The sequence below is a fragment of the Cellulosimicrobium sp. KWT-B genome (assembly GCF_002127155.1).
Classification (GTDB): Bacteria; Actinomycetota; Actinomycetes; order Actinomycetales; family Cellulomonadaceae; genus Cellulosimicrobium; species Cellulosimicrobium funkei.
In genome coordinates this window covers 169726-227396 of sequence record NZ_NEDO01000005.1, presented here as the reverse complement: position 1 = coordinate 227396, position 57671 = coordinate 169726, and the positions used below count along the sequence as shown (strand labels likewise).

The 57671-nt window shown below is 74.5% G+C and carries 52 protein-coding genes (2 of these 52 only partly in view); 32 read left to right on the top strand and 20 right to left on the bottom strand.

Going from position 1 to position 57671, the window contains the following annotated elements:
- Positions 1-1564 carry the 3' end of a hypothetical protein gene (locus tag B9L22_RS16455; RefSeq protein WP_198947325.1) on the top strand. Its footprint begins 3518 nt before the window's first position, so the window shows 1564 of its 5082 coding nt (coding positions 3519-5082); its start codon lies off the left edge, out of view; it ends in the stop codon at positions 1562-1564.
- 563 nt (positions 1565-2127) lie between these two features.
- On the opposite strand, the gene B9L22_RS16450 is transcribed toward B9L22_RS16455, so the two are convergent.
- Together B9L22_RS16450 and B9L22_RS16445 are read right to left on the bottom strand one after the other, a co-directional pair.
- Positions 2128-2571, bottom strand: coding sequence for a MarR family winged helix-turn-helix transcriptional regulator (locus B9L22_RS16450; protein ID WP_086151182.1), 444 nt, complete (start codon positions 2569-2571; stop codon positions 2128-2130).
- Entirely contained in the window at positions 2568-3512 is a 945-nt protein-coding gene (locus B9L22_RS16445) for an alpha/beta fold hydrolase (protein ID WP_086151181.1), read from the bottom strand. Before B9L22_RS16445 ends, B9L22_RS16450 begins: the two co-directional genes overlap by 4 nt.
- 204 nt (positions 3513-3716) lie before the next feature.
- Here B9L22_RS16445 and B9L22_RS16440 point away from each other — a divergent pair, with 204 nt between their 5' ends.
- From B9L22_RS16440 to B9L22_RS16430, 3 genes are read left to right on the top strand one after another with little or no spacing between them, the layout of a single operon-like run.
- Complete coding sequence (locus B9L22_RS16440; RefSeq protein ID WP_198947324.1) at positions 3717-4526, top strand: CPBP family intramembrane glutamic endopeptidase; 810 nt, start codon at positions 3717-3719, stop codon at positions 4524-4526.
- A gap of 9 nt (positions 4527-4535) precedes the next feature.
- A complete protein-coding gene (locus tag B9L22_RS16435) occupies positions 4536-5768 on the top strand; it encodes a sensor histidine kinase (RefSeq protein ID WP_086151179.1) in 1233 nt (410 codons plus the stop codon).
- Positions 5765-6469 carry a response regulator transcription factor gene (locus B9L22_RS16430; RefSeq protein WP_086151178.1) on the top strand — a complete coding sequence of 235 codons (705 nt, stop codon included), beginning with the start codon at positions 5765-5767 and terminating at the stop codon, positions 6467-6469. Before B9L22_RS16435 ends, B9L22_RS16430 begins: the two co-directional genes overlap by 4 nt.
- Here B9L22_RS16430 and B9L22_RS16425 read toward each other — a convergent pair.
- From B9L22_RS16425 to B9L22_RS16410, 4 genes are read right to left on the bottom strand one after another with little or no spacing between them, the layout of a single operon-like run.
- On the bottom strand, positions 6466-7008 hold the full coding sequence (locus B9L22_RS16425) for a gluconokinase (protein WP_086151177.1): 543 nt from the start codon (positions 7006-7008) through the stop codon (positions 6466-6468). The genes B9L22_RS16430 and B9L22_RS16425 overlap by 4 nt on opposite strands.
- A 1-nt stretch (position 7009) precedes the next feature.
- Positions 7010-7942 carry a D-isomer specific 2-hydroxyacid dehydrogenase family protein gene (locus B9L22_RS16420; protein ID WP_086151176.1) on the bottom strand — a complete coding sequence of 311 codons (933 nt, stop codon included), beginning with the start codon at positions 7940-7942 and terminating at the stop codon, positions 7010-7012.
- Positions 7939-10254 (bottom strand): alpha-xylosidase, encoded by a 2316-nt coding sequence (yicI, locus tag B9L22_RS16415; protein WP_086151175.1) that lies wholly within the window; start codon positions 10252-10254, stop codon positions 7939-7941. Before yicI ends, B9L22_RS16420 begins: the two co-directional genes overlap by 4 nt.
- A gap of 44 nt (positions 10255-10298) precedes the next feature.
- Positions 10299-11300 carry a LacI family DNA-binding transcriptional regulator gene (locus B9L22_RS16410; protein WP_233140209.1) on the bottom strand — a complete coding sequence of 334 codons (1002 nt, stop codon included), beginning with the start codon at positions 11298-11300 and terminating at the stop codon, positions 10299-10301.
- A gap of 147 nt (positions 11301-11447) precedes the next feature.
- Here B9L22_RS16410 and B9L22_RS16405 point away from each other — a divergent pair, with 147 nt between their 5' ends.
- From B9L22_RS16405 to B9L22_RS16360, 10 genes are all read left to right on the top strand, one after another.
- A complete protein-coding gene (locus tag B9L22_RS16405) occupies positions 11448-12653 on the top strand; it encodes a sugar ABC transporter substrate-binding protein (RefSeq protein ID WP_233140197.1) in 1206 nt (401 codons plus the stop codon).
- Between the two features lie 46 nt (positions 12654-12699).
- Entirely contained in the window at positions 12700-13659 is a 960-nt protein-coding gene (locus B9L22_RS16400; protein ID WP_086151172.1) for a carbohydrate ABC transporter permease, read from the top strand.
- A gap of 74 nt (positions 13660-13733) precedes the next feature.
- Positions 13734-14486, top strand: a complete 753-nt coding sequence (locus B9L22_RS16395; RefSeq protein WP_086151249.1) for a carbohydrate ABC transporter permease — start codon at positions 13734-13736, stop codon at positions 14484-14486.
- 117 nt (positions 14487-14603) lie between these two features.
- Positions 14604-15494 (top strand): SDR family oxidoreductase, encoded by an 891-nt coding sequence (locus B9L22_RS16390; RefSeq protein WP_086151171.1) that lies wholly within the window; start codon positions 14604-14606, stop codon positions 15492-15494.
- Positions 15495-15607: 113 nt separating this feature from the next.
- On the top strand, positions 15608-16648 hold the full coding sequence (locus B9L22_RS16385) for an adenosine deaminase (protein WP_074809821.1): 1041 nt from the start codon (positions 15608-15610) through the stop codon (positions 16646-16648).
- Between the two features lie 346 nt (positions 16649-16994).
- On the top strand, positions 16995-18311 hold the full coding sequence (gene murA / locus B9L22_RS16380) for a UDP-N-acetylglucosamine 1-carboxyvinyltransferase (protein WP_021481138.1): 1317 nt from the start codon (positions 16995-16997) through the stop codon (positions 18309-18311).
- 81 nt (positions 18312-18392) lie between these two features.
- Positions 18393-19673, top strand: coding sequence for a sensor histidine kinase (locus B9L22_RS16375; protein ID WP_051028166.1), 1281 nt, complete (start codon positions 18393-18395; stop codon positions 19671-19673).
- Positions 19670-20275 (top strand): response regulator transcription factor, encoded by a 606-nt coding sequence (locus B9L22_RS16370; protein ID WP_043654878.1) that lies wholly within the window; start codon positions 19670-19672, stop codon positions 20273-20275. The genes B9L22_RS16375 and B9L22_RS16370 overlap by 4 nt, the downstream gene beginning before the upstream one ends.
- A gap of 31 nt (positions 20276-20306) precedes the next feature.
- Positions 20307-21032: a 1-acyl-sn-glycerol-3-phosphate acyltransferase gene (locus tag B9L22_RS16365; RefSeq protein WP_034654564.1), complete on the top strand. Its 726-nt coding sequence runs from the start codon at positions 20307-20309 to the stop codon at positions 21030-21032.
- Complete coding sequence (locus B9L22_RS16360) at positions 21029-22054, top strand: NAD(P)H-dependent glycerol-3-phosphate dehydrogenase (RefSeq protein ID WP_021482673.1); 1026 nt, start codon at positions 21029-21031, stop codon at positions 22052-22054. Before B9L22_RS16365 ends, B9L22_RS16360 begins: the two co-directional genes overlap by 4 nt.
- Positions 22055-22078: 24 nt before the next feature.
- Here B9L22_RS16360 and B9L22_RS16355 read toward each other — a convergent pair whose 3' ends face one another.
- Complete coding sequence (locus B9L22_RS16355) at positions 22079-22801, bottom strand: hypothetical protein (protein WP_198947323.1); 723 nt, start codon at positions 22799-22801, stop codon at positions 22079-22081.
- 133 nt (positions 22802-22934) lie between these two features.
- Here B9L22_RS16355 and B9L22_RS16350 point away from each other — a divergent pair, with 133 nt between their 5' ends.
- On the top strand, positions 22935-23270 hold the full coding sequence (locus B9L22_RS16350) for a DUF6191 domain-containing protein (RefSeq protein WP_086151170.1): 336 nt from the start codon (positions 22935-22937) through the stop codon (positions 23268-23270).
- A gap of 64 nt (positions 23271-23334) precedes the next feature.
- The gene (locus B9L22_RS16345) at positions 23335-23805 is read left to right on the top strand and encodes a hypothetical protein (protein WP_143317353.1); all 471 of its coding nucleotides are present in this window, start codon (positions 23335-23337) and stop codon (positions 23803-23805) included.
- Positions 23806-23891: 86 nt separating this feature from the next.
- On the opposite strand, the gene B9L22_RS16340 is transcribed toward B9L22_RS16345, so the two are convergent.
- The 4 genes from B9L22_RS16340 to B9L22_RS16325 form a co-directional block, all read right to left on the bottom strand.
- The gene (locus tag B9L22_RS16340; RefSeq protein ID WP_086151168.1) at positions 23892-25043 is read right to left on the bottom strand and encodes a PLP-dependent aspartate aminotransferase family protein; all 1152 of its coding nucleotides are present in this window, start codon (positions 25041-25043) and stop codon (positions 23892-23894) included.
- A gap of 154 nt (positions 25044-25197) precedes the next feature.
- Positions 25198-26382 carry an acyl-CoA dehydrogenase family protein gene (locus B9L22_RS16335; protein ID WP_086151167.1) on the bottom strand — a complete coding sequence of 395 codons (1185 nt, stop codon included), beginning with the start codon at positions 26380-26382 and terminating at the stop codon, positions 25198-25200.
- 107 nt (positions 26383-26489) lie between these two features.
- A complete protein-coding gene (locus B9L22_RS16330) occupies positions 26490-27521 on the bottom strand; it encodes a hemolysin family protein (RefSeq protein WP_021481110.1) in 1032 nt (343 codons plus the stop codon).
- On the bottom strand, positions 27518-28948 hold the full coding sequence (locus B9L22_RS16325; protein WP_086151166.1) for a hemolysin family protein: 1431 nt from the start codon (positions 28946-28948) through the stop codon (positions 27518-27520). Before B9L22_RS16325 ends, B9L22_RS16330 begins: the two co-directional genes overlap by 4 nt.
- 241 nt (positions 28949-29189) lie before the next feature.
- On the opposite strand from B9L22_RS16325, the gene B9L22_RS16320 reads away from it, so the two are divergent.
- Entirely contained in the window at positions 29190-30359 is a 1170-nt protein-coding gene (locus B9L22_RS16320; protein ID WP_086151165.1) for a D-alanine--D-alanine ligase family protein, read from the top strand.
- 44 nt (positions 30360-30403) lie between these two features.
- Here the strand turns inward: B9L22_RS16320 and B9L22_RS16315 are convergent, their stop codons facing one another.
- Positions 30404-30955 carry a DUF3515 family protein gene (locus B9L22_RS16315; RefSeq protein WP_233140196.1) on the bottom strand — a complete coding sequence of 184 codons (552 nt, stop codon included), beginning with the start codon at positions 30953-30955 and terminating at the stop codon, positions 30404-30406.
- 64 nt (positions 30956-31019) lie between these two features.
- Here B9L22_RS16315 and B9L22_RS16310 point away from each other — a divergent pair, with 64 nt between their 5' ends.
- Positions 31020-32012 carry a thiamine-phosphate kinase gene (locus tag B9L22_RS16310; RefSeq protein ID WP_086151164.1) on the top strand — a complete coding sequence of 331 codons (993 nt, stop codon included), beginning with the start codon at positions 31020-31022 and terminating at the stop codon, positions 32010-32012.
- 9 nt (positions 32013-32021) lie between these two features.
- Here B9L22_RS16310 and B9L22_RS16305 read toward each other — a convergent pair whose 3' ends face one another.
- Both B9L22_RS16305 and rpmB read right to left on the bottom strand, forming a co-directional pair.
- On the bottom strand, positions 32022-32537 hold the full coding sequence (locus B9L22_RS16305; RefSeq protein WP_021483587.1) for a GNAT family N-acetyltransferase: 516 nt from the start codon (positions 32535-32537) through the stop codon (positions 32022-32024).
- A gap of 154 nt (positions 32538-32691) precedes the next feature.
- Positions 32692-32883 carry a 50S ribosomal protein L28 gene (gene rpmB, locus B9L22_RS16300; RefSeq protein WP_024840757.1) on the bottom strand — a complete coding sequence of 64 codons (192 nt, stop codon included), beginning with the start codon at positions 32881-32883 and terminating at the stop codon, positions 32692-32694.
- 319 nt (positions 32884-33202) lie between these two features.
- Here rpmB and B9L22_RS16295 point away from each other — a divergent pair, with 319 nt between their 5' ends.
- From B9L22_RS16295 to rsmD, 3 genes are read left to right on the top strand one after another with little or no spacing between them, the layout of a single operon-like run.
- Positions 33203-35038 (top strand): DAK2 domain-containing protein, encoded by a 1836-nt coding sequence (locus B9L22_RS16295; RefSeq protein ID WP_086151163.1) that lies wholly within the window; start codon positions 33203-33205, stop codon positions 35036-35038.
- A complete protein-coding gene (recG, locus tag B9L22_RS16290) occupies positions 35035-37293 on the top strand; it encodes an ATP-dependent DNA helicase RecG (RefSeq protein ID WP_086151162.1) in 2259 nt (752 codons plus the stop codon). The genes B9L22_RS16295 and recG overlap by 4 nt, the downstream gene beginning before the upstream one ends.
- Positions 37294-37329: 36 nt before the next feature.
- Positions 37330-37974, top strand: a complete 645-nt coding sequence (gene rsmD, locus B9L22_RS16285) for a 16S rRNA (guanine(966)-N(2))-methyltransferase RsmD (RefSeq protein ID WP_086151161.1) — start codon at positions 37330-37332, stop codon at positions 37972-37974.
- A gap of 140 nt (positions 37975-38114) precedes the next feature.
- Here the strand turns inward: rsmD and B9L22_RS16280 are convergent, their stop codons facing one another.
- The gene (locus B9L22_RS16280; RefSeq protein ID WP_158097224.1) at positions 38115-38852 is read right to left on the bottom strand and encodes a GNAT family N-acetyltransferase; all 738 of its coding nucleotides are present in this window, start codon (positions 38850-38852) and stop codon (positions 38115-38117) included.
- 87 nt (positions 38853-38939) lie between these two features.
- Between B9L22_RS16280 and coaD the strand changes: the two genes are divergently transcribed.
- The 6 genes from coaD (at position 38940) to mutM (ending at position 42736) form a co-directional block, all read left to right on the top strand.
- Complete coding sequence (gene coaD / locus B9L22_RS16275) at positions 38940-39440, top strand: pantetheine-phosphate adenylyltransferase (RefSeq protein ID WP_086151247.1); 501 nt, start codon at positions 38940-38942, stop codon at positions 39438-39440.
- A 23-nt stretch (positions 39441-39463) separates the two neighbouring features.
- A complete protein-coding gene (locus B9L22_RS16270) occupies positions 39464-40048 on the top strand; it encodes a hypothetical protein (protein WP_233140195.1) in 585 nt (194 codons plus the stop codon).
- Positions 40049-40328: 280 nt separating this feature from the next.
- On the top strand, positions 40329-40847 hold the full coding sequence (locus tag B9L22_RS16265) for a YceD family protein (protein ID WP_198947330.1): 519 nt from the start codon (positions 40329-40331) through the stop codon (positions 40845-40847).
- A 2-nt stretch (positions 40848-40849) separates the two neighbouring features.
- Entirely contained in the window at positions 40850-41044 is a 195-nt protein-coding gene (rpmF, locus tag B9L22_RS16260) for a 50S ribosomal protein L32 (RefSeq protein ID WP_021482203.1), read from the top strand.
- Between the two features lie 5 nt (positions 41045-41049).
- Positions 41050-41799: a ribonuclease III gene (rnc, locus tag B9L22_RS16255; RefSeq protein WP_051028283.1), complete on the top strand. Its 750-nt coding sequence runs from the start codon at positions 41050-41052 to the stop codon at positions 41797-41799.
- Positions 41792-42736 carry a bifunctional DNA-formamidopyrimidine glycosylase/DNA-(apurinic or apyrimidinic site) lyase gene (gene mutM / locus B9L22_RS16250; protein ID WP_086151159.1) on the top strand — a complete coding sequence of 315 codons (945 nt, stop codon included), beginning with the start codon at positions 41792-41794 and terminating at the stop codon, positions 42734-42736. The genes rnc and mutM overlap by 8 nt, the downstream gene beginning before the upstream one ends.
- Positions 42737-42753: 17 nt before the next feature.
- Here the strand turns inward: mutM and B9L22_RS16245 are convergent, their stop codons facing one another.
- Positions 42754-43695: an NAD(P)-dependent oxidoreductase gene (locus B9L22_RS16245; RefSeq protein WP_086151158.1), complete on the bottom strand. Its 942-nt coding sequence runs from the start codon at positions 43693-43695 to the stop codon at positions 42754-42756.
- A 318-nt stretch (positions 43696-44013) separates the two neighbouring features.
- Here B9L22_RS16245 and B9L22_RS16240 point away from each other — a divergent pair, with 318 nt between their 5' ends.
- The 3 genes from B9L22_RS16240 to B9L22_RS16230 are packed head-to-tail and all read left to right on the top strand — an operon-like array spanning position 44014 to position 47431.
- The gene (locus tag B9L22_RS16240; RefSeq protein WP_086151157.1) at positions 44014-45501 is read left to right on the top strand and encodes an APC family permease; all 1488 of its coding nucleotides are present in this window, start codon (positions 44014-44016) and stop codon (positions 45499-45501) included.
- On the top strand, positions 45498-46031 hold the full coding sequence (locus tag B9L22_RS16235; protein WP_086151156.1) for a hypothetical protein: 534 nt from the start codon (positions 45498-45500) through the stop codon (positions 46029-46031). Before B9L22_RS16240 ends, B9L22_RS16235 begins: the two co-directional genes overlap by 4 nt.
- Positions 46028-47431 carry a dipeptidase gene (locus B9L22_RS16230; protein WP_086151155.1) on the top strand — a complete coding sequence of 468 codons (1404 nt, stop codon included), beginning with the start codon at positions 46028-46030 and terminating at the stop codon, positions 47429-47431. Before B9L22_RS16235 ends, B9L22_RS16230 begins: the two co-directional genes overlap by 4 nt.
- 10 nt (positions 47432-47441) lie before the next feature.
- Here the strand turns inward: B9L22_RS16230 and cydC are convergent, their stop codons facing one another.
- Genes cydC through B9L22_RS16210 form a run of 4 tightly spaced genes read right to left on the bottom strand, consistent with a single transcriptional unit; the run spans position 47442 to position 53699 of the window.
- Positions 47442-49256 carry a thiol reductant ABC exporter subunit CydC gene (gene cydC, locus B9L22_RS16225; RefSeq protein ID WP_086151154.1) on the bottom strand — a complete coding sequence of 605 codons (1815 nt, stop codon included), beginning with the start codon at positions 49254-49256 and terminating at the stop codon, positions 47442-47444.
- Positions 49253-51034 (bottom strand): thiol reductant ABC exporter subunit CydD, encoded by a 1782-nt coding sequence (gene cydD, locus B9L22_RS16220; protein ID WP_086151153.1) that lies wholly within the window; start codon positions 51032-51034, stop codon positions 49253-49255. The genes cydC and cydD overlap by 4 nt, the downstream gene beginning before the upstream one ends.
- Positions 51031-52143, bottom strand: coding sequence for a cytochrome d ubiquinol oxidase subunit II (cydB, locus tag B9L22_RS16215; RefSeq protein ID WP_086151152.1), 1113 nt, complete (start codon positions 52141-52143; stop codon positions 51031-51033). The genes cydD and cydB overlap by 4 nt, the downstream gene beginning before the upstream one ends.
- Positions 52144-52184: 41 nt before the next feature.
- Positions 52185-53699: a cytochrome ubiquinol oxidase subunit I gene (locus B9L22_RS16210; protein WP_061266797.1), complete on the bottom strand. Its 1515-nt coding sequence runs from the start codon at positions 53697-53699 to the stop codon at positions 52185-52187.
- 410 nt (positions 53700-54109) lie between these two features.
- Between B9L22_RS16210 and B9L22_RS20655 the strand changes: the two genes are divergently transcribed.
- Positions 54110-54232: a hypothetical protein gene (locus tag B9L22_RS20655; protein WP_255181389.1), complete on the top strand. Its 123-nt coding sequence runs from the start codon at positions 54110-54112 to the stop codon at positions 54230-54232.
- Positions 54229-57671 carry the 5' portion of an Rne/Rng family ribonuclease gene (locus tag B9L22_RS16205; RefSeq protein ID WP_233140194.1) on the top strand. 289 nt of this gene lie beyond the right edge of the window, so 3443 of the gene's 3732 nt are visible here — the first part of the coding sequence; the start codon lies at positions 54229-54231; its stop codon lies beyond the right edge, outside the window. Before B9L22_RS20655 ends, B9L22_RS16205 begins: the two co-directional genes overlap by 4 nt.

The following is a 57671-nucleotide window of genomic DNA, read 5'->3' as shown; positions in this document are numbered from 1 at the left end:
CGAGGTTGAACCGCCGCCGGAGGTTCGTGCCGCGCAGGAGGAGCAGGCGGCGTACCAGGAACTGGTCAACACCAGCCTGCGGCTGCAGAACAGGTACTGGGGTTCGGCCAAACACGATGATGACTATGTGCCACCGACCTCCGAGGAAATCGCTGCCGACCTGGTCGCGGGAAAGTCGCTGCTCGAGACCGAGGACGGCATGATGCCCACACGGCCAGCTGACGCGGTTGCGCACGTCATTCGCGTCGCTGTGGAGCGTGCAACCGCTGGTGACCTTACGGCGTTTGGTGACCAAAGCGGGTTCGCAACCGAGTTCGTTCTTGCCGTCGCATCCTGGTTCCGTGACGCTGAAGACCAGCGAGACGAAGGGCAGTACTTCGACCTCAGTGCCGACCGGGCGATTGCTCAAGCCCTCCCGGCATTCCTGACGCCTGCGCTCGCCGAGCCACTCGCAGCCGCAGGCGGCACCGTCGAGGGTGTCGCCGATGCTGGACTTGCGATGGCTGGCAAGGCGTCAGTCGAGACCCGGTTGTTCCTGGCCCGCGGGTGCGACGTTGTCTGGACGGCGCCTTGCGAAGGTGACCCGTGCATCCACGGGGTCGCGCTGGACTGGTTGCTAGAAACGGCTCGAAGCGCCGAGATCGGCCCATGGGACCAGGGTGGGCAGCGGCGCGCTCCGGTGCGCATCGACGGTGATGTCGTGGCGCGCTTGGAGCAGCTCCCCGGCGACTCGATCAGTATCTCGTTGCTCGACGCAGTCATCCGAGGGCTCGGAGTCGCCGCAGCGGCCGACCACTGCCGGACGAACGACGCGGTGACCTTGCTCCACCGCCTGCTGGGTGTCCAGTCCCGAGCCATGGTCGTGCACGAGGACAAGGGCTGGACCGCTGACCACCGCGGCGACCACACCCTTATCGCTGCCAGAGCACTCCTCAATGTCTACTCGAATGACGGCGACACAGCTCCCGTTCTCGAGCATTTGGACGTGCTGCGAGCGGACGCGAGTCTGATGTCCAACCTCCTACACGGGCTGGCGGCCGCTGGCGCCGAGAACGAATGGTTCGCCGACGCCGCCCGTCGTTTGTGGCCCGCTGTGTTCGGGCGTGGACTCAGCTATGCGGACAGCGAGGAGAGCCCCTACAGGGACCATCACTGGGGCGACTGGGCGGCGAGCGCCCTCCTTCCCTCTCCTCTCGCCTGGGCCAAGGGCATGTACAACGAATGCGCTGGTGCACCTCTTGACTGGGTCCGCGCTGAAGACCTTCTTGACCTTATTGACGACTGGCTGCCAATCGCCCAGGGCGAGGGCAGGTGCCTCGACAGCCTCATCGGACTCCTACGCCGGCTCCCCGTCGAGGTTCAGGTCCGTCGAGGTCTCGCGTGGGTCACCGCCCTGTGCGTCCAAGACGGCACTGTGGCCATCACTCAGTCATGGAGCAGCAACGTCTGGCTCAAGGAGGTTCGTCAGACGGCAGAAGAGCTCGAAGTCCTGGATGAGTGGCAGAGGCTCGTTGACTCCCTGGTTGTCGCAGGGAACGAAGGGCTCGCACCGTACAGCCGTTGACGCCCGTCGGACAGCAGGAGCCGCGTGGCAGTGATAGCCCTGCGGGGCTGATGGTTCTAGATGACACCTCGCCGAGCCCATTGCGGTCGGACGGGTGACGGCCATCGACTTCCGGCTGGTCTCTTGCCGGAGGGCACCGCGTGAGGGCGCTGCCGATATGAACCGTGTCGTGCCGTGCGATGATGGCTGGCCTCCGCGATGGTGCCCGGAACAGGTCGCGCAGTTGCGCTCCGCGACCCAGGCGAGCCGCAACCGTGGTCGGTAGGCTCGAAGTCGGGCTCGCGCGTCGGGCAGCGTCAACGCTGTGTGGCACGGGGAAGGCACGAACCGCGTGCGAATCCTCAGAATCCGCGGAATCTCAACGATCACGCCAGATGATCAACTTCTGACCCGTGAGACGCGGTCGCCTGCGCGGGCGACCACCCGAGCCGAGGCCCGGACCTGCTTGTTCCAGGTCCGGGCCTCGTGCTGTCCGGCGGGCGTGCGCGCGCCTGGGGACGAACGTGCCCCCGCGCGCCCTCGCGGGGAAGGCGTACGGTCCGCCGGGCGACCCGCCGGTGCCGCTAGGCGAGCGTCCGCGTCACGTGCTCGAGCCAGCGGGCGACGGTGGCCAGCTCGTCGGGGGTGAAGCCTTCGGTGAGGCGGTCGTTCAGCTCGGCGAGCGCGGCGCGCACGTCGTCGAGCGCCACGGTGCCGGTGGGCGTGAGGTCCAGGCGGACGGTGCGGCGGTCGTCGGGGTCGGGGCGACGGCGCACGAGGTCCGCGCGCTCCATGCGGGCGAGCAGGCCGCTGGTGCCGGCGGGGGAGGCCTGCAGCGCGGCCGTCACCTCGCCGATCGTCGCGCCGGGGTGGGTGGCGAGGTGCAGCAGCACGCCGGCGGCGGCGGCCCCGAGTCCCGGGCCGCCGTCCCCGGTCGTGCGCGCGCTGCCGCGGCGCGCGATCCAGCGCCGCATCTGGCGCTCCGCCGCGGTGGTGAGGAGCACCAGCCGCGGCGGGCGGCCCGTCATCGTCGCGGCTTCCTGGCGGGGAAGTGGACGTTCCCGTCCTGCTGCGACGGGGCGGCCGCGGCGCGGGCGTCGAGCCAGGCGAGGAGCTCGGGCCAGAGCGTGTCCCGCAGCCCGCGGCGGAAGAAGCCCATGTGGCCGATCGCCTCCACGCCGCCGTCGGCGGGGCTCCAGGTGCGGCGCTCGACGTGGGCGGCCGTGAGGCGGTCGGTGATCGCGTCGATCTGCGCGGGGGTGGCCCACGGGTCGTCGGTGAACCCGACGGCGAGGACGTCGCCCGTGACGCGGGCCGCGTCCGCGGCGGCGTGCATGGTCGGGTCGTCGAAGAAGTAGCCCGGCATGGTCGACCAGCGGCTCCACTCGAGCATCGCGGCGGCAGGCATGTCCTCCCCGAGGCTCAGACGACGGCCGGGGACGTGGCCGAGCACCCGGGCCGTCGCGGGGCCGAGCGCCCGCAGGATCAGTCGGACGCGCGCACGCTCGGCGCGGTCGGGGATCGCGGACGTCGCGGCGACGTGGGACGCGACCGTGACGAACCCGGCCAGGCCCCGCGAGCCCTTGCCGAGCGCGAGCGCGTGCCCGCCGATGCTGTGCCCGACGGCGAGCTGTGGCACGTCGCCGAACCGCGGGCGGGCCCACGCGGCGACCGCGGGGACGTCGTCGGCCATCCAGTCGCGCATGCGCAGGCCACGGTGGTCGCGCGGGCTGCCAGACCGGCCGGTGCCGCGGTAGTCGTAGGTGACGGCGACGTACCCGTGGGTGGCGAGGAACTCCGCGAACCCCGTGTACAGACGCTCGGGGACCGCCGTCGCGGGGTGGATCACCACGACACCGCGGGGGGACTCCTCGGCGGGCTCGCGCACCGTGCCGACGACCCAGCCGCCCGCCGGGATCTGGATCCGCAGCTCCTCGGAGCCCACCGTCGCCGGGCTGTTGTTTCGCATGCGAAGTACCCTAGCGGGCCGCGCGGGTCCCCCGCGAGAGCTACTCCGGCTGCTCACCCCGGGGTGATTCGCGGGAGCACCCGAATTCCTAGCGTTGCCGGTGATCGCCCGACCGGGCGATCACGCACAGCGACGGAGGCCCGCATGAGCACGACGACCACAACACCTCGCCCCCGTGCCGGGGAGGGCTCCGGAGGCGGTCCGGTGGCTCGCCTCGTGCAGCACCCCCTGGTGTGGATGATCGCCGGCACGATCGGCGTCGGCCTCGTCGGGCGCCTGACCGCGTCGGCGGAGCCGTTCCTGCTCCTCCCCGTGCTGGGCGCTGCGCTCGCGGTCGTCGTCTACCGGGTGGTCATGCGGTTCCTCGCCCGACGTCGCACGCCCGAGATCGCGGCCCGCCGCGCCGTGCCGGAGGCCCTGCTGGGTGCGGCGCTCGGGCTGGGCTTCGTGGCGGTGTCCGCGGCCGTCGTCACGGCCCTCGGCGGCTACTCGTTCCGGGTCGCCGACGTCGACCTCCTCGCGGTGGTGGCCCCGATCCTCGCGGTCACCGTCGGGGCCGCCGTCGTCGAGGAGCTCGTGTTCCGCGGCCTCGCGCTCCAGGCCCTCGAGCGCCTGCTCGGCAGCTGGGTCGCGCTGGCGGTGACGGCGGGGTTCTTCGGCCTGACGCACCTCTTCAACCCGGGCGCCACCCCGTGGAGCGCGCTGGCGATCGCGATCGAGGCCGGAGGTCTGCTCGGCGCCGCGTTCCTGTGGCGCCGCAACCTCTGGTTCGTCATCGGCCTGCACCTCGCCTGGAACGCCGCCGTCGCGCTGCTCGGCATCCCCGTCTCGGGTCACGCCGCACCGGGCCTGCTGGTCGCGGACGTCTCCGGGCCGAGCGTGCTGACGGGTGGGGCCTTCGGCATCGAGGGCTCGCTGGTGACCGTGACGCTCGGCGCGCTGATCGCCGTCCCCCTGCTCGTGCTCGCGCGACGCCGCGGCCGGCTGGTCCCGGCGCACCGCCGTCGCCCGTAGGCTCGGGCCGTGCCCGCCCACCCCGTCCTCGACCGGGCCGCACGCACCGGTCCGACGTCCCGACGGTGGCGAGCGAGCCGACAGGACGCCGGGGACGCCGCGCTCGCGGTCGCCCTCGCGGCGCTCGGGTTCGTCCCGACGCTCACGGCGATCGGCGTCGAGCTCGGCGACCTGCCCGAGCGGCCGACGGACGGCCTGTCCGTGGCGCTCCTCCTCGCGCAGTGCCTGCCCCTCGCGTTCCGGCGCCGCGGTCCCGGGGCGTGCCTCGCCGTCGTCGGCGCCGCGTTCGCCGTGGACCAGGTCCTGTCGTACCCGCCGACGTTCGCGAGCGTCGGCCTCTACGTCGCGCTGTACAGCGCCGGGGCTCACCTGGAGCGGTCCCGGCGGACGGCCGCCGTCGTCGCGACCGCGGGCTACGTCGTCCTCGCCGGCACGCTCGTCGGCCTCGGCTCGCCGAACCGGGTGCCGGTGTTCCTCGCGTTCTTCCTCGTCCTGGTGGTGATCTGGCTCGCCGGGACGGCGGTGCGTCGTCGACGGGCCGAGGAGGTCGAACGTCGTCGGCTCGCCGCGGACGTCGCGACGTCCCAGGAACGAGCCCGGATCGCGCGCGAGCTGCACGACGTGGTGACGCACCACGTCACGGCGATGGTCGTCCAGGCCGACGCCGCGCAGTACCTCCTGGCCGCCGCGCCCGAGCGCGCGGCCGAAGGGCTCGTCGCGATCAGCGGCACCGGGCGACGCGCCCTGACCGAGCTCCGGTACCTCCTGGGCGTGCTCGAGGCGACGGGCGAGTCCGCGTCCGAGGGTCGGGGCCCCACCCTGGGTCGGGTGGGCGATCTCGTCGAGCAGGCCCGCCGGTCCGGCCAGCCCGTGGAGTGGGCCGGGGAGGACGGGGCGCCTGACCTGCCCGACGCCGTCGGGCTGGCCGCGTACCGGGCCGTCCAGGAGGGACTCACCAACGCCCTCAAGCACGCCCCCGGGCGGCCGACCACCGTCCGCCTGCAGGGCGGTGCCGACCGCGTCGAGGTCGAGGTCACCACCGCGGGGCCCGCGGCGGCGGGCACGCCGGTGCCGCTCCGGCCCGACGCCGCGCAGGCGGCGGCCCCGGCCGGACGCGGGCTCGCCGGCCTGCGCGAGCGCGTCCGCGTCCTCGACGGTGCGCTGGACGCCGGCCCGACGCCGGACGGCGGCTTCCGCCTGCGCGTCCGGATCCCCATCGTCCCGACCAGGTGCAGCCCATGACCCTCCCGACGCCGGGGTCGCGCCCCCCGATCCGCGTGCTGGTGTGCGAGGACCAGGAGCTGGTCCGCGTCGGCTACGTGACGATCTTCTCCGCCCAGGCCGACATGGAGGTCGTCGGTCAGGCGGAGGACGGGCGCGCCGCCGTCGAGGCCGCGCGACGGCTGCGGCCCGACGTCGTGGTCATGGACATCCGGATGCCCGTGCTCGACGGCATCGAGGCCACCCGCCGCATCGCCGGCCCCGACGTGGAGACGCCGACCAAGGTGCTCGTGGTGACCACGTTCAACGTCGACGAGTACGTCTACGAGGCGCTGCGCGCCGGGGCGAGCGGGTTCCTGCTCAAGGACGCCCCGCCCGCAGAGCTGGTCGACGGCGTCCGCACGGTCGCCCGCGGCGAGTCCCTGCTGGCGCCGTCCGTGACCCGTGCCCTGATCGGCCGCTACGCCGAGCGCGTGCGACCGTCCGACACGACCCGCCGCGCGCGGGACGAGGTCGTGCGCGCCCTGACGCCGCGCGAGCGAGAGGTGCTCGAGCAGCTCGCGGCCGGGCTCTCCAACGCGGAGATCGCCCGCGAGCTCGTCATCACCCCGGAGACCGTCAAGACGTACGTGTCGCGGATCCTCGCGAAGCTCGGCCTGCGCGACAGGGTGCAGGCCGTCGTGCTCGCGTACCGGGTGGGTCTGGTCTCGGCGACGGACTAGGTGGTACGGGCCGCGACGTCGGTGACGCCGGCTCCGAGCCAGGCCGTGACCACGTCGACGATGCGGTCGGGCGCCTGGGCGACGTCGACCACGAGGCCGGTCTCGTCGCTCGCCACGGGCTCCAGCGTGGCGAGCTGGGAGTCCAGGAGCGCCGGCGGCATGAAGTGGTCCGTGCGCGCCGCGATCCGTCCCGCGAGCAGGTCACGGTCGCCGTGGAGGTGGACGAACGCGAGGTCGCCGCCGCGCCGCAGTGCGTCCCGGTACGTCCGCCGCAGGGCCGAGCAGGCCACCACGGCGGGTGCTCCCGCGTCGGCGCCGGCCTGCAGGACCTCCGCGACACGGCCGAGCCAGGGAAGCCGGTCGCCGTCGGTCAGGGGAGTGCCGGCCGCCATCTTCGTGACGTTCCCCGGCGGGTGCATGTCGTCGGCGTCGACGAAGCGCAGACCGAGGCGGGCTGCCAGGAGGCTGCCGACGGTCGACTTGCCGCACCCTGCCACGCCCATGACGACCACCCCCTCGAGGGCGTCGGTGGCCGCCATGTCAGTACCCCGCGACGGGATCGACGACACCGACGAGGGTCTGGCCGGCGACGAACCGGCGGAGGTTCTCCTCGATCCGTGCGCGAAGCAGCGGCTCGATCATCTCGCGGGTGTCCGCGGTGTGCGGGGTCACCAGCGCCGTCGGCAGGTCCCACAGCGGGTGGCCGTCGGGCAACGGCTCCGGGTCCGTGACGTCGAGCGCTGCGCCGCCGAGACGGCCGGAGGTGAGTGCCGCGACGAGGGCGTCGGTGTCGACGAGCCCGCCGCGCGCGATGTTGACGAGCGCCGCGCCGGGCTTCATGACGGACAGCTCGGGAGCGCCCACCAGTGCGCGGGTCTGCGTCGTCAGGGCCGCCGCGACCACGACGACGTCCGCCCGGGAGAGCTCGTCGTGCAGGTGCTCCGTGGTGACCGTGCGCTCGGCGCCGGGCACCGGCTCGGCCCGGCGACGCACGACGACGTTGCGCGTGCCGAACGGTGCGAGCAGGTCGAGGAACGTCCGGGCGATGCCGCCGGCACCCAGCACGAGCACGCGCGCCCCGAACAGGGACGTCCCCGTCGGCTCGCCCCACGAGCGCGCGCGGGCGCGCTCCGGCAGGTGCCGGAGCGTCGCCAGCGTCAGGGCGAGCGCGTGCTCGGCCACAGGACGGGAGAACGCGCCCTTGGCGGAGGTCCAGGTGACGCCCGGCGCCTCGAGCAGGCCGCCGTCGACGTAGGAGTCGACGCCCGCCGACGGGAGCTGCACCCAGCGGCACCCGGGAGCGGAGGCCAGCGCCGCCCGCAGGTCGTCGAGCTCACCCCCGAACCAGAGCAGGGCATCCGTGCCCGGGCCGGGCGGGACGAGCCGTGCGCCCGCGGACGCCACGGCGTCCGGCAGCCAGGTCGGGGCCGGGTGCGGGACGCTCACGCCCGGAGCCGGGGACGCGCCGCTCATGCCCGCACCCGGGCGACGCCGTCCGCCGCGTCCGCGCGGTCGCCGCCCGCGACCGCGACCGCCCAGCCGGAGCCGAGCGACGACCGGGCGACGACGTCGTCGCCGTCCCGTCGCACGGTGAACGCGACGCTCGCGCCGTCGGTGCCGCGCACCTCGACGGTCCGCGACCAGCCGTCGTCGCCGGGGTGCACGAGCAGGGTGAGGCCGTCGAGGTGGTCGGCGTCGGGACGCTCCTCGTGCGCGCTGAGCGGGATCACGCCGCCGGGGCGCACGTACACGGGCAGGGAGTCGAAGTCGTGGTTCTCCCGCAGCCAGCGTCCCCCGACGACGCGTTCGCCGGAGAGCAGCCCGACCCACTCGCCCTCGGGCAGGTAGAGGTCGACGTGACCCTCGGCGTTGAACACCGGTGCCACCAGCAGGTCCGGCCCCAGCATGTACTGCCGGTCCAGGTGCGGCACCGCCGGGTCGGTGGGGAACTCCAGGAGCATGGGCCGCATCATCGGCGTGCCCGACCGGTGGGCCTCGCGGCCGGTGGCCACGAGGTACGGCGCGAGCCGGTTCTTGAACCGCGCGAACTTCCGGGTCACCGCCACGGCGCTCGTCGGGTCCGACTCGTCCTCCCCGAACATCCACGGGACGCGGTAGGACCCGCTGCCGTGCATGCGGCTGTGGCTGGAGAACAGGCCGAACGCCGTCCACCGCTTGAACACCCCGGCGTCGGGGGTCATCTCGAAGCCGCCGATGTCGTGGCTCCAGTAGCCGAACCCGCTGTACGCGAGCGACAGACCGCCCCGCAGCGACTCCGCCATGGACACGTACGACGCCGTGGAGTCGCCACCCCAGTGCACCGGGAACTGCTGGCCGCCCGCGGTCGCGGACCGGGCGAACAGCACGGCTTCGCCCACGCCGCGCTCCTCGACGAGCACCTCGTGGACCGCCTCGTTGTAGAGGTGGGTGTAGTAGTTGTGCATGCGCTCGGGGTCCGAGCCGTCGAAGTACGCGACGTCCACCGGGATCCGCTCGCCGAAGTCCGTCTTGAACGCGTCGACGCCCTGGCGCACGAGGACCCGCAGCTTGTCCTTGTACCAGGCCGTGGCATCCGGGTTGGTGAAGTCCACCAGCGCCATCCCGCCCTGCCAGCGGTCCCACTGCCAGACCGAGCCGTCGCGGCGCCGGACCAGGTAGCCGGCCGCCATACCTTCGTCGAACAGGGGCGACTGCTGCGCGATGTACGGGTTGATCCAGACGCAGACCCTCAGGTCGCGGTCGTGGAGCCGGGCGAGCATGCCCTCGGGGTCGGGGAACGTCCGGGCGTCCCACTCGAAGTCGCACCAGTTGAACTCGCGCATCCAGAAGCAGTCGAAGTGGAACAGGCTCAGCGGGATGTCCCGCTCCGCCATGCCGTCGATGAACGAGCTGACCGTCGCCTCGTCGTAGTCGGTGGTGAAGCTCGTCGAGAGCCAGAGGCCGTACGTCCAGGCGGGGACCTCGGCGGGGCGGCCGGTCAGCGCGGTGTAGCGCTCGAGGATCGTCTTGGGGTCCGGTCCGTAGATCACGAAGTAGTCGAGCGACTCGCCGAGCACCGAGAACTGCACCCGTTCCACGGCCTCGGAGCCCACCTCGAACGACACGTGCCCCGGGTCGTTGACGAAGACGCCGTACCCCGCGTTCGTCAGGTAGAACGGCACGTTCTTGTACGCCTGCTCGCTCGAGGTGCCGCCGTCGTAGTTCCAGATGTCGACGGTCTGGCCGTTCTTCACGACCGGGCCGAACCGCTCGCCCAAGCCGTAGACGAGCTCGCCCACGCCGAGGTCGAGCTGGTCGAACACGTAGCTGGTGCGTCCGTCGCGGCGCAGCTCGATCGGGCCGTGGTCCACGGAGGCGTCGGGCGCGACGTCGGCCCAGGCGACCGACTTGCCGCTCGACCCGGTGAGACGTCGCCCGCCGGCGTGGAACGACAGCTCCCAGGCCTTGCCGACCGACAGCCGGACGCTGAGGTCGCCGGTCCGGAGCGTGCCGACGCCGTCGATCGTGCTCGCGTCGCCGACGCCGTCGGCGACGTCCAGCTCGAAGCGCCGGGGCTCGACCTGGCCCCGGTGGTGCACGTGCTGCACGCGGACGACGTTCTCCGCCGGCGACGACACGGTCGTCGTGATCACGGGGTTGTTCAGGGTGTCACCGCGGTGCCGAACGGCTCTGGTCGGGGCGAGGGAGCGCAGGTGGGTGCCGTCGGTGACGACCCGGTCCACCTCACGGGCGTAGTGGATCGCGACGCCGGGGCGGGCGTGCCAGAAACCGTCGGTGAACTTCATGGTGCGGGGCCTTCCGGTGGTGCGGGTGTGGCGTCTGGGGGCCGTCAGCGGGGTGCGGCCGTGGATCCGACGAGCCGGAGCGTGCCGGGGAGCAGGTCGTGCGTCGGCGCGGCGGTCGGGTCCGTCAAGCGGTCGACGAGGCCGTCGACGCTGCGCGCGCCGAGCTCGGCGCCCGGCGCGACCACGGCGCTGACCGCCGGGTCGGCGGTCTCGAGGTCGGCGGCGGACGTCGCGAGCCCGAGGACGGAGACGTCGTCCGGGACGGTGCGCCCGGCGGCGACGAGCCCGTTCACGAACCCGGACAGCGCCAGCTCGTTGAGGACGAGGACGGCCGTCACGTCAGGGTGGTCTTCGGCCAGTGCGGTGGCGGCCCGCCGGCCCGAGCGCGGGTCCTGGGCGCTGCGGACCACGACCGGGTCGAGGCCTCGGCGCGCCGCCTCGGCCAGGTACGCCTGCTCGGTCCGGGCGACCGGGCCGTATCCCGACCATGCGGGGCCACCGGGATCGCCGAGGAACAGCGCGACCCGGCGGTGGCCGAGCTCGGTGAGGTGGTCGAGCCCGGTCGCGACCATGCCCGCGAAGTCCATGTCGACGTACGACAGCCCGGTCGTGTCCTCGGTCCGGCCGACGAGCCCGAAGTGCACGTCCCGCTCGACGAGCAGGGCGACGCGCGGGTCGTCGGCGGTGACCTCCATGAGCAGGACGCCGTCGACGAGTCCTCCGGACAGGTAGTCGTCGAGCTGGGCGACGTCGTCGACCGGCCAGAGCACCACGTTGAAGCCGCGCTCGGTGGCGGCGCGCGCGGCGGCCGTCACGATGCTCAGCGCGGTGCTGCCGAGGCGGTGCTGCAGCGCGGGGAAGACCAGCGCAACGATGTGGCTGCGCCGGCTCGCGAGGGCTCGGGCGAGCACGTTGCGGCGGTAGCCGAGATCGGCCATCGCCTCCTCGACACGGGCGCGGGTCGACGGCGCCACGCGCTTGGTCCCGTTGACGACGAACGAGACGGTCGTCAGGGAGACGCCGGCCCGGTCGGCCACGTCCTGCATGGTCACCACGGGGGACTCCTCGGGGCTCGGGAACGGTGCTGCGGCTCGATGATCACACAGTGCGACGTGTTGGTAAAGCGCTTTGACAGCGTCCGTCCGCCGTGTCTAACCTCGCCGTCACGAGAACCGAGCAAAGGAGCGAGGACTGTGCGACGAACCCGAACCGTCGTGGGCGCGGCGTCGGCCGCGGCCGTCGTCCTGGGACTGTCCGCGTGCAGCGGCGGGGCCCGTGCGGACGACGGGACGTTGGTCGTGACCGACACGCTGTCGGACACCAGCGCGCCGGTCTACCAGGAGGTCTACGACACCTGCGCCGCCGAGGTCGGCATGAAGGTACGGGCCAACCACGTGGCGGGCTCCGGCCTCATCGCCACCGTGCTCCAGCAGGCGTCGTCCGACACGCTCCCCGACGTCCTCATGCTCGACAACCCCGACGTCCAGCAGATCGCGTCGTCCGGAGCTCTGAGCCCGCTGACGGACTACGGCATGACGGGCGAGGGCTACCCGCAGGGCGTCGTCGACGCCGGCACGTACGACGGCGACCTCTACGGCGTGGCGCCGGTCGTCAACACGGTCGGGCTGTTCTACGACGTCGACGCCCTCGCCGAGGCCGAGGTGGAACCGCCCACCACCTGGGACGAGCTCCGGGCCGCGGCGGAGGCGCTGACGACCGACGACCGGTACGGCATCGCGTTCAGCGCCGCCAACACCTTCGAGGGCACCTGGCAGTTCCTGCCCTACTTCTGGTCCAACGGGGCGAACGAGGACGACCTCACGTCGCCCGAGGCGGTCCAGGCGCTGTCCTTCGTCAACGGCCTCGTGCAGGACGGGTTCGCCTCGTCCAGCGTCGTCAACTGGTCCCAGAACGACGTGAACGACCAGTTCATCGCGGGCAAGGCCGCGATGATGGTCAACGGCCCGTGGAACATGCCTGCGCTCGAGGCCGCCGAGGACCTCGACTACGCGGCCGTGCCGCTGCCCGTCGCGGAGCCGGGGGACACGCTCCAGGCGCCGCTGGGCGGCGAGGCGTTCACCGTCCCGCGCACGGGGAACCCCGACAAGATGGCAAAGGCCGGGAAGTTCGTCGCGTGCGTCACCCGCGGCGAGCACCAGCTGGTCATGGCGACCGGGCGGGGTGCCGTCCCGTCGGACACCGGGGCGGCGGCCGAGGCGGCCGCGAAGAACGACGTCGTCGCCACGTTCGTCGACACCGTGCAGACCGCGCGCTCCCGGACCGCGCTGCTCGGGCCCGACTGGCCGCGCGCCGCGACCCAGATCTACACCGCCCAGCAGCTCGCGCTGACCGGTAGCGAGACCCCCGCGGCCGCCCTCGAGCGGGCGGCGGAGAACTGATGCGCACGCCGACGTCGCGCACGTCGTCACCGAGGAAGGACGGACGATGACCACCACCCTCGCCGCCGGACGGGCGCCCGTCGTCGCGGCCGGCCCCGGCCCCGCGGCCCGGCGCCGCCGCGCCCGGACGCGGGAACGGGCCACCCAGTGGCTGTTCCTCGTCCCCGCGATCGTCTACGTGCTCGTGTTCTTCGGGTACCCGATCGTCAAGAACCTCGTCATGGGGTCCCAGGACTACACGGTGAGGACGTTCGTCTCGGGCGAGGCACCCTGGGTCGGCCTCGACAACTACGCCGAGGTCGTCTCGAGCGGCGTCTTCCGGACGACGGTCGTCAACACCGCCCTGTTCACCGTGGGCTCGCTCGTCGGTCAGTTCGTCATCGGCCTGCTGTTCGCCCTGTTCTTCAAGCGGCGGTTCCCGCTGGGGAACGTGCTCCGCTCCCTGCTCCTGCTGCCGTGGCTGCTGCCCATGATCGCGGGCACCGCGGTGTGGAAGTGGATCCTCGACCAGGACGGCGGCGTCCTCAACGAGGCGCTGCGGGCGGTCGGTGTCATCGATGCGCCGATCCACTGGCTCACCAGCCCGGACGTCGCCCTGGTCGCGGTCGTCCTGGTGAACGTCTGGGTCGGCATCCCCTTCAACATGACCCTGCTGTACTCGGGGCTGCAGAACATCCCCGACGAGCTCTACGAGGCCGGTGCCCTCGACGGCGCCACCGGCGCGAAGGCGTTCTGGCACATCACGTGGCCCAACCTGCGCCCCGTCGTCAGCGTCGTCCTCGTGCTCGGGGTCATCTACACCCTCAAGGTGCTGGACATCATCCTGGGCCTGACCGGCGGAGGGCCCGCCAACGCCACCCAGACCCTGGCGACCGACTCCTACCGTCGCTCGTTCCAGGAGTTCTCCTTCGGCACCGGGGCGGCGGTGAGCAACATCCTCATCGTCGTGTCGCTGCTCTTCGCCGTCGTGTACCTGCGCGTCAACCGACGCGCCGTGGATGAGTGAGGATCATCGTGAAGCAGACCATCGCCGTCCGACAGCTTCGATACACGGTCGTCGGGATCGTGATCCTCGTGCTCATGCTGTTCCCCGTCTACTGGATGGTCAACGTCTCCCTCCAGGGCGGCGGCACGGCAGCGAACAGCACGTTCTTCCCGACCGACATCACGTTCGACGGATACCGGCGCGCGTGGGAGGACCAGACGGGCAACCTCGTCACGAGCATGATCGTGGCGCTCGGTGCGGTGGCGGTGTCGCTGGTGGTGGCCACACCCGCGGCCTACGCGTTGTCGCGGTTCCGCCTGCGCGGCATGGGGGTCTTCCTCTTCGTGCTCCTCCTGGCGCAGATGATCCCGGGCATCGTCATCGCGAACTCCCTCTACACGCTGTTCAACGACCTGGGTCTCCTGAACACCTACGTGGGCCTCGTCCTCGCGAACGCCACCCATGGCATCCCGTTCGCGATCATCATCATGAGCGCGTTCATGCGGTCCATCCCCCCGGCGCTCACCGAGGCGGCACGGGTCGACGGCGCCGGTCACCTCCGAGCGTTCTGGTCGATCATCGTCCCGGTCAGCAAGAACTCCCTCATCACGGCAGGTCTCTTCAGCTTCCTGTTCGCGTGGAGCGACTTCATGTTCGGGCTCACCCTCACGACGGGCGCCGACATCAAGCCCATCACGCTCGGCATCTACGACTACCTCCAGGGCAACGTGCAGAGCTGGGGGCCTGTCATGGCGAGCGCCGTGATCTCCGCCGTGCCCGCCGTCGTGCTGCTGGTCCTCGCGCAGAAGTACATCGCCGCCGGCGCGCTCGGTGGCGCGGTGAAGTGACGCGCGAGCCGTCGCCACCACCGACGGGATCGCTCCAGCCACCCGGCGGCGCGCTGCGAGCGCGCGCGGACGCCCCCATGCTGGACGTTCCGCCGAACGACGACAGGGGAGTTGCTCATGTCCGACCAGACCACGCCGCAGGACCCCACGACGCAGGAGCCGCAGCCGGAGCAGCCCGCCGACCAGCTCCAGCCGCCGGGACGCACGGGCGACATGTCGCAGGAGCCGGACCACGGGGAGACCACCTACCGGGGGTCGGGCCGGCTCGGCGGGAAGCGGGCGCTGATCACCGGCGGCGACTCGGGCATCGGCCGGGCGGTCGCGATCGCCTTCGCGCGCGAGGGCGCGGACGTCGCGATCTCGTACCTCCCGGAAGAGGAGGAGGACGCCCGCACGACGGCCCGGTGGATCGAGGACGCGGGCCGCACGGCTGTGCTGCTGCCGGGCGACATCCGCGACGAGGAGTTCTGCCGGCAGCTCGTCGCGGACGCCGTCGCGGGCCTCGGTGGGCTCGACGTGCTGGTGAACAACGCCGCGTACCAGATGGCGCAGGACGAGGGCCTGCGGGGGATCACGACCGAGCAGCTCGACCGGGTCCTCAAGACGAACGTCTACGCGCTGTTCTGGATCACGCAGGCGGCGCTCGACCACCTGCCCAGCGGCGGCGCGATCATCAACACGACCTCCGTCCAGGCGTTCGACCCGAGCCCTCCGCTGCTCGACTACGCCAGCACCAAGGCGGCGATCCTCAACTTCACCAAGGGGCTGGCGCAGCAGCTCGCGCCCGAGGGCATCCGCGTCAACGCCGTGGCGCCCGGGCCGATCTGGACGCCGCTCATCCCGGCCACGATGCCGGAGGAGAAGGTCGAGCAGTTCGGTGCCGACACGCCGCTCGGCCGTGCCGGGCAGCCCGCCGAGCTCGCGCCGGCGTACGTGTTCTTCGCCTCGCAGGAGTCGAGCTACATCACCGGCGACCGCATCGGCGTGACCGGCGGTCGGCTGCTCTGACGGGTTCTCCCGTCCCCGGCGCGATCCAGGCGGCGGCCACCCACCCGGGTGCGCCGCCGTCGTCGTGCCCGGGGGAAGATGGTCCCGGGGGACACCGACCGAGAAGGAGACCCATGCCCGCGCCCACGACGCCCACCCGCGAGTTCGTCACCGGCCTGCCGAAGGCCGAGCTGCACCTGCACCTGGAGGGCACGCTCGAGCCCGACCTCAAGCTGCGCCTCGCGCAGCGCAACGGCATCGACATCGGCCAGTCGACGGTCGAGGAGGTGCGCGCGACGTACGCGTTCGACTCCCTGACGAGCTTCCTCGCCGTGTACTACCCGGCGATGGAGGTGCTGCAGACCGCGGACGACTTCTACGAGCTCGCCGACGCCTACCTCGCCCGCGCGGCGGCGGACGGCGTGAAGCACGCCGAGATGTTCTTCGACCCGCAGGCGCACACGTCGCGCGGCGTGCCGTTCGAGGCGGTCGTGACGGGGTACCACCGCGCCGCGGCCGAGGCGCCGAGCAAGCACGGCATCGACGCGCACCTCATCCTGTGCTTCCTGCGCGACCACTCCGCGCAGAGCGCGGCCGAGACGCTCGAGGCGTCGGTGCCGTTCCGCGACAAGATCCTGGGCGTCGGGCTCGACTCCGACGAGCGCGACAACCCGCCGCAGAAGTTCGCGGACGTGTTCGCGCGCGCCCGCGAGCTGGGGTACCGGCTGACGATGCACTGCGACATCGACCAGGTCGGCAGCATCGACAACATCCGGACCGTGCTCGACGAGATCGGCGTGGACCGGGTGGACCACGGCACGAACGTCGTGGAGGACCCGGCGCTCGTCGACGTCGTGCGCGAGCGTGGGCTGGGCCTCACGACGTGCCCGATCTCGAACTCGTTCGTCACCGACGACATGAAGGCGACCGAGATCGCCGGCCTGCTGCGCTCGGGCGTGCGCGTCACCGTGAACTCCGACGACCCGGCGTACTTCGGCGGCTACGTCGCGGAGAACTACGTCGCGCTCGCGGAGGCGGCGGGCCTCACGACGGAGGAGGTCGTGCAGCTCGCGAGGAACTCGTTCGAGGCGTCGTGGCTCGGCGACTCGCAGCGCGCGGCCTACCTCGCCGAGATCGACCGGTACGTCGCGGCGTTCGACGCGACCGCCGTCTGACCCGATCCCGCCGCACCGAGGGGAGCCCGGCCCGCCGAGGTAGAGGCGTGGTCACGACCACGCCTCTACCTCGCGCGACCGGGGCTCTCCCTCGCGCGATGGAGGCTCTGTCTCGCGGTTCTGGGCGCTCGTCCCGCGCGGACGTACCGGGGAGTAACGTGTCGGGGACGGCCGCCGCCGTCGGTTCGGCGGCGAGCACCCCCGCAGGGGGTGAATAATCTCCGGGTGCCGCACGTTGGCACGCACGGGACCCGCGCGCGCGGAACGGCCGTCCGCGGCCCCGCACGCGGGCCCTGCCCGCAGGGGCACCACGACCATCGGCTTGGCGAGAGGGCGACCAGAGCTCATGAAGGATGTGCTGTACGTCGACGGCGGGACCCCGCTGGACGGGACGATCACCGTGCGCGGCGCGAAGAACTTCGTGTCGAAGGCGATGGTGGCGTCGTTGCTGGGGGAGTCGCCGAGCGTGCTGCGCAACGTGCCGCAGATCCGCGACGTGGGCGTCGTGACGGGGCTGCTGGAGCTGCACGGCGTCACCGTGAAGTCCGACCCGGACGCGGGGATCCTCGACCTGGACCCGTCGAACGTCGAGTCGGCGCACGTCGCGGACATCGACGCGCACGCGGGCTCGAGCCGCATCCCCATCCTGTTCTGCGGCCCGCTGCTGCACCGTCTCGGTGAGGCGTTCATCCCGGACCTGGGCGGCTGCCGGATCGGCGACCGGCCGATCAACTACCACCTGGACATCCTGCGCCAGTTCGGTGCGGTGGTGGACAAGCGGGAGAACGGCATCCACATCCGTGCCCCGCGCCGCCTCCAGGGCACGAAGATCGCGCTGCCGTACCCGTCGGTGGGGGCGACCGAGCAGCTCCTGCTGACCGCGGTGCGCGCCGAGGGCATCACGGAGCTCGCGAACGCCGCGATCGAGCCCGAGATCATGGACCTCATCGCGGTGCTCCAGAAGATGGGCGCGATCATCTCGGTCGACACCGACCGCGTGATCCGCATCGAGGGCGTCGACCGCCTCGACGGCTACACGCACACCGCGCTCGGCGACCGCATCGAGGCGGCCTCGTGGGCGTCGGCCGCGCTGGCGACGGGCGGCGACATCACGGTCAAGGGCGCGACGCAGCCCGAGATGATGATGTTCCTCAACACGTTCCGGAAGGTCGGCGGCCGGTTCGACGTCCAGGACGACGGCATCCGGTTCTGGCACCCGGGCGGCGACCTGTCGCCGATCGTGCTCGAGACGGACGTGCACCCGGGCTTCATGACGGACTGGCAGCAGCCGCTCGTCGTGGCGCTCACCCAGGCCAAGGGCCTGTCGATCGTGCACGAGACGGTCTACGAGAACCGCTTCGGCTTCACGGACGCGCTGCGCGGCATGGGCGCGACCATCCAGGTCTACAAGGAGTGCCTGGGCGGGCGCGACTGCCGGTTCGGGCAGCGCAACTTCCACCACTCCGCGGTCATCTCGGGCCCGACGCCGCTCACCGCGGCCGACATCGAGGTACCCGACCTGCGCGGCGGCTTCTCCCACCTCATCGCCGCGCTCGCCGCGAAGGGCACGTCGACCGTGCGCGGCATCAGCCTCATCGACCGCGGCTACGAGAACTTCCAGGACAAGCTGGTCGCGCTCGGCGCGGACGTCCGCCGGGACTGAGCCGTCCACGGGTGCCCGGGGCACCCACCTCATGACGACTGTCACGGCCTCGCACGCGGTCCGCGTGCGAGGCTGGTCGTCGTGATCACCCGACCGCGCACGTTCCTCGACGTGTGGAGCCGTCGGACCGGCCCCGAACGGTTCGACTCCTACACCCGATGGTCGCTCTACTTCCTCTCGGGGACCGAGCCCTTCATCGCGCTCGCCCTCATCGGGAGCGACCGGACGTTCGACCCGTCGGTGGCGCGGTTCTGGCTGGCGCTCGTCCTCGTGCACACGGTCGTCTGCATCCTCACGCTGCGCGCCGGGATCGGGCACTTCCTCGGCGGACGCCGCGTCCACCCGGTGCTGCTCGTCCTCCTCGGGGTCCTCTCGCTCGCGGTCGCCGCGCTCGCCGTCGGCACCTTCCCCGTGGACGGCGCCGACGACGTCGCCGCGAGCGGCCGCTACTACGCGATGCTCCTGGGCCTCGGGTACGGGGTGCTGGCGCTCGTCCCCCTGCTCACCTTCCGGCGGGTCGCGCTCGTCGCGCTGGTCCTCGCCGTCGTCACCGGGTGCTCCGTGTGGATGGGCACCGGGCCTGTGACGGCGCGGACGGCGGGCATGGCGGTGGGCCTCGGCCTCTCGGTCCTGGTCATGCTGCTCGGCGTCTTCGGCTCGTACCGCGCCTCGGTCTGGATGCTCGGCGTCGTGTGGGAGCAGGAGCGCACGCGCGTGCTCCACGCCCGCCTCGCCGTCGCGGAGGAGCGGCTGCGGTTCTCGCGCGACCTGCACGACGTCTTCGGGCGCACCCTGTCCGTGGTCGCCGTGAAGAGCGAGCTCGCGGCGGAGCTCGCGGCCCGCGGCCGCCCCGGCGCCGAGGAGCAGATGCTCGAGGTCCGTCGCATCGCGCAGGACGCGCTGCGCGAGGTGCGCGCCGTCGTCGCGGGCTACCGCACGGCCGACCTCGGCGCCGAGCTGGCCGGGGCGCGGTCCGTCCTGCGGTCCGCCGGGATCGAGACGACCGTGCACGGCGACGAGACCCCCGTGGGCGAGGACGCGCAGGAGGCGCTCGCGTGGGCGGTCCGGGAGGCCGTGACGAACGTCGTGCGGCACTCGACCGCGCGCACCTGCACCATCACGGTCCACCGCGACGGGGCGTCGAGCGTCGTGGAGGTCGTCAACGACGGCGTCCCGACGGCGCCGCGCACCGGCGGCGGGTCGGGCCTCGTCGGGCTCCGCGAACGACTGGAGGGCGCCGGCGGTCGCCTCGAGACGTGGGTCGACGACGGGCGGTTCGGGCTCGTGGCCCGCGTGCCCGACGCCGCCCGTCCCCACCGCACGTCCCCGTCCCCGCTCCCCGAGAGGACCACCCCGGCGTGATCCGCATCCTGCTCGCCGACGACGAGAACCTCATCCGCGACGCCGTCGCGTCGCTCCTCGCGCTCGAGGACGACCTCGAGATCGTGGCGCAGGCGGCGTCCGGCCCCGAGGCCGTCGCGGCCGCGCTCAAGCTCCGGCCCGACGTCGCCGTGCTCGACCTCCAGATGCCGGGCCTCGACGGCGTCGAGGTCGCGCAGCGGCTCGCCGGCGAGCTGCCGTCGTGCGGCGTCGTCATCGTCACGAGCCACGGACGCCCGGGCTACCTCAAGCGCGCGCTCGAGGCGGGCGCGCGGGGCTTCCTGCCGAAGACCGTCTCGGCGCGCGTCCTCGCGGACGTCGTGCGCCAGGTGCGCGACGGCGGCCGCTACGTGGACCCGGAGCTCGCCGCGGAGGCGATCGCCGCGGGCGCGAGCCCGCTCACGCCGCGCGAGGCCGACGTGCTCGAGCTCGCCGCGGACGGCGCCCCCGTCGAGGAGATCGCGACGCGCGCCCACCTCGCGCCCGGCACGGTGCGCAACTACCTCTCGTCCGCGGCGGCCAAGCTGGGCGCCGCGAACCGGCACGAGGCCGCGCACGCCGCGCGGCGGCACGGCTGGATCTGAGGGCGGGCCCCGCCCGGTAGGCTCGGTGACCGTGCCGAGCCAGCCCCAGACCCCGCGCGCGTACAAGACCTTGGCGTTCCTGCTGCGCCCGATCCTGTTCGCGATCACCCGACGCGACTGGCGGGGTGCCGAGAACCTGCCCGACGGCGGGTTCATCGCCGCCGCCAACCACGTCACCGAGGTCGACCCGGTGACGCTCGCGCACTTCCTCTACGACCAGGGCCGCGCCCCCAAGATCACGGCGAAGGCGTCGCTCTGGAAGGTGCCCGTGCTCGGCGGCCTCCTCACCCGTACCGGGATGATCCCCGTGCACCGCGGCACCGCGGGCGCCGCGCAGTCGCTCGTGGACTCCACCGCCCGGCTCGACGAGGGCGAGTGCGTCGTGTTCTTCCCCGAGGGCACGCTCACGCGCGACCCGGACGGCTGGCCCATGGTGGGCAAGACGGGCGTCGCGCGCCTCGCGCTCACGAGCCGGGCGCCCGTCGTCCCCATCGCCCAGTGGGGCGCGCACCGGCTCCTCGCGCCGTACGGCAAGGTGTTCAAGCCGATCCCGCCCAAGCAGGTCGCGGTCCACGCGGGGCCGCCCGTCGACCTCTCCGACCTCTACGACCGCCCGCAGGACACCGCGACGCTGCGCGAGGCGACCGAGCGCATCATGGCCGCGATCACGAGCCAGCTCGAGGAGATCCGCGGGGAGCAGGCGCCCGCTGAGCGGTTCGACCTGCGCCGTCGGCCCGGGACGGAGGACCGCGCGTGAGCGCCGAGCGCATCGTCGCCGCCGTCCTCGGGTCCGGCAGCTGGGGCACCACGTTCGCCGCCGTCCTGGCCGACGCCGGGTGCGAGGTACGCCTCTGGGGCCGCGACGCCGAGGTCGCCGAGCAGGTGAACACCTCGCGCCGCAACGAGAAGCGGCTGCCGGGCATCGACCTCCCCGAGGGGATCCGCGCCACGACCGACGCGGCCGAGGCGCTCGCGGGCGCCGGGCTCGTCGTCGTCGCGGTGCCCTCCCAGGTCGCGCGCGAGACGCTCACCGAGCTCCGCCCGCACGTGGCGCCCGACGCGGTCGCGGTGTCCCTCATGAAGGGCGTCGAGCTGAGCACCGACCGGCGCATGAGCGAGGTCGTCGCGGAGTCGCTCGGCCTGGCTCCCGAGCGCGTCGCCGTGGTCTCGGGGCCGAACCTCGCGCGGGAGATCGCGCACCGGCAGCCGACGGCGACCGTCGTGTCGTGCGCCGACGACGACGTGGCGCGCTACGTGGCGCGCGCGTGCTCGTCGTCGTACTTCCGCCCGTACACCAACCGGGACGTGGTCGGCGTCGAGCTGTGCGGCGCGGTGAAGAACGTCATCGCGCTCGCCGTGGGCATCGCCCAGGGCCGCGGGTTCGGCTACAACACGACCGCCACCGTCATCACGCGCGGCCTGGTCGAGATCACGCGCCTCGGGCTCGCGCTCGGGGCGGACGCCGAGACGTTCCCCGGGCTCGCGGGCATGGGCGACCTCGTCGCGACGTGCTCGTCGCCGCTCTCGCGCAACCACACGCTGGGCAAGCACATCGGCCAGGGGCTGAGCCTCGACGACGCGATCGCCGCGACCGGCGGCACGGCGGAGGGCGTGAAGTCGTGCCGCTCGGTGCTCGAGCTCGCGCGCAAGGTCGGTGTGGAGATGCCCATCACGGCGGGCGTCGTCGCGGTGCTCCACGAGGGCATGCCCGTCGACGAGATGGCGCGTGGCCTGCTGTCCCGGCCGCAGAAGGCCGAGGGCGTCTCGGCGGAGCGCTGAGGCCCTCGGCCTCCGGACGGGCCGTCAGCCGTCGTCGCGGACGTCGACGACGACGCGGGTCGGGTCCTCGAGCGAGAACACCCGGAACGGGCGCTGCTCGTCGTCGACCCCGACGAACGCCTGTGTGTACCCCTCGAACACGCCGCGCAGCAGGACCTCCTCGACCTCGCCGCCGTCCTCGGCCCGGACGGGGTTGGGGCCTGCGTACTCCTCGACCCCGGTGTCCATGGGGTATCCCGAGCCGGAGATCATGACCTGCAGGTAGGCGTCGCCGTCGACGGCGACGACGTCGCCCTTGCCGTCGTCCGTCGGCTGGTCCACGTACTCGACCCGCCACCCGGGCGTCCCCGTGCCGCCGAGCTCGAAGACGACCCGGTCGAACCCGTCGTGGTGCCCGACCCGGACGTCCGTCACCGTGAGCGCGGCGTCCGCGGACGGGTCCTGCGTGTCCGGCTCGGTGTTCGCGGGGAACGGCAGCGGTGCCTCCGTCGCGTCGTCCAACGGCGTGGACGCGCCGTCGGTCGGCTCGGCACCGGGCTCCGGGGTGGTGCTCGGGGAGTCGGTCGGGCTGGGCGACGCGCTCGTCGCGGTGCTCGACGGGGAGGGCGAGTCGTCCGACCCGCCGGGGCTGCACGCCGCGAGCGCGAGGACGAGGACCGCGCCGGCGACGGCGGCCGGCCGCCGCCCGGGCGCCGCACCGTCCGTCGGTCGTGCCCGCCGCGTCCGCACCGCTCGTCGTGTCGTCATGCGGTCGATCCTAGAAACCCCAGGTCACGCGCGCGCGGCGGGCGGGCCACGGTCCGGCGACGGTCGTGTCACGGCCCGGTCTCGGGGACCGCGCACCCTGTCCTGATGAGGTGGCTGCCGCTACCCTCGGGGGATGCTGCAGGGGATCGGTGGTGCGTTCTTCGCGGTCGCGCTCACGGGACTGGTCGTCGTGGGGATCGTCCGCTTCACGTCCGGTGCGGAGGCGCGGGCCCGGCGTTCCGAGGGCGCGGGCGAGAGCGCGTCGTCCGGCATGTTCGGCGAGATCGTCGAGATCTTCCAGCCGAGCCGGACGCACCTCACCGAGGAGAAGGAACGTCAGCGGCTCGACATCGTGCAGCGGCCGGCGGAGGGCCGGCCGTTCGACGTCGACCTGGACGGCGGGGTCTTCTACGTCCCTCGGGAGCAGTCCCGCCGCGGCTCCCCGGCACCTGAGCCCGACGCGGGCTAGGGTGCGGTGACCCACAGGTGGTGGTGCGCGGGCCGTGGCGGCCTGCGCGGAGAGGATCCAGGGCGTGCGTGACGAGCATCTGTTCGGGATCCGCCTGCACCCGGTGGCAGCGAGGACCGACCTCGACCCCGGGGCCCGCGAGATCGGCGTCGTCCACGACGGAGAGCTTCTGGTCATGGAGCACGAGGACGGGTCGACATGGGTGCGGGACGTCGCGACGGGCGACTCGTCCCCCCTCAACCGCGACCGGGCGGCGACCGAGGGGTTCCTGGAAGCGTTCGCGGAGTACCTGAGCTCCGGGCAGCCCGCCCCCGGACCGACGACGATGACGGCCGAGCAGGCCGCGGAGCGTCTCCGCGCCTTCCGGGCGGGGGAGGTTCGTCCGCCGTCCCGTCCGTCCGGGCGCAAGGCTCCCTCGCACCGCGCACGGCTGCGGACGCTCCGCACGAGGCTGCGAGCCATCGACAGCGCCGCGACCGGGCCGGACTCCTGGTGGAGCGGTCCCCTCGAAGAGGCGGAGAACGACCTGCTCTGAAGGAGTCGGAGCGTGGCGGCGCGGAGCCGGAACGACGCACGCGCCGCCGCGGCGCCGCGCGGCCGCGGCCGTGGCCGTGGCGCGCGTCAGTCGACCGCGCTGCGCAGCGCCCGGTCCAGGTCGCGCCAGAGGTCCTCGACGTCCTCGACGCCCACCGAGAGTCGCAGCAGGTCCTCCGGGACCGTGCGCGACTCGGTCGCGAACCGGCGTCGGCGCTCGAGGCTCGACTCGACCCCGCCCAGGCTCGTCGCGGGTACCCACAGCCGGACCGCCGCGACGACGGCGTCCGCGCCCGCCGCGCCACCCCGCGGGCGCACGCCGAGGATCGAGCCGTACCCGGTCATGAGGCGCGTCGCGCGCTCGTGACCCGGGTCGTCGGGCAGGCTCGGGTGCCGCACCTCGACGACGTCGGGGTGCTCGGCGAGCCGGCGCGCGAGCTCCGCCGCGTTCTGCTGGGACCGCTCGACGCGCAGGGCGAGCGTGCGCAGGCCGCGCAGCGCGAGCCACACCTCGAACGGCCCGGGGATCGAGCCGTGGAGCGTGCGGTAGGCACGCAGCGCGGCCGTGAGCTCCGGCGTGCGCGCGACGGCCGCCCCCAGCACGACGTCGGAGTGCCCGGCGAGGTACTTCGTCACCGAGTGCACGACGACGTCCGCGCCGTGCGCGAGGGGCTGCTGGCCGAGCGGCGTCGCGAACGTGTTGTCGACGGCGGACAGGACCCCGCGCTCGCGCGCCGCCGCGAGCAGGGCGGGCAGGTCGGCGACCTCGAGCATGGGGTTCGTCGGGGACTCGACGAGGAGGAGCGACGCGCCGTCGAGGGCCGCGACGACCTGGTCGGTGTCGGCGACGTCGACGCGCACGACCTCGACGCCGGCCCGTGCCGCGAGGTCGTCCGCGAAGCCGAGCGACACCTGGTAGGCGTGGCGCGGCAGCACGACCTTCCCGCCCGCGGGCACGGCCGAGAACACCGCGGCGATCGCCGCCATCCCGGAGCCGAACACCACGCCGGGGTGCTCCGCGCCCTCGAGCGCGGCGAGCGCCTCCTCGAACGGGTGCCACGTCTCGGTGTCCATCCGGGTGTACAGGAGCTCGCCCGGCTGCTGGACGCCCTGCGACACGTACGTCGAGGACAGCACGATCGGGGGGTTCACGGGCGCGCCCTGCGACCGCTCGGGGCGTCCCGCGGCGACGGCGACGGTCGCGGGGGACAGGGCGTCGGGGACGTGCGGGTCGCTCATGGCGGCAGCGTACGCTCGGCCGCCCGACGAGTGCCCTGGGCGACCACCCCCTGACCGGGCGACCAGGCGATCACGGTCGGCCGAGCAGGTCGTCCTGGTGCGTCGTGCGGCCGGGACGAGCCAGGACCACCTGCTCGGCGTCCGGTGGTCCGCGTCAGGACAGGGGGCCGAGGAGCGACTGGGCGACGGTCGAGTGGGCGGACTCGTCGTCGGACGGGTGGAAGATCCCGGCGAGGACGTCGCGGTAGAGGCGGCCGAGCTCGTTGCCGGCGAAGTAGCTGGAGCCGCCCGCGACCCGCACCATCTGGTCGACGACGGTCTTCGCCGTCTCCGTCGCGCGCACCTTGAGCCCCGCGGTCGCGCGGAACCAGCCCGCGCCGCGGTCGACGAGGGCGTCGAGCTCGGCCGCGACGGTGTCGATCTGCGGCCAGACGGCGTCGAGCGCGAGCGCGGCGTCGGCGAGGCGCCAGCGGACGTCCGGGTCCTCGGAGAGCGGCGCGCCGTCGTTCTTCATCGACGTCCGACGGCGGGCCGCGGCGACGCCGAGCTCGAGCGCACGGTCCGCGATGCCCGTGTACACCGACGCGAGCAGCGTCTCGAACGTCGTGAAGATCCCGACGACGAGGGGGTCCAACGTCGGGCCCGGCGGCAGACGCCGGACGACGCGCTCGACGGGGGCGAACGCGCCGTCGAGCACCGTGGAGCGCGACTGCGACGCGCGCATGCCCATCGTGTCCCAGTCGTCGAGCACCTGGACCCCGGCGTCGCGCGACACGAACGCGTGCACGAGGCGCGGGGCGTCGCGCGACTGGGTGTCGAGCCCCAGCACGCCGAGCCGCGTCCACGCGGGCGAGTTCGACGTGAAGATCTTGCGGCCGTGGAACGTGTACCCGCCCCGCTCGTCCGGGCGGGCCTCGGTGCGCGAGCCGAGCAGCACGAGGTCGTTGCCGCCCTCGGAGTACCCGAACCCGAAGACGCCCCCGCGGACGGCGTCCTCGAGCAGCCAGTCGAGCGACGCGTCGCCGCGCAGGTGGAGGTAGCGCGCGACGCCCGTCCACACGTGGTGCATGTTCACGGCGAGCGCCGTCGCGGGGGCGGCACCCGCGAGCCGCGCCTGCTCGTGCGCCAGCTCGCGCAGGGTGAGGCCCGCGCCGCCGAACGACTCCGGCACGAGCGCGCGCAGGTACCCGGCCTCGGTGAGCGCGGCGAGGTCCTCGGTGAAGAACGCGTTGTCGCGGTCATAGCCCGCGGCCCGGCCGCGGATCTGCTCCAGCAGCTCGTCGGAGAGCAGCGTGCGCGGCGTGGGGAACGGGGCGGGGGACGGGACGGGCGTGGGCATGGCCTGCCTTCGGTCTCGGGACGGACGGTGGAGGGGTGGACGGGGAAGGGCCCCGGCGACGTGCGTCGCCGGGGCCCCTCCACCGTACGGCGGCCGGTGGCCGGCCGTCAGCCCACGAGGACGGGCACCGGGTCCTCCGGGTGGGGGAGGATGCGGCGCAGGACGTCCGCGAGCGTCACGACGCCGACGAACCGCTCGCCGTCCATGACGACCGCGAGCTGCTCGCTCGACTCGCGCATGCGCGCGAGCGCGGCGTGCACCGTGGTGCCGGACTCCAGGACGAACCCGGGGCGCGCGAGCTCCTTGGCCAGCCGGTCGTCCGGCTCGAGGAGCGTGTCGCGCACGTGCACGACCTTCGGGACCACGCTCCCGTTCTGGACGAGGATGCGCAGGTGGCCCGAGCGGGCCGACGCGCGTCGCACGTCGGCCGCCGTCGCGTCGGCGGGGACCGACGTGGGCCGGCTCCCGGTCGGCACGAGAGCGTCGACAGTGAGGGTCTCGAGCTCGATCACGCCCGAGATCTGCGCCCGGTACGACGCCTCGAGCGCGCCGACGTTCGCCGAGTGCTCGACCAGGTGCCGCAGGGTCGCGGCGTCCTGCCCGCCACCCTCGACGTTCTCCACCGGCTCGACGCCCACGGCCCGCACGCAGCGGTTCGCGAGCTCGTTGAGCCAGCGCAGGAGCGGGCGGAACGCCCACATGAACCCGCGCATCGGCAGCGCGAGCAGCGTGGCCGACCGCTCGGGGTGGGCGATGGCCCACGACTTCGGTGCCATCTCGCCGACGACGAGGTGCAGGAACGTCACGACGATCAGCGCGAGCACGAAGCCCGCGACGTCCGCGGCCCACAGGGGCGCGCCCCACGTCTCGAAGACGGGCGTGAGCCAGTGGTGGACGGCGGGCTTGGTGATGGCACCGAGCGCGAGCGTGCACGCGGTGATGCCGAGCTGGGCGCCGGCCATGAGGAGCGTGAGCTCGTTCGAGCTGCGCAGCGCGGCGCGCGCGGCGCGGCTCGTGGGGGCGGCGTCCTCGAGGCGGTGCCTCTTGGCGCCGAGGAGCGCGAACTCCACGGCGACGAAGAACGCGCTGAGCGCGATGATCGCGACGGTCGCCGTGACGACGACCCAGGGGTTGCTCATCGGGTCTCCTCCGCGGCGTCGGTCGGGTGCGCTGCCTCGCGCGCGGTCGGGTGCACGACGACGTCGACGGGGACGTCGCCCCGCCGCTCGACGAGCCGGACGCGCACGAGACGCGGCACGTGCCGCTCGACCGACAGGACGTCGACGAGGAGCGCGCGGTGCACCGGCTCGTCGTGCACGAGGTCGGCCGGGTCGTCCGGGAGCGGCACCTCGATCTGGTCGCCCGCGCGCGGCAGGGCGCCGTGCTGGGCGATGAGGAGCCCGGAGACCGTCTCGTGGTCGCCGCGGGGCAGGTCGTGCCCGAGGGCGCGCTCCGCCTCGTCGACGTGGACGTCGCCGCCCATGACCCACACGCCGTCCTCCTCGGCCGTGACCGTGGCGGGCTGCTCGGGGTCGTGCTCGTCGGTGATCTCGCCGACGAGCTCCTCGGCGAGGTCCTCGACGGTCAGCACGCCGGTGAAGCCGCCGTACTCGTCGATGACGCACGCGAGCTGGTTGCGCGTGGAGTTGAGCTGCGCGAGGGCGTCCGGGAGCGTCATGGCGGTCGGCAGCACCACGGCCTGGCGCATGAGCGCCGTGACGGGGGCGTCCGCGGGCAGGTCGGTCGCGAGGACGTCGGCGAGCTGGACGACGCCGAGCGGCTGGTCCGTGTCGTCGACCACCGGGTAGCGCGTGTGGGCGCGGGCCATGAGCTCGCGCACCTCGGCGACGGTGGCCTCGGGCCGGACGGTCCCCACGCGCGAGCGCGGGATCATCGCGTGCTCGACGTCGCGCTGCGGGAAGTCCAGCACGCGGTCGAGGAGCACGGACAGCTCGTCGGTCAGGTTCCCGCTCTCGCGCGAGTCGGCCACGATGTGCTCGAGGTCGCGCGCGGTCGCGGTGTTGTCGACGTCGTGGACGGGCTCGATCTTGAGCATCCGCAGCAGCGCGTTGGACGCCTTGTCGAACACCGCGATGAGCCAGCCGAAGACCGTGAGGTACGCCGACGTCGAGCGCGCCAGACCCTTCGCGAGCGGCTCGGGCCGCGCGATGGCGAGGTTCTTGGGGAACAGCTCGCCGAAGAGCATCTGGATGATCGTCGACAGCACGAGCGCCAGGACGGTGCCCACCGCGACGCCGACACCCGTCGGGACGCCGACGCCGCCGAGCATGGTGCCGAGCGACTGCCCGATGAGGGGCTCGGCCACGTAGCCGACGAGCAGGCCCGTCACCGTGATGCCGAGCTGTGCGCCGGACAGGACGAAGGAGGTGCGCCGGGTCACGGCGAGCGCGCGCCGGGCCGACTCGTCGCCGGCCTCCGCCTTGGCCCCCAGCCGGGAGCGGTCGACGGTCATGTAGGCGAACTCCTGCGCGACGAAGTAGGCCGTCGCCGCCGTGATCGCGAGGACCACGAGGAGCCCGAGGAGGAGGGAGAGGAAGGTCGTCATCGTGCCCGCACCGCCGTCCGGTCGTCGGGGACGCGTGGGTGCGTCCGCTCGCTGCCGGGGCCGGTGCGGCCGGGACTATGGTCGGGGTCGTCGGCCGCGGGGGCCTCGAGAGTCGTGTCTTCCACGGCACTCCCAACGCCGGAGCCTCCCGGATCGTTCCCGGGATCTCGCCGGGATGCTCGCCGGATCTCGCACCGGCGCGCGTCCGCGCGCGAGCAGGCGTCCGGTAGGGTCGTCGGCGATGTCCAGCCAGAGCCCCGACCGGTCCGTGCCGTCCACCGACGAGCACCCCACCGGCGCCCCCCGCAAGCCCCGCGTCCTCGTGCTGTTCGGCGGGCGCTCGGGCGAGCACGCCATCTCCGCCGCGACCGCCGCGGGCGTCCTGCGCGCCATCGACCGGACGCGCTACGACGTCGTCCCGGTCGGGATCACGCCGTCGGGCGAGTGGGTCCTCGCGGCCGACGAGCCGTCGCGCTGGGAGATCACGGCGGGCCGGCTGCCCCAGGTCGAGCCGACGGGCGAGGAGGTCATCCTCCCGCTGTCGACCGGACGCCGGGACCTGCGGGTGCTCACGCCCGGCGAGGTGCCGCGCGTGCTCGGCGAGGTGGACGTCGTCTTCCCGCTCCTGCACGGCCCCTACGGCGAGGACGGCACCCTCCAGGGCATGCTCGAGCTCGCCGACGTGCGCTACGTGGGCGCGGGCGTCCTCGCCTCGGCGGTCGGCATGGACAAGCACTTCATGAAGCTCGTGCTCGCGGGCGAGGGCCTGCCGATCGCGCCGTACACCGTCGTCAAGCCGGGGGCGTTCGAGCGCGACCCGGAGACGGCGACGCAGGCGGTGGCCGCGCTCGGCCTGCCCGTCTTCGTCAAGCCCGCGCGCGCCGGGTCGAGCCTCGGCATCTCCAAGGTCGACGACCTCGCCGACCTGCCCGCGGCGATCGCGGCGGCGCAGGAGCACGACCCGAAGGTCGTCGTCGAGGCGGGCGTCGTCGGTCGCGAGATCGAGTGCGCCGTCCTCGGCGGACGCGGGGGAGCGCGGCCGCGCGCGTCCCTGCCGGGGGAGATCGTCGTCACGGGCGAGCAGCACGACTTCTACGACTTCGAGGCCAAGTACCTCGACGAGGCCGGGGTCGAGCTGTCGTGCCCGGCCGACCTCCCGGAGCACCTCGTCGAGCGCGTGCGCGAGATCGCCGTCCGCACGTTCGAGGCGGTCGGCGCGGAGGGACTCTCGCGCGTCGACGTGTTCGTCACGCCCGACGAGCAGGTCGTCGTCAACGAGATCAACACCATGCCGGGCTTCACGCCGTTCTCGATGTACCCCCGCATGTGGGAGAAGTCGGGGCTCAGCTACCCCGACCTCATCGACGAGCTCGTCGCGCTCGCGCTCGAGCGGCCCACCGGCCTGCGCTGACCGCGCGGGCGACGGGCCGGCGGCGCCCCGGAACGGGCACCGGCTCAGCCGACGTCGCCCACCCCGACGCACGCGCGCGTCTGCGGGACCTCCATGACCGCGCGGCCCAGGTCCGCGATGAACGACGTCGAGTGCCCCTCCGTCACGGCGGGCGGGACGACGACCTGCACCGCGGGGTCGCGCCCGTAGGTGGTGAACGTCCACGTGCCCTCGTCCTCGACGACGAGCCAGTCGACGCTCCCCCCCTCGGACACGACGCTCTGGCACGCCGTCGTCGTGGGCCCGGGCACCTCGACGCCGCACCGCAGCGTCACCGCCGCGCCCGGCTCGCCCCAGGCGGCCGTGGCCTGGCTCGTCGTGCCGACCTTCGGCAGGTCCTCGCCCAGCGAGTCGGGCAGCGCGAGCACGACGTCCGCGCACAGCGGGTTCTGGGCGTCGTCCGCCACGGGGACGCCGATGCGCGGCGCGCACGCGGCGGTCGTCGCCACGACGCCCAGGAGCGCGGGGACGGCCAGGGCGCGGACGAGCCGGCGCCGGGACGGCCGGGACGACCCCGGACGGGCGGAGGGGGAGCGGGGAGGGACGACGTCGAGCACGCGACCACCGTAGCGGCCCGCGACGGGTGCCCGTGACCGCCCGGGCGGCGACTAGGGTGGCCGCGTGAGCGAGACGCCCCTGCTGGTCCGCGACGTGCCTGAGGAGGCGCTCCTCGCCCGGATCTTCCCCCTGCTGCCCACGGCCCCCTCGACGCTCGTCGGGCCGGGGGACGACTGCGCGGTCGTCGCCGCGCCCGACGGCCGCTACGTGGTGTCCACCGACGTGCTCGTCGAGGACCGGCACTTCCGCCGGCGCTGGTCGACGGGCTACGACGTGGGCCGGCGCGCCGCCGTGCAGAACCTCGCCGACGTCGTGTCCATGGGCGCGCGGCCCGCGGCGCTCGTCGTGTCGCTCGTCATGCCGGGCGACCTGCCGGTCGACTGGGTCACGGGGTTCGCGCGCGGGCTGGCCGACGCGTGCACCCCGCTCGGTGCCGCGGTCGTGGGCGGCGACCTGTCCGGAGGGGACCAGGTCGTGGTCGCCGTGACCGTCCACGGGGACCTGGAGGGACGCGAGCCGGTGCTGCGCGGCGGGGCCCGGGCGGGCGACGTCGTCGCGCTCGCGGGGACGCTCGGGCGGTCCGCCGCGGGTCTCGCGCTGCTCGACGCCGGTCGCGCGGACGTCGACGACGCGCTCGTCGCCGCCTACCTGCGTCCCGACCCGCCGCTCGCCGCGGGCCCGGTCGCGGCCGACGCCGGGGCCACGGCGATGATGGACGTCTCGGACGGCCTGCTGCGGGACGCGGGGCGGGTCGCGCGGGCGAGCGGCGTCGTCGTGGACCTGGACCCGGCTGCGCTCGCCGCCGACCGTGCCGGGCTGCGGGACGCGGGCGCCGCGCTCGCGCGCGAGGACGACGGGGCGGAGCTCGTCGACGGGTGGGTCCTGTCCGGGGGAGAGGACCACGGCCTGCTCGCCACGTTCCCCGCGGCGGTACCGCTCCCGGCCGGGTTCCGCCGGCTCGGCACGGTGCGTCCCGCGGGCGACGACGGCCCGGGCGTGCGCTTGGACGGCGCGGTGCCGCGCCGGTCGTCGGGGTGGGACCACTTCCGCGCGTGAGCGCGGGCGTCAGCTCCGGCGGTAGCGGACGGCGGTGAGGTCCTTGCCGCCGATGTCGTCGCGGCGCTCGACGCCGTCCGGGCTGAACCCGTGCCGACGGTAGAACCGGCGCGCGCGCTCGGCGTCCTCGAGGACCCAGAGCGTGACGGTGGTGCCGGGGCCCACCTCGCCGAGCATGGTGCGCATGAGGTCGCGCGCGACGCCGCGGCCCCAGGACTCGGGGTCGAGGTAGATGGCGTAGATCTCCAGGTCCCCGGGCTCGGCGTCCTCGTCGCGACCGGGGCCGAGGGTGGCGAAGCCGATGGTGCGGCCGTCGGCGTCGGCGAGCCAGGTGCGCGCCCCGGCGGTGCCGAGGCTCTGGACCCAGTGCTTCTCACGCTGGTCGTGGTCGAGCGAGGCGAGGTACTCGTCCGGCACGATGCCGGCGTACGCGCCGCGCCACGACGCGATGTGCACGGCCGCGATGGCGCGCGCGTCCGCGGGGCCGGCCGGGCGGATCGTTACCTCGCTCAGTTCCGTCACCATGAACAAAGACTGCCACCCGGGCGGGGATACACCAAGCCCGTTTGTCCGGATCCTCAGGAGATCTTCGGAGCGCGGACGTCCGGCGACCGGGGCCACGGACGACGAGAGCGCCCGCCGGGGACCGGCGGGCGCTCTCGTGGAGGAGTCGCGCGACTCAGGCGGGGCGGGTGACCTTGCCGGCCTTGAGGCACGAGGTGCACACGTTGAGGCGCTTGGGCGTCCCCGCGACCACGGCGCGCACGCGCTGGATGTTCGGGTTCCAGCGGCGCTTCGTGCGGATGTGGGAGTGCGAGATGCTGTGCCCGAAGCCCGGGCCCTTGCCGCAGACGTCGCAGTTGGCAGCCACGGTTTCTCCTGATCGTCGTGCACGTCGCGCACGCAGCGGCGACGTCCTGAATGGTCTGTAGGGTGTCCGGCCCGGTGTCCCTCGGCGGCTCCTCGACGACGTCGAGGGCGCGCGAAGCACCCGGGCAACCTCGTCAGGGTAGCCGATCCGAGGCCCTCAGCTCAAACCGGGTCCGCGTCGCACGGATCACGCCGGACCCGGGGCGGCTCGCCCCACGACCGGGGGCCGCGTTGACTACCGTGGTCCCGACGACCGCCGGGTCGTCCGACCCGCCGCGCGCGGCCGGGCCGTCCCCCAGCGTACGAGGAGCCGTCCCGACGTGAGCCCCGGAGCCGACGTGGTCGACGCCGCCGTCGTCGTCGCGTGGGGTCGTGGCGGTGTCCACGCCCTCGCCCAGGCGCGCGCGTCGCTCGACCGCGTGAACGTCTTCCCCGTGGCCGACGCGGACACCGGCACGAACATGTACCTCACGCTGCTCGACGCCGTGCGGGCGCTGCCTGCGGGCACGGCGGACGCCGCGGGCCCGGCGGACGGCGCGGGCGACGTCCTCGTGCGTCTCGCGCGCGGGGCGCTCGTCGGGGCGCGCGGCAACTCCGGCGTCATCCTCAGCGAGTACCTGCGCGGGCTCGCGCTCGAGCTCGCCGAGCACCGGACGGTCTCGGGCGCGGCGCTCGCCGTCGGCCTGGACCGCGCCGCGCGCACGGCGCGGGGTGCCGTCGCGCGCCCGGCGCCGGGCACGATCCTCACCGCGGCGGACGCGGCGGCCCGCGCGGCCGCGGACGTGGTCACGGACGGCGACTCCTCGCCCGGTACCGTCGCCGCCGCCGCGCGGGACGGCGCCCGCGCGGCGGCGCTGCGCAGCACCGACGAGCTCGACGCGCTGGCACGGGCGCAGGTGCTCGACGCCGGGGCCCTCGGCCTCGTGCTCGTGCTCGGCGCGCTCGTCGCGGCGCTCGACGAGCGGACCGGCGGAGCGGACCGCACGCAGATCGACGAGCCGGGCCGCGGGACCGTCGACGCACGCCTCGACGAGCCCGGCGCGGCGCCGGTGACCCCCGCGCCGGTCGTGTCGGAGGTGCTGGGCATGATGTCCGGCATGACGCCGGTCACCGGGTCGTCCGTGGGGGCGGCGTCGGGGACCGAGGCCGCGCACGAGGGGGGCGAGTTCGAGGTGATGTACGTGGTCGACCTGCCGGGCGGTGCGCTCGCGGGCGCCGCGGGCGCGTCCGCGGCACCGGGGGAGCGGCTGCGGTCCGACCTGTCCCGGATCGGGGACTCCGTCGTGGTCGTCGGCGGCGCGGGCGACGACGGGTCAGGGCTGTGGCAGGCGCACGTCCACACCGACGACCCGATGGCGGCGGTCGTGGCCGGACGGGCGGTGCTCGCCGACGCCCAGGGCCGCGCGTCGCGGGAGGGAGCGGGGGCGCTCGTCGCGCTGCGGCAGGTCCGCGTGCGCCACCTGCCGGGGGCGCACGGGCACGGCCATCTTCCGGAAGCGGCGGGCGTCACGGCGGACGGCGGCCCGTCGGACGAGCCGGGGCTCGTCGCGGTGACCAGCTCACCGGGGCTCGTCGCGGACCTCGCGCGCGCGGGCGCTGTCGTGCTCCTGCGCGACGAGCCCGGTGCCCCCGACCTCGCCGCGCTGCACCGCGTCGCCGTCGACGCGCGCGCGGCGCACGTCGTGGTGCTGCCCGGCGGCGACCTCCCCGAGGAGGACGTCGCGACGCTCCGCGCGGCCCTGCGCGAGGACGGCGTCGAGTCGCTCGAGGTGCTCGCGGCCCCGACGGACCTGCACGTGACGGTCGCGCTCGCCGCCGCCCAACTGGTCGACGGCCCCGGACGCGTGCACGCCGTGCGGTCCGCTCTCGCCACGGTGCGCACGTCCCGGGCGTCGGCGGCCGGGACGGACGACCCCGAGGCCGCGCACCGGCTCGTCGGGCTCCTGGAGGGCCTGCTCGAGCGTCCCGCCGAGGTCGTCACGGTCCTCGCGGACGACGACGTCCCCCTCCCGGCGCTCGACGCGCTCGCCCCCGCGGCCGCCCGCGCCGGGGCCGAGCTCGTGCTCCTGCGCTCGGGCCGGGACGGCGGCACGGTCGCGGTCGCCGCGGAGGGCGTCGTCGTCCACCACGGCACGGACGAGGCGGTGGGCGCATGACGGACCGGCTGGCCGAGCCGCTGACCCGCGCCGTCGGGACGCGCAGCGCGGGGCCGCTCGCGAAGCTCGGCCTCGAGACCGTGGGCGACCTGCTGCGCCACTACCCGCGCCGTTACGGCGACCCCGGCCGTCTCACGGACCTCGGCGGGCTCGCCCTCGGCGAGCACGTGACGATCGTCGCCCAGGTCCGCAGCGCGACCGTCCGGCGCATGCGCAACCGCGCGGGCGCCATCCTCGAGGCAATCGTGACGGACGGCCCGCAGCAGCTCTCCCTCACGTTCTTCGCCAAGAGCCCCAACGTGCTGCGCTACCACGAGCAGCGGCTCGCGCCGGGGCGGCACGGCCTGTTCACGGGCGTCGTCGGCCTCTACCGGGGCACGCGCCAGCTCACGCACCCCGACTACAAGATCATCGGCATGGACGACGACGCCGAGGACGCCGAGAGCGCCGTCCTCGAGGCGAGCAGGCCGATCCCCATCTACCCCGCGAGCGGGAGCATCCCGAGCTGGAAGATCCAGCCGGCCGTGCGGACGGTCCTCGACCCGCTGCGCGAGGAGGACGTCCCCGACCCGCTGCCCGACGCCGTCCGCGAGCGGCGCGGGCTCGGTACCCGGCTCGAGGCGCTGCGCGACGTCCACGAGCCGTACGACGAGAAGCAGTGGCGGCGCGGTCGCGACCGGCTGCGGTACGAGGAGGCGTTCGTCCTCCAGGCCGCGCTCGCGCAGCGGCGTGCCCGGGCCGCCGCCGAGCCCGCGACCGCCCGCCCGCCCCGGCCGAAGGGCGAGCCGGGCATCCTCGCGGACTTCGACGCGGCGCTGCCGTTCACGCTCACGCAGGGACAGCGCGAGGTGGGCCGGGAGATCGCCGACGACCTCGCGCTCGCGCGCCCCATGCAACGGCTCCTCCAGGGCGAGGTCGGCTCCGGCAAGACCGTCGTCGCGCTGCGCGCGATGCTCCAGGTGATCGACGCCGGCGGCCAGGCGGCGCTCCTCGCGCCCACCGAGGTGCTCGCCGCGCAGCACGCGCGGACCCTGCGGGCGCTCCTCGGGCCGCTCGCCGAGGGCGGGTTCCTCGGGGGCGCCGACCACGGGACGCGCGTCGCGCTCCTCACCGGCTCGCTCGGCGCCGCGGCGCGCAAGGAGGCCCTGCTCGACGCCGCGAGCGGCGCGGCGGGGATCATCGTGGGCACCCACGCGCTGCTCTCCGAGCACGTGCAGTTCGCCGACCTCGGGCTCGTGGTCGTCGACGAGCAGCACCGGTTCGGCGTCGAGCAGCGTGACGCCCTGCGGGCGAAGGCCCGCACCTCCCCGCACCTGCTGGTCATGACGGCGACGCCGATCCCGCGCACCGTCGCGATGACCGTGTTCGGCGACCTCGAGACGTCGTCGCTCACGGAGATCCCCGCCGGGCGGTCGGGCATCACGACGCACGTCGTGCCCGCCGGGAACCCCACCTGGATGGAGCGGACGTGGGCGCGCGTGCGCGAGGAGGTCGACGCCGGGCACCGCGCGTACGTGGTGTGCGCCCGCATCCACCCGGACGAGCCGGACGCCGACGCGGGCGGGACGGGGGACGACGACTTCGACGACGTCCCGGACTTCCTGCTCGACCCCGAGGCGCCCGACGCCGTCGAGCGGCCGCCGCTGCGCGCCGTGCTGGAGGTCGCGGAGGAGCTGCGCGCCCACCCGCGGCTCGCCGGGCTGACGGTCGGCGTGCTGCACGGCCAGATGCCGCCCGCGGACAAGGACGCCGTGATGGCCGACTTCGCGTCGGGAGCGGTCCAGGTGCTCGTCTCCACGACGGTCGTCGAGGTCGGCGTCGACGTCCCGGAGGCCACGGCGATGGTCGTGCTCGACGCGGACCGGTTCGGCATCTCCCAGCTCCACCAGCTCCGCGGGCGCGTCGGGCGCGGGTCGGCCGCCGGGCTGTGCCTGCTCGTGTCCACCGCGCAGCCGGGCACGCCCGCCGCGACGCGCGTCGAGACGCTCGCCCGCACGACGGACGGGTTCGAGCTCGCCACCGTCGACCTCGAGCTGCGCAGCGAGGGCGACGTCCTGGGCGCCGCGCAGTCCGGGCGCGCGAGCTCCCTGCGGCTCCTGCGCGTCGTCAAGGACGCGGACGTCATCGAGACCGCGCGGGCGGACGCGGCGGAGGTCGTCGCGCAGGACCCGGACCTCGCGGACCACCCCGCGCTCGCCGCCGCAATCCGGGAGCAGCTCGACCCCGAGCGCGAGGAGTTCCTCGAGCGTGCGTGACGGCGGGGCGCCGCGGCGTCTGCGTAGGGTGGGCGCGTGACGAGGATCGTGGCGGGAACAGTCGGTGGGCGCACGCTGCAGGTCCCGCCCCGCGGCACGCGACCGACGAGCGAGCGCGTGCGGGAGGCGATCTTCTCCCGGCTCGAGCACCTCGGCGTCGTCGACGACGCGCACGTCCTCGACCTCTACGCGGGCTCCGGCGCGCTCGGCCTCGAGGCGGCGAGCCGCGGCGCGGCCGACGTCACGCTCGTCGACTCCGCGCGGGTCGCGGCCGACGTCGCACGACGCAACGTCGCCGCCCTCGGCCTGTCGAACGTGCACGTCGTCGCGCAGCCGGCCGAGGCGTTCGTCGCCGGCGTGGCGGCGGCCGCGGCGCAGCGGTCGGCGGCCGGGGACGCGGCCGGAGCGGCCGGTGCGTCGTCCCCGGGCCGTGCGGGCCACGGCCCCTTCCACCTCGTGCTCGTGGACCCGCCCTACGACGTGACGGCCGAGGCGCTCGAGCGCGTCCTCGCGCACCTCGCCGTGCCCGGCGTGCTGGACCCGGCCGCCGTCGTCGTCGTCGAGCGCTCGACGCGCACGCCCGAGCCGACGTGGCCCGCCGGCTGGGAGCTCGTCGCGCACAAGGACTACGGCGAGACCGCGGTGTTCTTCGTCGGCCCGGAGCTCCCCGACGACGCATAGCCCGCCGCCCACCCGTGTCCGGCCCCACGTTCCCGTCGACCAGGTGGTTCTGGCTCGTCCGGGTCGGTTGACGCACCCAGACCGCCTGCTCGGCCTGCCGGGGCTGCCTGGTAGTGGGGGCGTCCGCGAGGCCGGAGGGCTCAGGCCGTCGGGGCTCGGGTCTCGGCCGGGATGAGGGTGCCGACGGGCACGGTCGCGAGGGCGGCGGGGTCGTCCGGGTCGACGAGGCGCACGCGGTCCCCGCCCGCGGCGTCGAGCAGGCGGCGGGTCGCGGCGTCGTCGGCGAGCGTGCCCTCGCTCTCGCGGAGGTTCTCCGCGAGGAAGGCGCGCAGCGGCGCGGCCGGGACGTCGTCCTCGGCGGCGTGCGGCCCGAGGGGGAACGACACGAGGAGGAGCGCGGGCACGCGCTCGCCGCCCGGGCCGTCGCCGGGCTGGAAGTAGGGGAGCGCCAGGACGCGCGCCCCGAGGCGCGCGTAGAACCGGAGCCGCGCGACGGGGTCGCCGTGGGCCTCGCTGCCGGTGTGGTGCGCGGGGTGCTCGACCTCGCCCACGACGACGAGCGGGTCGAGCGAGCGCCAGTCGTCGAGCGCCGTGGTGACGAGACGGCGGCCCACGCCGCCGCCGCGGCGTCCGGGGGCGATCGCGAGGTAGAGCACGAGGAGGACGCGCGCGTCGGCGAACCACTCGCCGACGACGCCGGCGACGACGCGGCCCTCCTCGACCACGCCGAGGCTGCGCAGCCGCCCGCTCGCGTGGGCGTCGAGCAGCTCCTGCTCGTCGACGAGCTCGGCCGGGGGGAACGACGGCACGAGGACGTCGCGGTGCAGCGAGCGCAGCAGCGCGGGGTCGGTGAGCGGGACGACGGCGGGGGAGGTCACGTCGACCATCGTCGCGCCCGACGCCGGTCGGCGCGCGCCCGGCCGCGCCGCCCGGGTCCGGCGGCCCCCGTGTACTACCGTGACGAGGTGACCACAGCCGTCTGTCCCGGGTCGTTCGACCCGATCACCCTGGGCCACCTCGACATCGTCCGCCGTGCGCGCGCCCTCTTCGACGAGGTCGTCGTCGGCGTCGCGCGGAACGCGTCGAAGTCGGCGCTCCTGAGCGTCGACGAGCGTGTGGACCTCGCGCGGTCCGCGGTGCGGGACGCGGGGCTGGACGGCGTCCGGGTCGAGGTCGTGCCGGGGCTGCTCGTCGACTTCTGCCGCGACGTCGGTGCGACGGCGGTGGTCAAGGGCCTGCGCGGCGGTGCCGACTTCGACGCGGAGCTGCCGATGGCGCTCATGAACCGGCACCTCGCGGAGGTCGAGACGGTGTTCGTCGCGGGCGACGCGGCGCTCCTGCACGTCGCGTCGTCGCTCGTGAAGGACATCGCGCGGTACGGGGGACCGGTGGACGACCTCGTCCCGCCGGGGGTGGGCGACGCCGTCCGGGCGGCGCTGGCACGAACGCAGGGGACCAGCAGGTGAGCACGACGGGAAGGACCGGGTACGTGAGCGAGCAGCAGGACCGACGGCCGACGCACGAGGACCGCGCGGGCGAGGAGGCGCAGGTCGGGTTGAACGCGATCCTCGACGACCTCACGCACCTCGTCGAGTCGGCGCGCACGATGCCGATGTCCGCGTCGGTGCTGGTGCACAAGGGCGACGCCCTCGCGCTCCTGGACGAGCTGCGGGGCGCGCTGCCGGAGCAGCTCGCGCACGCGGACGAGGTGCTCGCGCAGGCGGACGCCGTGCTCGAGGACGCGCACCGGCAGGCGGAGGAGATCCTCACGACGGCGCGCGCCCGGGCGATCGAGCTCGTGCAGACGGAGCAGGTGGTGGTCCAGGCGGAGGCGCGCGCCCGCGACATCGTCGACGAGGCGCAGGAGGCGGCGGCCGTGCTGCGGCGCGACGCCGACGACTACTGCGACCGGCGGCTCGCGGACTTCGAGGTGGACCTCGGCAAGCTCCTCGCGCAGGTCCAGGCCGGCCGCGCGAAGCTCGCGGACCGGCTCGGCGACCGCTTCGGCGACGCCGACGAGTCGCCGTTCCCGGCGACGATGCGCGAGCGCGGCGGGGAGCGCGCGGCCCGCTGACGAGCGTGCCGGTCGCCGGGCCCGACGACCGTCGCGGTCGCCACCGCGAAGGTGGCGACCACGGCGTCCGGTGACGTAAGATCGATGTTTGGCTCGTCGCGTCACGCGTCGACCCGTGCCTGGCAGCCGCCGTCGAGCGGTCGCCGGCCCCCGACCATCGTTGACCACCGTCCGCGGGCACCCACGCCTGCGGGCTCCGATCCTGGAGCGCACCATCACCGCCGAGAAGACGTCGCCGCTCGTGCTCGACACGCACGAGCTCGGTCGGCGACCCGGGAGCATGCTGACGGTCCGCCGGACCGTCCCCGCGCCGGCCGACCTCGGGACCGCCGTCATCGGCATCCCCGAGGGCAGCGAGCTCGAGCTCGACCTGCGTCTCGAGGCCGTCATGGAGGGTGTGCTCGTCTCCGGGACGGTGACGGGGCGCGCGTTCGGGGAGTGCGTGCGCTGCCTCGACACGGTGCACGAGGACGTCTCGGTCGAGCTCGGCGAGCTGTTCGCCTACCCGGAGCGCGCGAAGGCCGCCGAGGAGTCGGGTGACGACCTGGAGGACGCCGAGGACGTCTACGAGCTGGACGGCGACCTCGCGGACATCGAGCCCGCGCTACGGGATTCGGTCGTCACTGCACTACCATTCAGTCCGGTGTGCCGAGCGGACTGCCCGGGGCTGTGCTCCGAGTGCGGTGCGCGCCTGGCGGACGACCCGGGCCACACCCACGAACTTGTCGACCCTCGGTGGTCGGCGCTGGAGAGCATGTTCGACACCTCGAACGTGTCCGACGAGACGAAAGAGAGCTAGCCGTGGCTGTTCCGAAGCGCAAGATGTCGCGCAGCAACACCCGTGCGCGTCGTTCGCAGTGGAAGACGACCGCCGCGAACCTCACCACCTGCCCGCAGTGCAAGGGCGACAAGCTGTCGCACGCGGCGTGCCCGACGTGCGGTACCTACAAGGGCCGCCAGTACGCCGAGGCGCTGCGCACCGAGCACGCAGGCTGAGGCGCGTGGCACCGGCTGCACCGGCATCCGGTCTTCTCGAGAAGCTCGGGGTCCATCTGGACCCCGAGCTTCTCGTGCTTGCGCTCACGCACCGGTCGTTCGCGCACGAGAACGGCGGCATCCCCACGAACGAGCGTCTCGAGTTCCTCGGTGACACCGTCCTGGGGCTCGTCGTCACGGAGACCCTCTACCGCCGCCACCCCGACCTGTCCGAGGGCGAGCTCGCCAAGATGCGGGCCGCGACCGTCTCGCAGAAGTCGCTCGCCGCGATCGCGCGCCGGCTCGGCCTGGGGCAGTACGTGCTGCTCGGCAAGGGCGAGATCCGCACGCGCGGCAACGACAAGGACTCGATCCTCTCCGACACGGTCGAGGCGATCATCGGCGCGGTCTACCTGAGCCACGGCCTGGAGCCGGCCCGCGGGCTCGTGCTCGGGCTCGTCGAGCCGACGCTGTCGGCGGCGGCGGGTCTGGGCGCCGGGCTCGACTGGAAGACGTCGCTCCAGGAGGCCGCGGCCGCGGCCGGGCTGAGCGCGCCGTCGTACTCGAGCGACGCCGTCGGGCCGGACCACGCGCGGGTCTTCACGTCGTACGTGCACCTCGACGGCCGCCTCTACGGCACGGGCAGCGGGACGGCGAAGAAGTACGCCGAGCAGGAGGCCGCGGAGCGCGCGTACCGCGCGCTCGCGGCGGAGCAGGCCGAGCGCGAGGCGGCGTCCGCGGCCTCGCCGGTCGCCGCCGAGGACGCCGGTGCCTGAGCTGCCGGAGGTCGAGACCGTCCGTGACGGTCTCGCCCGCCACGTCGTGGGTGCCCGCGTCGTCGACGTGGAGGTGCTGCGCGACTACAGCGTGCGGCGCCACGAGGGCGGGCCGGCGGGCTTCCGCGACGAGCTGCTCGGTCAGCGGCTCGGCGCCGCGGTGCGCCGCGGCAAGTTCCTCTGGCTCCCGCTCGAGCCCGCCACCGGGTCCGACGACGGCCCCGCCGCCGCCCTGCTGGCCCACCTCGGGATGTCGGGACAGCTCCTCGTCCGCTCCGGCGTCGCGCTCGCCGACCGCTCGCCGCACCTGCGGGTGCGCGTGGTGCTCGAGCACGACGACCGCACCGCGTACGGTGCGCAGGCGCTCGACTTCGTCGACCAGCGCACGTTCGGGCACCTGTCCGTCCAGGACCTCGTCCCGACGCCCGACGGCGCCCCCGGCGGCCTCGGCTCCGACCTCGCCGCGGTCCCGGCGCCGGTCGCGCACATCGGCCGGGACCTGCTCGACCCGTCGCTGCGGCGCGACGACGTGGTGGACGCGATCCGGCGTCGTCGGACGGGCGTCAAGCGCGCGCTGCTCGACCAGACCGTCGTGTCCGGGGTCGGCAACATCTACGCGGACGAGGCGCTGTGGCGCGCCCGGCTGCACTACGCCCGCGCGACGGACACGCTGCGCCGTCCCGAGGCGCACCGCCTGCTCGACGCGGCGGCCGAGGTCATGACCGAGGCCCTCGCGCAGGGTGGCACGAGCTTCGATGCGCTGTACGTCAACGTGAACGGGCAGTCCGGCTACTTCTCGCGGTCGCTCGCCGTGTACGGGCAGGAGGGCGAGCCGTGCCCCCGGTGCGGCACGCCCGTCCGGCGCGACGAGTTCATGAACCGCTCGTCGTACACGTGCCCGCGGTGCCAGCCGCGCCCCCGCAACGGCCGCTGGTAGACCCCGGGAGCGCCCCCTCAGCGGGGGACGACGTTGCGGAGCTCGCGGCCCGCGCGGAGCGCGTCGAGGTTGGCGTTGACGAGCTCGGACGCGCGCTGGGGCCGGTTGCCCGCGACGTGCGGCGTGAGGACCAAGCGCGGCGCGTCCCACAGGGGTGACTCGGCGGGCAGGGGCTCGGACCCGGTGACGTCGAGCGCGGCGCCGCCGAGGCGCCCGTCGTGCAGCGCGGCGACGAGCGCGTCCTCGTCGACCGTGGCGCCGCGGCCGACGTTGACGAAGACCGCGTGGTCGGGGAGCTGGTCGATCCGCGCGGCGTCGAACGCGTGCCGCGTCGTGTCGAGGGCGGGCAGGAGCGAGACGAGCACGTCGGTCGAGGCGAGCACGTCGGGGAGGTCGTCGTCGGTCACGACGGGGAAGCCGTGCCGCTCGCCGCGGCTACTCGCGACGCCCGTCACGTCGGCGCCGAGCGCCGCGAGCAGCGGCGCGAGCCGGGCGGCGATCGAGCCGAAGCCCCACACGGTCACGCGTGCGCCGTCGAGCGTGTAGCGCGCGGCCGTCGCCGGGTCCGCCTGCGCCTGGTTCACCGCGGTGTCCCACCGGTGCTCGCGCTGCGCCGCCCCGAGCACGTCGAGCCGGCGCACGACGGCGAGGACCAGCGCGAGCGCGTGCTCGGCGACGGGGCCGTCGTGCAGGGACCGGCCCGAGGTGATCGTCACGTCCGGCGCGAACCCGGCGGCGAGCACGGCGTCGGGGCCCGCGGCGAGCGTCTGGACCCAGCGCAGGCGCGGGAGGCGCGTCGCGGCGTCGCCGAGGTTCTCCGCGGAGCCGCCCCACACCACGAGCACCTCGGCGTCGGCGTCCTCGGAGCGGAACGGGGCCGCGGCGTCGTACACGACGACCTCGTCGTCCGGGCCCGCGTGCACGTCGAGGGCGATGGTGCCGGGCACGAGGATCTTCACCGCTGCTCCTGAGGGTCGTCCGTGGTGTCGTCACGGCCCTCGCGCTGCGCGGGACGGGCCGCCTCGCGAACGTATCACCGCGTCCGAGCCGCCACCGAGCCGCCACCGAGCCGCCGCCGAGCCGCCCTCGCGCCACCTCTGAGCAGGCCCGGCGCCGACCCCGCGCCGGTGCGGCGCCCGGTCCGCGACCTGCCCGAGCCCCGGACGACTCCCCAGGCGCGACCTGCGTCGCGGCGATATGTTCGCGGTGTTCCGACGACGCGCCGTCCGCGCGCCGTCCCGGTCGGCCCCGGCGGGGTCACGGCTTCGGGGGTGGGGATGGGCTCGTCCACGGGCGCGCCGACGCACGCTGAGGTGCGCGCGGCGATCACGGCACGGACACCGAAGAACTACATCACGTGGCTCACGCTCGCGTTCATGATCACGTCGTCGGTCGCGAGCCTGCGCGCCGCGCCGACCATGGCGGTCTACGGCCTCGCGGCCGTGTTCCTCTACGTGGTCCCGGCGCTCGTGTTCCTGCTCCCGACGTCGCTCGTGTCGGCCGAGCTCGCGTCGGGGTGGTCCGGCGGCGTGTACCGCTGGGTCGCGGACGGCGTGTCGAAGCCGCTCGGGTTCCTCGCGATCTGGTGCCAGTTCGCGATGACGATCTTCTACTACCCGAGCCTGCTCGGGTACGTCGCGAGCACGTTCGCCTACGTCATCAACCCGAGCCTCGCGAGCAACGGGCTCTACGTCGCGATCGTCATCGTCGTGCTCTTCTGGACGGGCGTGTGGCTCTCCTCGCAGGGCACCAAGACGGTCGCGGGCCTGTCGAGCTGGGGCCTCGTCATCGGGACGCTCGTCCCGGCCGCGATCCTCGTCGTGCTCGGCATCGTCTTCCTGGCCCAGGGCAACCCGTCGGCCGCGCCGATGGACGCGCAGCACCTGCTGCCGGCCTGGACCGGGCTCGCGTCGCTGGTGCTCATCGTCAACAACTTCCTGTCGTACGCGGGCATGGAGATGAACGCGGTGCACGTGACGAGCCTGCGCAGGCCGGCGACGGAGTTCCCGCGGTCGATGTTCCTCGCGATCGGGCTCGTCCTCGTGATCTTCATCCTCCCGGCCGTCGCGATCAGCTGGGTGATCCCGGCCGACCAGCTCAGCCTGACCGCCGGGGTGATGCAGGCGTTCGACGCGTTCTTCGCCAACTTCGGCGTGAGCTGGCTGACGCCGATCCTCGGCCTCATGCTCATCGCGGCGTCGCTCGGCGGCATGCTCACGTGGCTCGCCGGGCCGTCCAAGGGCCTGCTCACGGTCGCGCGCGAGGAGGGCTACCTGCCGCCGTTCCTGCAGCGGCTCAACAAGCACGGCGTGCAGCAGAACATCCTCGTCACGCAGGGCGTCATCACGACCGGCATCGCGCTCCTGTACGCCTTCATCCCCGACGTCTCGAGCGCCTACTGGATCCTGTCCGTCATCACGACGCAGGTGTACCTCGTCATGTACCTGCTGCTGTTCGTCGCGGCGGTGCGGCTGCGCCGTCGGGCACCCGACCACCCGCGCGGCTACCGCGCGCCCGCGCTGACGCTCCTGTGCGTCGTCGGGTTCTGCGCCTCGGTGGCCGCGATGATCATCGGGTTCGTGCCGCCCGCGCAGTTCTCCAGCGGGAACGTGGGCGTCTACGTGCTGATCGTCGGTGGCGGCCTCGGGATCATCGGCATCCTCGTCCCGGCGCTCTTCTACCTGCTGCGCAAGCCGTCCTGGAAGGACCCCGAGGCGGCGGCGCTCGCGGCGGCGGACGAGGCGGGGGAGGGCGACGCGGCATGACCACGACCCGTCCCTCCCACGTCCCCGAGCACGAGCCCGAGCCGGTCTCGTCGAAGCGGTGGGTCACGTACACCGCCGCCGCGCTGCTCATGGTCGCCCTCGGCGCCGTCATGCTGATCGTGTTCGACGACGTGCGGTCCAACCGCGACGCGCGCGAGGCCGAGCAGAAGGCGGCCGAGCTGCACGAGCAGTTCGCCGCGATCGGGATCACCGCCTTCAGCGAGGAGACGATCGCCGACGTCCTCGGCGACGACGGCGGCGGCTTCTGCGCCGACCCGGCCGCCCTCGTCGAGGCGACGGCCGACCTCGGCGCGGCGAACGGGGCCGCCGGCCCGGGCCTGCGGCCCTCCGTGCTCGACGAGCGCCGCCTCGCCGGCGACCGGCTCGTCATCGAGGTCTACTGCCCCGACCAGCTCGCCGCGTTCGACGCGTACGTGGACTCGCTCGACCTCGACCCCGGCCGCACCACCGAGCAGGGCGGCGAGGGCACCGACGCCACCACCGGAACCACGACCGAGGAGGACGCGTGAGCCAGCCGAGCACCGGAGCACGACCCGACGCCACCGGGCACGTCGAGGAGGTGCGTGCCGCCGTCCAGGGCCTCCTGCCGCGCGCGCTCGACGACCTGCGCACGCTCGTCGCCATCCCGTCCGTCGCCGACGAGCGCCTCTACCCCCGCGCCGAGTGCGAGCGCGCCGCGCGGTGGGTGGCCGACGCGTTCCGCGCGGAGGGGATCGACACGCGCCTGGAGGTCACGCCCGACGGGTCGCAGGTCGTCCTGGGCCACCGCCCCGGGCCCGACGGCGCGCCCACCGTCCTGCTCTACGCGCACTACGACGTCCAGCCGCCCCTCGACGACGCCGCGTGGACCAGCCCGCCCTTCGAGCTCACCGAGCGCGACGGTCGCCTCTACGGGCGCGGTGCCGCGGACTGCAAGGGGAACGTCGTCACGCACCTGACCGCGCTGCGGGCCCTGCGCGCCCTCGGTGGCGACGACCTCCCCGTCGGGGTCCGGCTCGTCGTCGAGGGCTCCGAGGAGCAGGGCACGGGCGGCCTCGACCGGTGGGTCGAGGCGAACCCCGGGGCGCTCGCGGCCGACGCGATGCTCGTGCAGGACACCGGCAACGCCGAGCTCGGTCTCCCGACGCTCACCGTGACCCTGCGCGGCGCGGCGAACGTCGTCGTGCACGTCGAGGCGCTCGAGGGCGAGATCCACTCCGGCATGTTCGGCGGCGCCGCGCCCGACGCGCTCGCGGCCCTCGTCGCGATCCTCGCGAGCCTACGCGACGAGCACGGCGACACGACCATCGACGGCGTGCCGCCCGCCGTCGCGCACGGCACGTGGGACGGCGTCGCGTACGACGAGGACCAGTTCCGCCGCGACGCGGGCGTGCTCGACGGGGTCGGGCTCGTCGGGACCGGCAGCGTCGCCGACCGGCTGTGGGCGCGGCCCGTCGTGACGATCCTCGGGATCGACGCGCCGAGCGTCGTCGGCTCCGCGGCCGCGATCCAGCCGCGCGCGTCCGCCCGGCTCAACCTGCGGGTGCCGCCCGGCGCGGACGCCCAGGACCTGCAGGACAAGCTGGTCGCGCACCTCGAGGCCCACGCACCCTGGGGGGTGCGCGTGCGGGTCGAGCGTGACGCCGTCGGGCAGCCGTTCGCGGCCCGCACGAGCGGGCACGTGTTCGACACGCTCACGGGGGCGCTCGCGGACGCGTACGGGCGCGAGACGGTGACCGCGGGCCAGGGCGGCTCGATCCCGCTGTGCAACGTGCTCGCGGGCCAGTACCCGGACGCGGAGATCGTGCTCCTCGGCGTCGAGGAGCCCGCGTGCCTCATCCACGCGCCGAACGAGTCGGTCGCGCCCAGCGAGATCGAGAACCTGGCGGTCGGCGAGGCGCTGTTCCTCGCGCGCCTCGGCGAGGGCTGACCCTGCGGGCTCACCGCACCGCGGGGGCCTCCTGGTCGAGCGCCCAGCGGTAGGCGGGAAGCGCGAGCAGCTCGGCGTGCGTCCCGCGCGCGACGACGCGTGCGGGGGCGCCGTCCGGCGCGCCGTCGGGGACGCCGAGCAGCAGCACCTCGTCGACCGCCTCCAGCGCGCTCAGCCGGTGCGTCGCGAGGACGACGCCGCGCCGGTCCTGCGCGGCGCGCGTCGTCGCGACGAGGTGCCGCACGAGCGCGTCGGCGCCGGCGGCGTCGAGGTGCTCCGCGGGCTCGTCGAGCAGCAGCAGCGGGGCGGGGGACAGGAGCGCGCGGGCCACGAGCAGACGGCGGCGCTCGCCGCCCGAGACCGTGGTGGCGTCGGGGCCGAGCAGCGTCTCCAGGCCGTCGGGCAGCGCGGCGAGCCACGGGTCGAGGCCGACGGCCCGCAGGGCGGCCTCGGCTTCCTCGGTCGTGACGTCGCCGCGCGCGACGCGCAGGTTCTCCAGCACGGTCGTGTCGAACACGTGCCCGTCCTCCGCGACGAGCACGACGTGGTGCGCCACGTCCTCGCGCGCGAGGTCGGCCGTCGGGGCGCCGTCGAGGAGCACCTGCCCCGCGAGCTCCGGGACGAGCCCGGCGGCGGTCGCGAGCAGCGTCGTCTTGCCGACCCCCGACGGCCCGACGACGGCGACCGCACGGCCCGGAGAGAGCGCGAGGTTCACGCCCTCGACGACGGTGCGTCCGGTGCCCGGCCAGCCGGCCGCGACGTCGTCGAGCACGAGGGACGTGCGCCGGTCCGGGGCGCGGCCCGTCTCGCCGGGGGCGGGGGTCGGCCCGCGGTCGGCCGCGGGCGCCGGCCCGTCGAGGAGCCCGACCACGCGCGCGGCGGCCTGCCGCGAGCGGTGGAGCTGGACGGCGGCGGCGGGCAGCGTGTTCGCCGCCTCGAACACCGCGAGGGGCGTGAGGACGATGACGGACAGCTCGACGGGCGCGAGCGTGCCGGCGGTGACGGCCGGGATGCCGAGCAAGAGCGACGCGAGCACCGCGAGGCCGACGGCGAGCGCGGCGATCCCGGCCGCGACCCCGGCGGGGCGGGCGCCGTCGTCGGTCACGCGGGCCAGCGCCCGGTCGGTCGCGCGCAGGTCGTCGAGGCGCGTGCTGAGACGCCCGGACACGGCGAGCGGCCCGGACTCCTCGAGGATCTCCAGCGTCGTGGCGGTCATCGCCGCGCGCGTCGTGGCGCCGCGCGCCTCGACCTCGCGCGCCGACCGGGCGGAGAGCCACGGCGCGACGACGGCGGCGAGCAGCAGGCACAGCGCGAGCGCGACCCCGGCCGCGGGCAGGAAGGCGCCCACGAGCACGACGGACCCCACCGACACGGCGAGCGCGACCCCGGCGGGCACGAACGCGCGCACGACCACGTCGCCGACCGCGTCGACGTCCGCGCCGACGCGCGCGAGCAGGTCGCCGCGCCGCAGCCCGACGAGCGCGGCGGGCGAGCCCTGCGCGAGCGCGGTGTAGAGGTTGGCGCGCAGGGACGCCATGCCGCGCAGCGCGACGTCGTGCGACGCGAGCCGCTCCAGGTACCGGAAGACGCCGCGCGAGATGCCGAACGCGCGCACGCCGACGACCGCGACGGACAGCGTGAGGACCGGTGGCATCTGCGAGGCGCGCGCGATGAGCCACGCCGCGGCGGCCGCGAGGCCGACGGCGCTCCCGAGCGAGAGCGTGCCGAGCACGACCGCCCACACGACGCGGCGCCAGCGCACGTCGAGCAGCCCGACCGCGCGCCACAGCGGGTCGGCGGCGAGGCGGGCACGAGGTCCGGTCACGGGACGCTCCCCTCGGGGGTCGTTGAGGCGGCGCCGACCGCCAGGGCGCTGCCCTGGGGGTCGGCCGGGTCGGCGCTCGGGCTCCCCGGAGACGGGTCGAGCCGTGCGGAGCGGACCGCGACCACGTCGTCCGCCGCGCGCACGAGCGAGGCGCGGTGCGCGACCACGACGACGGTGCGCCCCTGGTCGCGGAACGCGCGCACGGCGTCGAGCACGACCTGCTCGCCGCGCGCGTCCAGGTGGGCGGTCGGCTCGTCGAGCACGACAAGCGGGACGCGCGCCGGGTCGCCGAGCAGCGCCGCGGCGAGCGCGACGCGCTGGCGCTGGCCGACGCTGAGCCCGACGCCGCCGCGCCCGACCTCGGTGTCCCAGCCCGCGGGCAGCGTGGAGAGCACCGTGTCGAGGCCGGCCGTGCGCGCCGCGCGGTCGAGGTCGGCGTCGGTGACGTCCAGGCCGCCGGCGACGACGTCGCGCAGCCGCCCCGGCGCGAGCACGGGGCGCTGGGGGAGCCACGCGACCTGGGGCCAGTACGTCTCGGGGTCGACGTCGGCCAGGTCGAGCCGGTCGCCGTCGGGCCCGGTGAGGGTCGCGGTGCCGCGGTCGGGCCGCACGAGGCCGAGCAGGACCATCGCCGTCGTCGTCTTGCCCGCGCCGCTCGGCCCGGTGAGGGCCACGACGCGGCCGCTCGACGTCGCGAGCCGGAGCTCGAGGTCGAGGTCGGCGGGCGCGAGCACGTCGCGCTCCCCGGCCCGCACGCTCACGCCGCGCAGGGCGAGCGTCGTCCCGGCGAGCGCGGGCGCGGGCGCGGTGCCCGGCGCGGGCGCGTCCTCGTCGAGGACGGCGAACGCCTGCTCGGCCGCGGCGATGCCGTCGGTCGAGGCGTGGAAGTGCAGGCCGACCTGGCGCAGCGGGAGGTAGACCTCGGGGGCGAGCACGAGGACGGCGAGCGCAGGCTCGAGCTCCATGCCGCCGTGCACGAGGCGCAGGCCCACGCCCACGGCCACGACGGCCACGGACAGGGTCGTGAGGAGCTCGAGCACCATGCCGGAGAGGAACGCGACGCGCAGCGTGCCCATGGTCGCGCGGCGGTTGGCCTCGCCGAGCGCGCGCACGCGCCGCTCGGGGCCGCGCGCGCGACCGAACGCGAGGAGCGTCGGCAGACCGGCGAGCAGGTCGAGCACCTGCGCGCCGAGCCGCTGCATGACGACGAGGCGCCGCTCCGACGTCCCCGCGGTGAGGCGCCCGACGAGCGTCATGAAGATCGGGACGAGGGGGATGGTCACGGCGATGATCATGGCCGAGACCCAGTCCAGGCCCAGCACGACGGCGAGCGTCGCGGGCGTGACGGTGGCGGCGAGCAGGAGCTGGGGCAGGTACCGCACCATGTAGGGCTCGAGCTGGTCGAGCCCGCGGGTCGCGAGCGTCGCGACCTCGGGGCCGCGCCCCGAGGCCAGCCACCGCGGGCCGAGCGCCACGGCGTGCGTGACGACCTGCTCGCGCAGCTCGGCGACGGTCCGCGTCGCGGCACGCAGCGCGAAGCGCTCCTGCGCCCACGAGGTGCCCGCGCGCGCGGCGACGACGGCGGCGAGCAGCCCGACCCGCGGCCCGAGGTCGGCCAGGTCGGCCGTCCCCTGGACGGCCGGCGCGAGGACCGACGCGAGGACGAGGGCCTGGGCGACGACCAGGGCCGCCGTGGCGAACCCGAGCACCGCCGTCAGGACGACGTACCCTCGCGCGGCCCGCGCGTGGCGCAGGAGCCGCGGGTCGAGCGGCTTCACGAGCCGGAGCCTCCGCCGTCGGTCAGGCCGCGGCCGGTCGAGCCGCCCGAGGACGCCCCGCCGAACGCCGCCTCGCGGACCTTCTTGAGCGACAGGCCGGCGGGCGCGGGGATGTCCCTCGTCGACAGGCGGCGGCGGAACACCCAGTACGTCCACGACTGGTAGGCGATGACGAGCGGCGTGAGGATCACGGCGACCCACGTCATCACGGTGAGCGTGTAGTCGGTCGACGACGCGTTGTGCACCGTCAGCGAGTTCGCCGGGTCGACGGCGGGCATCACGTCGGGGTACATCGAGCCGAAGATCAGCACGACGGCGGCGACGATCGTCAGGGCCGACGCCGTGAACGCGCGCCCCTCGGAGCCCTTGCGGTTCGCGAGGAGCGTCGTCACGAGCCCGGCCGCGGCGAGCACGACGGCGGCCCACGTCCAGGGCACCGAGTACGCGACCTGGGCCCAGACGGCCCAGCCGCCGGCGAGCACGAGCGCGGCCACGCCGAAGACCGAGGCGTGCTGACGGGCGCGGGCGCGGATCTCGCCGTCGGTCTTGAGCGCGACGAAGACCGAGCCGTGCAGCAGGAACAGGCTCAGCGTGACGAGACCGCCGAGGAGCGCGAACGGCGACAGGAGCGAGAAGAAGCCGCCGACGAACTGGTGGTCGGCGTCGAGCTGCACGCCGCGCACGAGGTTGGCGAACGCGACGCCCCACAGCACGGCGGGGACCCACGACCCGACCTGGATCGCGACGTCGCAGCGGCGCGCCCAGCCCTCGTCGCGGATCTTGCCGCGGTACTCGAACGCGACGCCGCGCACGATGAGCGCGACGAGGATGAGCAGGAGCGGCAGGTAGAAGCCGGAGAAGAGGGTCGCGTACCACTCGGGGAAGGCGGCGAACGTCGCGCCGCCCGCGGTGAGCAGCCACACCTCGTTCCCGTCCCAGACGGGGCCGATGGTGTTGATGAGGACGCGGCGCTCCTTCTCGCGGTGCTCCTTGTCACCGCGCGGGAGGATCGACAGCAGCATGCCGACCCCGAAGTCGAAGCCCTCGAGCACGAGGTAGCCGGTCCACAGGACCGCGATGAGCACGAACCAGACGACGGCGAGATCCACGGTGTCTCCTGAGTTTTCTGGGCGGGTTCAGGCGCGTCGTGTCAGTACGCGAAGGACAACGGACGGTCGGCGGACTCGGAGTCCTCGTCCGGCGGCTCCTGGGCCTCCGGGGACTCGTCGCGGACCGTGAGCGGGACGCCCTCGATCGCGTAGCGCCGCATGAGCGTGAACCAGACCGCGGCCAGCGCCCCGTAGACGAGCGTGAAGACGATCATCGAGGTCAGCACCACGCCGGGGCTCACCACGGTGGACACGCCGCGCTCGGTGAGCAGCCGGATCTGGTCGATGCCCGTCGGGTTCGGCGCGACGACCCAGGGCTGGCGGCCCATCTCCGTGAAGATCCAGCCGAACGAGTTCGCGAGGAACGGCATGGGGATGGCGATGAGGCCGACGCGCGCGAACCACTTGTTGTCGGTGACCCGGCCCTTGCGGGTGAGCCACAGCGCCATGAGCGCGAGGAGCACGGAGCCGGCGGCCATGCCGATCATGAGCCGGAAGGACCAGTAGGTCATCGCGAGGTTCGGCGTGTACGTGACGGGGTCGCCGGACGCGGTGACGTCGCCGTAGCGCTCGGTCATCTGCTCCTGCACGTCCTCGACGCCGGGCAGGTAGCTCTCCGGCCCGGAGAAGTGGCCCGTGCCGAGGTAGGACGCGAGGCCGGGGATCTCGATGAGGTGCCGGACGTTCTCGCACGAGTTCGACAGGTCGCCGATCGTGAGGATGGAGAACGCGGCACCCTCGGAGCCCTGGCAGAGCGCCTCGGCCGACGACATCTTGCCGGGCTGCTGCTCGTACATGATCTTGCCCTGGATGTCGCCGGAGACGGCGACGCCGAGCCCGCCGACGAGCATGGCGATGACGCCGAGCGTGACGGCCGGGCGGTAGACGTCGCGCGCGAGCTCGACGTTCTCCGCCTTGCGGGTGCGCACGAGACGGACCATCCACCAGGCCGCGATGCCCGTGACGAACGTGCCCGCCGTGAGGAAGGTCGCCGTGATCTGGTGCGGGAACGCGGCCCAGAGGGTGTTGTTCGTGAGGACGGCGCCGATGTCGTTCATCTCGGCGCGCCCGGTCTCGGGGTTGAAGATCGCACCAACGGGGTGCTGCATCCACGAGTTCGCGGCGAGGATGAAGAACGCGGAGAGGTTGGTGGCGATCGCGACGGCCCAGATGCACGCGAGGTGCACCTTCTTGTTGAGGCGGTCCCACCCGAAGATCCACAGGCCGAGGAACGTCGACTCGATGAAGAACGCGGCGAGCGCCTCCATGGCGAGCGGCGCGCCGAACACGTCGCCGACGAAGCGCGAGTACTCGCTCCAGTTCATGCCGAACTGGAACTCCTGCACGATGCCGGTGACGACGCCGAGCGCGAAGTTGATGAGCAGCAGCTTGCCGAAGAACTTCGTCAGGCGCAGCCAGCGCTCGTTGCCGGTGCGGACCCACGCCGTCTGCATGATCGCGACGAGGGGCGACAGGCCGATCGTCAGCGGGACGAAGATGAAGTGGTAGACGGTCGTGATGGCGAACTGCCACCGCGCCAGGGCTAGGGCATCCACGTGCGCTCCTCGGGGGGCCCGACCGGGTCGGGGAAGTGACGGCGGAGTATCGGGAGGTGCCGCCGGGCGGGGGCCGGTGAGAGACGGCCCGGGTCCGGCGCTAGGTCCCAATCTGCCGCATCCGAGGGCCGGGAGATGACGCGAAGTACTGAAAACACGCCGCTTGTGACTATGTTCACAAGGTCCCGGGACGTTGGTCCCGGCTTGGCGGGACCGGCGGCCCGGGGCGCGGTGCGTGTCGCCCGGGTTCGTCCGCACCCCTGTGCGATACTGGGCGGAGCCGGGCGGGCTCCGCATCGCTCACCCGGCGAGCACGAGATCGCGGCACCAGCGGACCGCGGCAGTCGGCGCGCCGACCGGGGCGAAGGGCCCGGTGGCAGGCGCCCGCGCCGCGCACGCGGACCGCGGCCGTGACCGACGACTTCCGTCGCCGGACGACGCGCTCCGGTGCGCTCGTCCCGAGCGACGACCGACCGCCCGACGGGCCGCACGGTGCGGGGCGGTCCCTGTGGCAGCAGGAGCACGACGCGTGACGCTCGACAGCACCTCCGACAGCACCCCCTCAGAGTCGACGGCGGACGCCGCCGCGGACCGGGCCGAGAGCCCGACGACCCCGGCGCGCAAGCCCGCCCGCCGCCGCGCGACGCGCAGCGCGGCACCGCCGCAGACGCCGCCCGCGGCGACGGCTGCCTCCGACGTCGCCGCGCCCGCGGCGGCCACCGCGGACGCGACCCCGGCGCCCGAGGCGCCCGAGACCGCACCCGTGGCCGAGGCCACGACCCCGCCCGCGCGCCGCTCGCGTCGCGCGACCCGCACCACGCCGTCCGTCGCCGCTCCGGCGGCTCCCGCTGCGTCCGCCCCGGCCGACGTCCCGGCAGACGCGAGCCCCGCGGCCGCCGACGCCGTGGCGGAGCCGGCGGCGGCAGAGCCCGCCCCTCGCGCCCGCGCGCCGCGCCGCGCCCAGGGTGGCGGCAAGATGACGAAGGCCCCGGCCGGCGACGCGCCGCTCGACGTCCTCTCTGAGTTCGGCCTCAGCGCCCCGCCCGCCGCCGAGCAGGCCCCGGCCGCCACGGTGGCGCCCGACGCCGACGCCCTGCTGGGAGCCGCCGACGCCCCGCGCCGCGCGAAGCGCACGCGGGCGACGCGCACGACCGCGCAGGCTCCGGCCGTCGAGGCCGCGCCGGTCGCCGAGCCGGACGCCCCGGCCGCAGACACCGCGCCGTCTGGCACGCCGACGACGGCCGAGCCCGTCGAGGCACCCGCTGCGAAGAAGCCCGCGCGCCGGTCGCGCCGCGCGACCTCCGCGGCAGCGGCCCCGACCGCCGAGACCGCGGCCCCGGCCGCCGAGACCGCGGCCCCGGCCGCCGAGACCGCGGCCCCGGCCGCCGAGGCTGCTGCCCCGGCGGTGGCCGACGCGCCGTCCGCCGCCGAGCCGACGCCCGCCGAGGCAGAGGCGCCGGCGTCCGCGGAGCCCGCGAAGAAGCCGGCGCGCCGCTCGCGCCGCGCCACCTCGAAGCCCGCCGAGGCGGCACCGGAGGCGACCGCCGCGGCCCACAGCCCGGCCGCGCCCGAGGCCGCTGCCGCGTCGTCGGCCCCGGCCGGCGGCCCGGCGTCGCCCGCCGCGACGGGTGCGGGGACCAGCACCCCGCGCCTCGCGACGACCGCTCTGCTCTTCCAGGCGCCCGACCCGGCCGCCGCGCCACGCCGTCCGCGTCGTGCGCAGAGCCCGGCCGGGCCGCCCCGCCACGTCGAGCCGGCCGCCCCGGCACCCGCCACGACGGAGCCGGTCGCCACGACGGAGCCGGTCGCGACCGCGGAGCCGACGGCGACGCCCGAGCCCACCACCGGGACCCGCGGCCGTCGCGGCCGGAGGGCGTCGGCGCCCGCGTCCCGCACGGCCGAGTCGCGCACTGCCGAGTCGCGCACTGCCGAGTCGCGCACTGCCGAGTCGCGCACGACCGAGTCGCAGACGGCTGAGCCGTCGACCCCCGTCGAGGAGCCCGCCGCCACCGAGCTCGTCCTCACGGGCGAGGACGCGGCCGCGGTCGAGGAGATCGAGGCCATCGAGTCCGAGCTCGTCGCCGAGGGCGTCGAGGTGCCCGAGGACGCGTTCGGGCCGGAGGACTTCGTCGAGCTCGACGAGGCGGAGGAGCCCGACGAGCAGCCTGCGACCGACGAGGCCGACGCCGACGCCGACGCCGACGCCGACTCCGGCCCGCGCCGCCGTCGCCGCCGTGGTGGCCGCGGGCGTCGCGGTCGTCCGGAAGGGGGACGTGACCAGGACCGCGAGCAGGAGCGCGACCAGGACGAGGACGACGCCACGCCGTCGGCGCAGGACGACGAGCCGGCCGACGCGGCGGCGCCGGCCGACGCCGAGGAGAGCGACCACGAGCCCGGGGACGAGCAGGGCGAGGACGAGGCGGGCGGCAGCCGCCGCCGTCGCCGTCGTCGCCGCGGGAGCCGGGGCGAGGGCGAGACGACCACGACGCGCTCCCGCCCGCGCGAGCGCAGCCTGGCCGACGAGGTCACCGCGCTCAAGGGCTCCACACGGCTCGAGGCGAAGCGCCAGCGCCGCCGCGAGGGCCGCGACGCGGGTCGTCGTCGCCAGATCATCACCGAGGCGGAGTTCCTCGCGCGCCGCGAGTCGGTCGAGCGGTCGATGGTCGTGCGCGAGCGCGGCGGCCGCACGCAGATCGCCGTGCTCGAGGACGGCGTGCTCGTCGAGCACTACGTCTCCCAGCAGTCGCAGGCGTCGATGGCCGGCAACGTGTACCTGGGCCGCGTCCAGAACGTGCTGCCCAGCATGGAGGCCGCGTTCATCGACGTCGGCAAGGGCCGCAACGCCGTCCTGTACGCGGGCGAGGTGAACTGGGACGCGGCCGGGCTCGAGGGCCAGCCGCGCCGCATCGAGCAGGCGCTCAAGTCGGGCGACTCCGTGCTCGTGCAGGTCACCAAGGACCCGATCGGGCACAAGGGCGCACGCCTCACGTCGCAGATCACGCTCGCGGGCCGCTACCTCGTGTTCGTCCCCGGCGGCGGCATGACCGGCATCAGCCGCAAGCTCCCCGACACCGAGCGCAACCGCCTGAAGAAGATCCTCAAGGAGGTCGTGCCCGACGGCGCGGGCGTCATCGTGCGCACCGCCGCCGAGGGTGCGAGCGAGGAGGAGCTGCGCGCCGACGTCGAGCGCCTGCGCGGCCAGTGGGAGGCCATCGAGAAGAAGTCGAAGACCGCGTCGGCACCCGCCCTGCTCCAGGGCGAGCCGGACCTCGCGATCCGCGTCGTCCGCGACATCTTCAACGACGACTTCAGCTCGCTCGTCGTCGAGGGCGACGGGGCGTGGTCGGAGATCTCGACGTACGTCGAGGAGCTCGCGCCCGACCTGCGCGAGCGCGTCTCGAAGTGGACGGGCACGCAGGACGTCTTCACGGTGCACCGCGTCGACGAGCAGCTCGCCAAGGGCATGGACCGCAAGGTCTGGCTGCCCTCGGGCGGGTCGCTGGTCATCGACCGCACCGAGGCGATGACCGTCGTCGACGTCAACACCGGCAAGTTCACCGGCTCGGGCGGCACGCTCGAGGAGACGGTGACGCGCAACAACCTGGAGGCGGCCGAGGAGATCGTCCGCCAGCTCCGGCTGCGCGACATCGGCGGCATCATCGTCATCGACTTCATCGACATGGTGCTCGAGTCGAACCGCGACCTCGTGCTGCGCCGCCTCGTCGAGTGCCTGGGCCGTGACCGGACCAAGCACCAGGTCGCGGAGGTCACGTCGCTGGGCCTCGTCCAGATGACGCGCAAGCGCGTGGGCCAGGGCCTCGTCGAGGCGTTCAGCGAGACGTGCGAGCACTGCCACGGGCGCGGGTTCATCGTGCACACCGACCCGATCGAGAAGTCGGGCGGCAACCGCGGCGGCCACGACCACGGCAACCACGGCAACGGCAACGGGAACGCCGGGGGCAACGGGGGCGG

Coding starts and splice junctions, on each gene's coding strand:
- B9L22_RS16450 (WP_086151182.1), bottom strand. CDS start 2,571: ATGACGGGCCGCCCGCCGCGGCTGGTGCTCCTCACCACCGCGGCGGAG.
- B9L22_RS16445 (WP_086151181.1), bottom strand. CDS start 3,512: ATGCGAAACAACAGCCCGGCGACGGTGGGCTCCGAGGAGCTGCGGATC.
- B9L22_RS16430 (WP_086151178.1), top strand. CDS start 5,765: ATGACCCTCCCGACGCCGGGGTCGCGCCCCCCGATCCGCGTGCTGGTG.
- B9L22_RS16425 (WP_086151177.1), bottom strand. CDS start 7,008: ATGGCGGCCACCGACGCCCTCGAGGGGGTGGTCGTCATGGGCGTGGCA.
- B9L22_RS16420 (WP_086151176.1), bottom strand. CDS start 7,942: ATGAGCGGCGCGTCCCCGGCTCCGGGCGTGAGCGTCCCGCACCCGGCC.
- yicI (WP_086151175.1), bottom strand. CDS start 10,254: ATGAAGTTCACCGACGGTTTCTGGCACGCCCGCCCCGGCGTCGCGATC.
- B9L22_RS16410 (WP_233140209.1), bottom strand. CDS start 11,300: ATGCAGGACGTGGCCGACCGGGCCGGCGTCTCCCTGACGACCGTCTCG.
- B9L22_RS16400 (WP_086151172.1), top strand. CDS start 12,700: ATGACCACCACCCTCGCCGCCGGACGGGCGCCCGTCGTCGCGGCCGGC.
- B9L22_RS16395 (WP_086151249.1), top strand. CDS start 13,734: ATGCTGTTCCCCGTCTACTGGATGGTCAACGTCTCCCTCCAGGGCGGC.
- B9L22_RS16390 (WP_086151171.1), top strand. CDS start 14,604: ATGTCCGACCAGACCACGCCGCAGGACCCCACGACGCAGGAGCCGCAG.
- B9L22_RS16385 (WP_074809821.1), top strand. CDS start 15,608: ATGCCCGCGCCCACGACGCCCACCCGCGAGTTCGTCACCGGCCTGCCG.
- murA (WP_021481138.1), top strand. CDS start 16,995: ATGAAGGATGTGCTGTACGTCGACGGCGGGACCCCGCTGGACGGGACG.
- B9L22_RS16355 (WP_198947323.1), bottom strand. CDS start 22,801: ATGACGACACGACGAGCGGTGCGGACGCGGCGGGCACGACCGACGGAC.
- B9L22_RS16350 (WP_086151170.1), top strand. CDS start 22,935: ATGCTGCAGGGGATCGGTGGTGCGTTCTTCGCGGTCGCGCTCACGGGA.
- B9L22_RS16340 (WP_086151168.1), bottom strand. CDS start 25,043: ATGAGCGACCCGCACGTCCCCGACGCCCTGTCCCCCGCGACCGTCGCC.
- B9L22_RS16335 (WP_086151167.1), bottom strand. CDS start 26,382: ATGCCCACGCCCGTCCCGTCCCCCGCCCCGTTCCCCACGCCGCGCACG.
- B9L22_RS16330 (WP_021481110.1), bottom strand. CDS start 27,521: ATGAGCAACCCCTGGGTCGTCGTCACGGCGACCGTCGCGATCATCGCG.
- B9L22_RS16325 (WP_086151166.1), bottom strand. CDS start 28,948: ATGACGACCTTCCTCTCCCTCCTCCTCGGGCTCCTCGTGGTCCTCGCG.
- B9L22_RS16320 (WP_086151165.1), top strand. CDS start 29,190: ATGTCCAGCCAGAGCCCCGACCGGTCCGTGCCGTCCACCGACGAGCAC.
- B9L22_RS16305 (WP_021483587.1), bottom strand. CDS start 32,537: ATGGTGACGGAACTGAGCGAGGTAACGATCCGCCCGGCCGGCCCCGCG.
- recG (WP_086151162.1), top strand. CDS start 35,035: ATGACGGACCGGCTGGCCGAGCCGCTGACCCGCGCCGTCGGGACGCGC.
- B9L22_RS16265 (WP_198947330.1), top strand. CDS start 40,329: ATGCTGACGGTCCGCCGGACCGTCCCCGCGCCGGCCGACCTCGGGACC.
- B9L22_RS16240 (WP_086151157.1), top strand. CDS start 44,014: ATGGGCTCGTCCACGGGCGCGCCGACGCACGCTGAGGTGCGCGCGGCG.
- B9L22_RS16235 (WP_086151156.1), top strand. CDS start 45,498: ATGACCACGACCCGTCCCTCCCACGTCCCCGAGCACGAGCCCGAGCCG.